This is a genomic window from Pedobacter suwonensis, from assembly GCF_900111825.1.
In the GTDB taxonomy this organism is placed as follows: domain Bacteria; phylum Bacteroidota; class Bacteroidia; order Sphingobacteriales; family Sphingobacteriaceae; genus Pedobacter; species Pedobacter suwonensis.
This window is the reverse complement of the sequence record NZ_FOJM01000007.1, coordinates 1-57,671: the sequence shown is the minus strand read 5'-3', so window position 1 is coordinate 57,671 and position 57,671 is coordinate 1. Positions and strand designations below refer to the sequence as shown.

46 protein-coding genes, 2 tRNA genes and 1 pseudogene (1 of these 49 running past the window's edge) are annotated in these 57,671 nt (G+C 38.8%); 23 read left to right on the top strand and 26 right to left on the bottom strand.

The window, feature by feature from the left end; translation table 11 throughout:
* The 10 genes and pseudogenes from pnuC to frr form a co-directional block, all read left to right on the top strand.
* Positions 1 to 36 carry the 3' end of a nicotinamide riboside transporter PnuC gene (gene pnuC / locus BM107_RS10395; RefSeq protein WP_090982966.1) on the top strand. It extends 645 nt beyond the left edge of the window, so 36 of the gene's 681 nt are visible here — the last part of the coding sequence; its start codon lies off the left edge, out of view; the stop codon is at positions 34 to 36.
* A 55-nt stretch (positions 37 to 91) separates the two neighbouring features.
* Positions 92 to 625: pseudogene (locus BM107_RS10390) on the top strand (ORF6N domain-containing protein).
* Between the two features lie 364 nt (positions 626 to 989).
* Positions 990 to 1,433 (top strand): 50S ribosomal protein L13, encoded by a 444-nt coding sequence (rplM, locus tag BM107_RS10385; RefSeq protein WP_039481184.1) that lies wholly within the window; start codon positions 990 to 992, stop codon positions 1,431 to 1,433.
* A 3-nt stretch (positions 1,434 to 1,436) separates the two neighbouring features.
* Positions 1,437 to 1,823, top strand: a complete 387-nt coding sequence (gene rpsI, locus BM107_RS10380) for a 30S ribosomal protein S9 (RefSeq protein WP_090765025.1) — start codon at positions 1,437 to 1,439, stop codon at positions 1,821 to 1,823.
* An 18-nt stretch (positions 1,824 to 1,841) separates the two neighbouring features.
* Positions 1,842 to 2,675 carry a 30S ribosomal protein S2 gene (gene rpsB, locus BM107_RS10375; RefSeq protein ID WP_090982964.1) on the top strand — a complete coding sequence of 278 codons (834 nt, stop codon included), beginning with the start codon at positions 1,842 to 1,844 and terminating at the stop codon, positions 2,673 to 2,675.
* 129 nt (positions 2,676 to 2,804) lie between these two features.
* Positions 2,805 to 3,650, top strand: a complete 846-nt coding sequence (gene tsf / locus BM107_RS10370; RefSeq protein ID WP_090982962.1) for a translation elongation factor Ts — start codon at positions 2,805 to 2,807, stop codon at positions 3,648 to 3,650.
* 145 nt (positions 3,651 to 3,795) lie between these two features.
* On the top strand, positions 3,796 to 4,887 hold the full coding sequence (nagA, locus tag BM107_RS10365; protein ID WP_090982960.1) for an N-acetylglucosamine-6-phosphate deacetylase: 1,092 nt from the start codon (positions 3,796 to 3,798) through the stop codon (positions 4,885 to 4,887).
* Positions 4,888 to 4,897: 10 nt separating this feature from the next.
* Entirely contained in the window at positions 4,898 to 5,860 is a 963-nt protein-coding gene (locus BM107_RS10360) for an MBL fold metallo-hydrolase (protein WP_090982958.1), read from the top strand.
* A gap of 123 nt (positions 5,861 to 5,983) precedes the next feature.
* On the top strand, positions 5,984 to 6,688 hold the full coding sequence (gene pyrH, locus BM107_RS10355; protein WP_090982955.1) for a UMP kinase: 705 nt from the start codon (positions 5,984 to 5,986) through the stop codon (positions 6,686 to 6,688).
* 39 nt (positions 6,689 to 6,727) lie between these two features.
* Positions 6,728 to 7,291, top strand: coding sequence for a ribosome recycling factor (gene frr / locus BM107_RS10350; protein WP_090982952.1), 564 nt, complete (start codon positions 6,728 to 6,730; stop codon positions 7,289 to 7,291).
* 57 nt (positions 7,292 to 7,348) lie between these two features.
* Here frr and BM107_RS10345 read toward each other — a convergent pair whose 3' ends face one another.
* Positions 7,349 to 8,371 carry a LacI family DNA-binding transcriptional regulator gene (locus tag BM107_RS10345; RefSeq protein WP_244278781.1) on the bottom strand — a complete coding sequence of 341 codons (1,023 nt, stop codon included), beginning with the start codon at positions 8,369 to 8,371 and terminating at the stop codon, positions 7,349 to 7,351.
* Between the two features lie 143 nt (positions 8,372 to 8,514).
* Positions 8,515 to 8,659 (bottom strand) — tRNA-Asp (locus tag BM107_RS24655).
* 345 nt (positions 8,660 to 9,004) lie between these two features.
* On the opposite strand from BM107_RS24655, the gene BM107_RS10340 reads away from it, so the two are divergent.
* Positions 9,005 to 9,481 (top strand): Lrp/AsnC ligand binding domain-containing protein, encoded by a 477-nt coding sequence (locus tag BM107_RS10340; protein ID WP_025145395.1) that lies wholly within the window; start codon positions 9,005 to 9,007, stop codon positions 9,479 to 9,481.
* A 611-nt stretch (positions 9,482 to 10,092) separates the two neighbouring features.
* Here BM107_RS10340 and feoB read toward each other — a convergent pair.
* The 7 genes from feoB to BM107_RS24650 form a co-directional block, all read right to left on the bottom strand.
* On the bottom strand, positions 10,093 to 12,201 hold the full coding sequence (feoB, locus tag BM107_RS10335) for a ferrous iron transport protein B (protein ID WP_090982950.1): 2,109 nt from the start codon (positions 12,199 to 12,201) through the stop codon (positions 10,093 to 10,095).
* Between the two features lie 11 nt (positions 12,202 to 12,212).
* Complete coding sequence (locus BM107_RS10330) at positions 12,213 to 12,428, bottom strand: FeoA family protein (RefSeq protein ID WP_055913318.1); 216 nt, start codon at positions 12,426 to 12,428, stop codon at positions 12,213 to 12,215.
* Between the two features lie 97 nt (positions 12,429 to 12,525).
* Positions 12,526 to 15,291: an outer membrane beta-barrel family protein gene (locus BM107_RS10325; protein ID WP_090982948.1), complete on the bottom strand. Its 2,766-nt coding sequence runs from the start codon at positions 15,289 to 15,291 to the stop codon at positions 12,526 to 12,528.
* Between the two features lie 221 nt (positions 15,292 to 15,512).
* Positions 15,513 to 18,317, bottom strand: a complete 2,805-nt coding sequence (locus tag BM107_RS10320; protein WP_090982946.1) for an outer membrane beta-barrel family protein — start codon at positions 18,315 to 18,317, stop codon at positions 15,513 to 15,515.
* Between the two features lie 258 nt (positions 18,318 to 18,575).
* The gene (locus BM107_RS10315; protein WP_090982944.1) at positions 18,576 to 18,977 is read right to left on the bottom strand and encodes a VanZ family protein; all 402 of its coding nucleotides are present in this window, start codon (positions 18,975 to 18,977) and stop codon (positions 18,576 to 18,578) included.
* A gap of 11 nt (positions 18,978 to 18,988) precedes the next feature.
* Positions 18,989 to 19,369 carry a glycine cleavage system protein GcvH gene (gene gcvH / locus BM107_RS10310; protein ID WP_090982942.1) on the bottom strand — a complete coding sequence of 127 codons (381 nt, stop codon included), beginning with the start codon at positions 19,367 to 19,369 and terminating at the stop codon, positions 18,989 to 18,991.
* 1,225 nt (positions 19,370 to 20,594) lie between these two features.
* Positions 20,595 to 20,735: a hypothetical protein gene (locus BM107_RS24650; protein ID WP_159435222.1), complete on the bottom strand. Its 141-nt coding sequence runs from the start codon at positions 20,733 to 20,735 to the stop codon at positions 20,595 to 20,597.
* A 402-nt stretch (positions 20,736 to 21,137) separates the two neighbouring features.
* Between BM107_RS24650 and BM107_RS24645 the strand changes: the two genes are divergently transcribed.
* The gene (locus tag BM107_RS24645; RefSeq protein WP_159435221.1) at positions 21,138 to 21,287 is read left to right on the top strand and encodes a hypothetical protein; all 150 of its coding nucleotides are present in this window, start codon (positions 21,138 to 21,140) and stop codon (positions 21,285 to 21,287) included.
* Positions 21,288 to 21,620: 333 nt separating this feature from the next.
* Here the strand turns inward: BM107_RS24645 and sov are convergent, their stop codons facing one another.
* From sov to BM107_RS10245, 13 genes are all read right to left on the bottom strand, one after another.
* Positions 21,621 to 28,820, bottom strand: coding sequence for a T9SS outer membrane translocon Sov/SprA (sov, locus tag BM107_RS10305; protein ID WP_090982940.1), 7,200 nt, complete (start codon positions 28,818 to 28,820; stop codon positions 21,621 to 21,623).
* Positions 28,821 to 28,830: 10 nt separating this feature from the next.
* On the bottom strand, positions 28,831 to 29,415 hold the full coding sequence (gene ruvA, locus BM107_RS10300; RefSeq protein ID WP_090982937.1) for a Holliday junction branch migration protein RuvA: 585 nt from the start codon (positions 29,413 to 29,415) through the stop codon (positions 28,831 to 28,833).
* Positions 29,416 to 29,421: 6 nt separating this feature from the next.
* The gene (locus BM107_RS10295; protein ID WP_090982935.1) at positions 29,422 to 31,743 is read right to left on the bottom strand and encodes an NADP-dependent malic enzyme; all 2,322 of its coding nucleotides are present in this window, start codon (positions 31,741 to 31,743) and stop codon (positions 29,422 to 29,424) included.
* A 242-nt stretch (positions 31,744 to 31,985) separates the two neighbouring features.
* On the bottom strand, positions 31,986 to 33,389 hold the full coding sequence (locus tag BM107_RS10290) for a lytic transglycosylase domain-containing protein (RefSeq protein WP_090982933.1): 1,404 nt from the start codon (positions 33,387 to 33,389) through the stop codon (positions 31,986 to 31,988).
* A 209-nt stretch (positions 33,390 to 33,598) separates the two neighbouring features.
* Complete coding sequence (gene gatA / locus BM107_RS10285; RefSeq protein WP_090982931.1) at positions 33,599 to 35,017, bottom strand: Asp-tRNA(Asn)/Glu-tRNA(Gln) amidotransferase subunit GatA; 1,419 nt, start codon at positions 35,015 to 35,017, stop codon at positions 33,599 to 33,601.
* Positions 35,018 to 35,035: 18 nt separating this feature from the next.
* A complete protein-coding gene (locus BM107_RS10280) occupies positions 35,036 to 35,236 on the bottom strand; it encodes a Sec-independent protein translocase subunit TatA/TatB (RefSeq protein ID WP_029986031.1) in 201 nt (66 codons plus the stop codon).
* Positions 35,237 to 35,246: 10 nt separating this feature from the next.
* Positions 35,247 to 35,606, bottom strand: coding sequence for a Sec-independent protein translocase subunit TatA/TatB (locus tag BM107_RS25280; protein WP_317614799.1), 360 nt, complete (start codon positions 35,604 to 35,606; stop codon positions 35,247 to 35,249).
* A 46-nt stretch (positions 35,607 to 35,652) separates the two neighbouring features.
* Positions 35,653 to 36,948 carry a murein hydrolase activator EnvC family protein gene (locus tag BM107_RS10270; RefSeq protein ID WP_090982930.1) on the bottom strand — a complete coding sequence of 432 codons (1,296 nt, stop codon included), beginning with the start codon at positions 36,946 to 36,948 and terminating at the stop codon, positions 35,653 to 35,655.
* Positions 36,949 to 37,123: 175 nt separating this feature from the next.
* Entirely contained in the window at positions 37,124 to 37,915 is a 792-nt protein-coding gene (locus tag BM107_RS10265; protein ID WP_090982928.1) for a lipoprotein insertase outer membrane protein LolB1, read from the bottom strand.
* Positions 37,893 to 39,590, bottom strand: a complete 1,698-nt coding sequence (locus BM107_RS10260; protein ID WP_090982926.1) for a tetratricopeptide repeat protein — start codon at positions 39,588 to 39,590, stop codon at positions 37,893 to 37,895. The genes BM107_RS10265 and BM107_RS10260 overlap by 23 nt, the downstream gene beginning before the upstream one ends.
* Positions 39,591 to 39,634: 44 nt before the next feature.
* Positions 39,635 to 40,066 carry a dUTP diphosphatase gene (dut, locus tag BM107_RS10255; RefSeq protein ID WP_090983316.1) on the bottom strand — a complete coding sequence of 144 codons (432 nt, stop codon included), beginning with the start codon at positions 40,064 to 40,066 and terminating at the stop codon, positions 39,635 to 39,637.
* Positions 40,067 to 40,117: 51 nt separating this feature from the next.
* On the bottom strand, positions 40,118 to 41,599 hold the full coding sequence (locus tag BM107_RS10250) for a lipopolysaccharide biosynthesis protein (protein WP_090982924.1): 1,482 nt from the start codon (positions 41,597 to 41,599) through the stop codon (positions 40,118 to 40,120).
* Positions 41,600 to 41,675: 76 nt separating this feature from the next.
* The gene (locus tag BM107_RS10245; protein WP_090982922.1) at positions 41,676 to 41,948 is read right to left on the bottom strand and encodes an acylphosphatase; all 273 of its coding nucleotides are present in this window, start codon (positions 41,946 to 41,948) and stop codon (positions 41,676 to 41,678) included.
* A gap of 260 nt (positions 41,949 to 42,208) precedes the next feature.
* On the opposite strand from BM107_RS10245, the gene BM107_RS10240 reads away from it, so the two are divergent.
* The 3 genes from BM107_RS10240 to BM107_RS10230 all read left to right on the top strand — a co-directional run bounded on the left by BM107_RS10240 (position 42,209) and on the right by BM107_RS10230 (position 44,953).
* The gene (locus BM107_RS10240) at positions 42,209 to 42,574 is read left to right on the top strand and encodes a hypothetical protein (RefSeq protein WP_090982920.1); all 366 of its coding nucleotides are present in this window, start codon (positions 42,209 to 42,211) and stop codon (positions 42,572 to 42,574) included.
* A gap of 195 nt (positions 42,575 to 42,769) precedes the next feature.
* Positions 42,770 to 43,690 (top strand): LytTR family DNA-binding domain-containing protein, encoded by a 921-nt coding sequence (locus tag BM107_RS10235; protein WP_090982918.1) that lies wholly within the window; start codon positions 42,770 to 42,772, stop codon positions 43,688 to 43,690.
* 108 nt (positions 43,691 to 43,798) lie between these two features.
* Complete coding sequence (locus BM107_RS10230) at positions 43,799 to 44,953, top strand: acyltransferase family protein (RefSeq protein WP_090982916.1); 1,155 nt, start codon at positions 43,799 to 43,801, stop codon at positions 44,951 to 44,953.
* 79 nt (positions 44,954 to 45,032) lie between these two features.
* Here BM107_RS10230 and BM107_RS10225 read toward each other — a convergent pair whose 3' ends face one another.
* The 3 genes from BM107_RS10225 to BM107_RS10215 form a co-directional block, all read right to left on the bottom strand.
* Positions 45,033 to 45,989: an NAD(P)H-dependent flavin oxidoreductase gene (locus tag BM107_RS10225; protein ID WP_090982914.1), complete on the bottom strand. Its 957-nt coding sequence runs from the start codon at positions 45,987 to 45,989 to the stop codon at positions 45,033 to 45,035.
* Positions 45,990 to 46,324: 335 nt separating this feature from the next.
* Positions 46,325 to 47,491: an amidohydrolase family protein gene (locus BM107_RS10220; RefSeq protein ID WP_090982912.1), complete on the bottom strand. Its 1,167-nt coding sequence runs from the start codon at positions 47,489 to 47,491 to the stop codon at positions 46,325 to 46,327.
* Between the two features lie 112 nt (positions 47,492 to 47,603).
* A tRNA-Thr gene (locus BM107_RS10215) sits at positions 47,604 to 47,676 on the bottom strand.
* Positions 47,677 to 48,023: 347 nt separating this feature from the next.
* Between BM107_RS10215 and BM107_RS10210 the strand changes: the two genes are divergently transcribed.
* From BM107_RS10210 to BM107_RS10195, 4 genes are all read left to right on the top strand, one after another.
* Positions 48,024 to 48,338 carry a hypothetical protein gene (locus BM107_RS10210; RefSeq protein ID WP_090498049.1) on the top strand — a complete coding sequence of 105 codons (315 nt, stop codon included), beginning with the start codon at positions 48,024 to 48,026 and terminating at the stop codon, positions 48,336 to 48,338.
* A 78-nt stretch (positions 48,339 to 48,416) separates the two neighbouring features.
* Positions 48,417 to 48,728 (top strand): hypothetical protein, encoded by a 312-nt coding sequence (locus tag BM107_RS10205; RefSeq protein WP_090982910.1) that lies wholly within the window; start codon positions 48,417 to 48,419, stop codon positions 48,726 to 48,728.
* 78 nt (positions 48,729 to 48,806) lie between these two features.
* Positions 48,807 to 49,118, top strand: a complete 312-nt coding sequence (locus BM107_RS10200) for a hypothetical protein (protein ID WP_090982907.1) — start codon at positions 48,807 to 48,809, stop codon at positions 49,116 to 49,118.
* A gap of 69 nt (positions 49,119 to 49,187) precedes the next feature.
* Complete coding sequence (locus tag BM107_RS10195; protein ID WP_090982905.1) at positions 49,188 to 50,519, top strand: sigma-54-dependent transcriptional regulator; 1,332 nt, start codon at positions 49,188 to 49,190, stop codon at positions 50,517 to 50,519.
* On the opposite strand, the gene BM107_RS10190 is transcribed toward BM107_RS10195, so the two are convergent.
* A complete protein-coding gene (locus BM107_RS10190) occupies positions 50,520 to 52,997 on the bottom strand; it encodes an ATP-binding protein (RefSeq protein ID WP_090982903.1) in 2,478 nt (825 codons plus the stop codon).
* Between the two features lie 435 nt (positions 52,998 to 53,432).
* On the opposite strand from BM107_RS10190, the gene BM107_RS10185 reads away from it, so the two are divergent.
* The 4 genes from BM107_RS10185 to rlmN all read left to right on the top strand — a co-directional run bounded on the left by BM107_RS10185 (position 53,433) and on the right by rlmN (position 56,782).
* On the top strand, positions 53,433 to 53,993 hold the full coding sequence (locus BM107_RS10185) for a DinB family protein (protein ID WP_244278780.1): 561 nt from the start codon (positions 53,433 to 53,435) through the stop codon (positions 53,991 to 53,993).
* Between the two features lie 120 nt (positions 53,994 to 54,113).
* Entirely contained in the window at positions 54,114 to 54,635 is a 522-nt protein-coding gene (locus tag BM107_RS10180; protein ID WP_090982900.1) for an NADPH-dependent FMN reductase, read from the top strand.
* A 27-nt stretch (positions 54,636 to 54,662) separates the two neighbouring features.
* Complete coding sequence (rluF, locus tag BM107_RS10175) at positions 54,663 to 55,637, top strand: 23S rRNA pseudouridine(2604) synthase RluF (RefSeq protein ID WP_090982898.1); 975 nt, start codon at positions 54,663 to 54,665, stop codon at positions 55,635 to 55,637.
* 89 nt (positions 55,638 to 55,726) lie between these two features.
* Positions 55,727 to 56,782, top strand: coding sequence for a dual-specificity RNA methyltransferase RlmN (rlmN, locus tag BM107_RS10170; RefSeq protein WP_090982896.1), 1,056 nt, complete (start codon positions 55,727 to 55,729; stop codon positions 56,780 to 56,782).
* Positions 56,783 to 57,671: the final 889 nt, after the last annotated feature.

The window sequence follows — 57,671 nt, the reverse complement described above, 5'->3', positions numbered from 1 at the left end:
TACAGTAAAAGAATATCGAATACTGAGGATTTATAGAGCTGATTTCGACTTACAAAACATTTTTTTATCTTTAACTTAAATCCTAAATGATATGACAGCGAAACAGATGCTTCCTATCATCCCTGATAATATAGTAGTTAATAAAATTTACGGGTTAAGAGGCCTAAAAGTGATGCTGGATAGTGATCTGGCGGAGTTGTATGGCGTAGAGACTAAACGTGTCAATGAGCAGGTTGGTAGAAATCCTGATCGGTTTCCAGAAGATTTCATGTTTTAACTCACTGATGAAGAGTGGTTAAACTTGAAGTCGCAAATTGCGACTTCAAGTTGGGGCGGCAGAAGAAAACTTCCTTTTGTTTTTACCGAACATGGCATACTGATGCTGTCAAGCGTATTAAACAGCAAGCAGGCCATCCAGGTAAATATCCAGATTGTCAGGATTTTCTCCCGAATACGGCAATTTATTATTGACAGCGGTGAACTTAAACTTGAAATCGAAGAAATTAAGCAAAAAGTAAGCAACCAGGATAAAAACATCGAACTGGTTTTTACCTATCTGGATAAACTCATTGATAAGAAAATCGAGCCAAGGAAAAGAATTGGATATATGCCTGATGATCTGTAATAGCCGCATATAATCCGGTAATATTTGCTTACTGCGATTGCAACGATATCCTGGTAATTTGCATTAGCTTATTCACGATGTCATTCGGAGACACGAAGCATCAGTAAATGATAAACAGTTGTTTTAACCTCAGCAGGTAGCAAATTAAGATTGGCGTAAATCCGATGGAAGCAACCAGAAAAGCTGTGGTCTTACTTTAGCAGAACAACTATTGCATTTTTATATCGCTGCGTTGTTCACAGTAAAGATATTTTATATCAAAAATTTTTCCTCCAACTATTTGATAATAAAAGTATTCTATCTATCTTTGCAGTCCCAAATTTAATGGGAATAATAAATTGTTTAATAAATTAAATACAAGCAAGTGAATACGTTAAGTTACAAAACTGTCTCGGCCAATGCTAAAACTGTAAACAAACAGTGGATTGTTGTTGATGCGGAAGGCGAGATTTTGGGGCGCTTGTCATCGAAGATCGCTATGATCATCCGTGGTAAAAACAAGCCTGAGTACACCCCACACGTAGACTGCGGTGATAACGTTATTGTTATTAATGCAGACAAGGTTAAATTGACAGGAAACAAATTCAGCGAAAAGCAATATGTTTCTTACACTGGTTATCCAGGTGGTCAACGTTTTATTTCTCCTAAGGAATTAATGGCGAAACACCCTCAGCGTGTAATCGAGAAAGCGGTACGTGGTATGTTACCGAAAACTAAATTGGGTAAAAAATTATACACCAATCTTTTTGTGTATGCTGGTGCAAACCACCCTCATGCAGCTCAATCTCCAAAAACCATTAAACTTTAAGAAATGTCAGTTACTAACACTTCAGGAAGAAGAAAAACAGCTGTTGCACGTATCTACTTAAAAGATGGTGCTGGCGCAATTACCGTTAACGGTAAAGATCACAAAGAATATTTCCCAACTTTACCATTGCAATATATCGTAAACCAAAGTTTAGAAGTTGCTGAGCTTACAGGTCGTTATGATATCACTGTAAATGTACAAGGTGGTGGAGTAAAAGGACAAGCAGAAGCTGTTCGTTTAGCTATTGCTAAAGCGATTGTTGAACTAGATGCGGAGAAAAAACCTGCATTACGTGCTAAAGGCCTGATGACGCGTGATATGCGTATGGTTGAGCGTAAAAAACCAGGACGTGCTAAAGCCCGTAAGAAATTCCAATTCAGTAAACGTTAATCACAGGAGGCAACAACAATGGCAAGAACAACTTATCAAGACTTATTGGATGCAGGTGTACACTTTGGTCACCTTACCCGTAAATGGAATCCAAAAATGGCTCCTTACATTTTCATGGAGCGTAATGGCATTCACATTATAGATTTAAATAAAACTTTAACTAAAACTGAAGAGGCTGCGGCTGCGATCAAACAAATCGTAAAATCAGGTCGTAAAGTATTATTTGTATCAACAAAAAAACAAGCAAAAGGAATCGTAGCTGAACAAGCTAAAAAAGTGAACATGCCTTTCGTAACCGAGCGTTGGTTAGGTGGTATGTTAACTAACTTTGCTACTGTTCGCAAGTCAATCAAAAAGATGTCTAACATCGATAAAATGACTAAAGATGGTACTTATTCGATCTTATCTAAAAAAGAGCGTTTAATGATTCAACGTGAGCGTATTAAATTAGAATCACTTTTAGGTGGTATTGCTGATTTAAACCGTTTACCTGCAGCTTTATTCTTAATCGACGTTAAGAAAGAGCACATCGCGGTAACTGAAGCGTTAAAATTAAACATCCCTACTTTTGCGATGGTTGATACTAACTCTGACCCTTCTAACATCGATTTCCCGATTCCGGCGAATGATGATGCTACAAAATCTATCTCTTTAATCACTGATGTAATCATCAAAGCGATTGAAGAAGGTTTGGAAGAGCGTAAACGCGAAAAAGATGATGAGGCAGAAAAAGAAGCAGTAGCCGCTAAAGCAGCAGCTGATGCTCCTGAATCAAAAGAGCCTAGACGTAAAAAAGCTGCTGAGGCAGAGGTTGAAGCGTCAGCATCAGAAGAAACTAAAACAGAAGAATAGTAATATTTTTTAATTGCAGGTTACTGGTTTCAGGTTTTAAGTTGGCTTAACATGAGTTTAACTTGGCGCTTGTAACTTGTAACCTGTAATTGTTATAACAAGATTGTAAAATTTAAAAGAGGAAATAAAATGTCTACAGTACAAATTACTGCCGCAGATGTAAATAAACTACGCCAACAAACTGGTGCTGGTATGATGGATTGCAAAAAAGCTTTATTAGAAGCTAATGGCGATTTCGAAGCTGCTGTTGATTTATTACGTAAAAAAGGTCAAAAAGTATCTGCTGCCCGTTCAGGTAATGCTACTTCTGAAGGCTTGGTGTCAATTGCTGTTTCAGAAGATGGTACTAATGGTAAATTAGTTGCTTTGGCTTGTGAAACTGAACCAGTTTCTAAAGTTGAAGATTTCCGTAATTTAGCTCAGGCTGTTTTAGCTGCCGCAGTTGCAAACAATCCTGCTACTACTGAAGAATTATCAGCAATTACTTTGGAAGATGGACGTACAGTTGCTGAAACCATTACTGAATTAACCGGTAAAATCGGAGAGAAAATTGTTATTCAAGAATATGCAAATATCTCTGGCGAAAAAATCGTTTCTTATATCCACTCTAACGGTAAAATGGGTGTTTTAGTAGTATTTGAAGGTGCTAATGGCGCAGATATTACTGAAGCTGGTAAAGATGTTGCGATGCAAATTGCTGCAATGAACCCAGTTGCTGTTGACAAGGATGGTGTTGATCCGGCTACTATCGAACGCGAAATCGAGATTGCGAAAGATGTTATCCGTCAGGAAGGCAAACCAGAAGAAATGGTAGAAAAAATTGCTGCCGGTAAATTGAACAAATTCTACAAAGACAGCACTTTATTAAACCAGGAGTTTGTTAAAGATAGCTCTATGGATGTGCGTAAATTTTTAGATAACACTGCTAAAGGTTTAACCGTATCTGCTTTCAAACGCGTACAATTAGGTGCATAAGCATTTATAAAAGTATATTTAGAAGCCTCAAGAAATTGAGGCTTTTTTTATGCATTGCAATTCCAAACCTTGAATTAAAGTACCACAATATAGCTGCAATATTTAACTTTGAATCTATAAGCTGAACCTAATTAAACATTTCAATATGCCCAAAGTAATATCCAATACTTCTTATTTTCAGGACGACATTTTAATAAAAAACCAGGACATCGTAATTGATGGCACAATCATTTCAGGCCTTAGCAAAAGCAGCAATGAAAAAAAAGGATCTTCGCTGGCTGTGCCTGGTTTTATTGACTTACAGATTTATGGTGCAGGAGATAGGTTATTCTCTGCCGATCCAACTGTCGAATCATTAACCATAATGGAAGATGACCTGCTTAAAAAAGGTACAACCGGTTTCTTAGCCTGTATGGCAACAAATTCTCAGGAAGTTTTTAATGAGTGCATCAAAGCTGCCAAAGCACATCGATCAACAGCAAAAAATTGCTTAGGATTACATCTGGAAGGACCATTTTTGAATCCAAAACGTTTAGGTGCACATGTACCTGCGTTTGTCAGGAAGGCCTCGATTGATGAGATAAAAAAATTAATTGATTTTGGAGATGGTGTAATTAAAATGATGACCATTGCACCAGAACTGCAGGATGATGAGGTAATTCAATGCCTGCTTGATCATGGAGTGGTGGTTTCGCTTGGCCATAGTAATGCGACTTTTGAAGAAGCTACAGCCGCTTATAATAAAGGCATCCAAACCACAACCCACCTGTTTAACGCCATGAGTCCCATCCATCATCGCGAACCCGGCATACCAACAGCAGTGTTCAGTCATAATAAGGCTATGGCCAGTATTATTGCTGATGGACAACATGTAGATTTCGAGGTGATTAAATTTGCGCAGAAAATATTAAAAGAACGTTTGTTTCTTATTACAGATGCCGTTACAGCCTGTTCCACCGGACCATATCAACACATCGAAAAAGGAAACAAATTTGTGATGCCCGATGGCACACTATCGGGTTCATCGCTAACCATGTTAGAAGCCGTTAAAAATTGTGTATCACATTGCGATATCAGTTTAAATGAGGCAATAAAAATGGGATCCCTGTATCCTGCGAAATTAATTGGCATTGACAAACTCACCTCATGTATAAGTATTGGGCAACAGGCAAACCTTTTACTCATTGATGATCATTTTAATTTAAAAGAAGTCATATTTCAGGGTAAAACGGTATAAAGTATTCAATATGGTCAAAAAAATAGCCGCGACATTATTATTCTTGTCAATTTGCGCCGTTAATTCCTGGGGGCAAACAATAAATACCGCTTTTTCCATAATACCTCTTGGCGTAAAGGGTGGCGATGATGAGAGCAATTTATCCTGCTATATGATTGCGCCAGAAGGCAGCAATAACTATGTCTGCCTTGATGCAGGCACCATCAATGCAGGTATTCAAAAGGCAATTAATCGTAAGTCACTTAACGGCACCAGCGAAGAAACTCAGCGAAAACTGATTAAAGGGTATTTGATTTCGCATGCCCATTTAGATCATGTGGCAGGTTTAATAATCAACTCACCTGCTGATACTGCAAAAAAGATTTATGGAATTCCTTCCGTGCTTGGCATTTTAAGTGATAAATATTTTACATGGGATGCCTGGGCCAACTTTGCCAACGAAGGCGAAAAACCACAGTTAAAAAAGTATACTTATTCCCCCCTGATGGAAGGCAATAGCTATCCGCTGGAAAGTACAGAAATGAAAGTAAAAGCTTTTGAACTGAGCCATGGTAATCCTTATAAAAGCACTGCTTTTCTCATTAGCCATGGTAATAGCTATGTACTTTACCTCGGAGATACCGGTGCCGACAAAATTGAGCAATCGGATAAACTCTTTAAATTATGGCAGGCAGTAGCACCCTTAGTCAACTCCGGACAGTTAAAAGCTATATTTCTGGAGGTGTCTTTCCCGAATGAACAACCGGATAAACAATTGTTCGGGCACCTTACACCGAGACTTTTCTTTAGTGAACTTTCTAAACTGGAAGCCCTAACCCATGAAAAAGCATTTAAGAAAGTTTCGTTTATTGTAACGCATACTAAACCGCCACTTCAATCTGCAGAAAAAGTAAAACAGCAATTGATTTTGGAGAATGTAAAAGGCTTAAAATTAATTTTTCCCGAGCAAGGGAGGCGTTTAAAAATCAATTAAAACAGGGGCACTATTTCAAGGTATTGCCCTTTTCTTTTAAAATCAATATTTCTATTTAAATATTTACATCAATTATTAAAAACCATAGCCAGGTATTAAAAAAATGTTAATATTTTTGGGGCCATGAAATATAAACGCATCCTACTTAAGCTTAGTGGAGAATCACTAATGGGCACAAAACAATATGGAATTGATAATGAACGCGTTAAACAATATGCTGAAGATATCAAGGCTGTACACGATAAAGGCTTAGAAATCGCAATCGTTATTGGAGGAGGAAATATTTTTCGAGGCCTAAGCGCCGAAAAAAGTGGGATGGACAGGGCACAGGCAGATTATATGGGCATGTTGGCTACGGTAATCAACTCTATGGCCTTGCAAGATGCATTAGAGAAAGTTGGCATCAAGACACGTTTACTTACTGCCATTAAAATGGAACAGATTTGCGAACCATTTATCCGCAGAAGAGCTGTTCGGCATTTAGAGAAAGGCCGTGTGGTTATTTTTGGTGCAGGAACCGGCAACCCATACTTTACAACAGATTCTGCTGCGGCTTTACGTGCTATAGAAATCAAAGCAGATGTTGTGCTAAAAGGAACACGTGTAGACGGTATTTATACTGCAGATCCTGAAAAAGATCCATTGGCTACTAAATACGAAGAAATTTCTTTTAGAGAAGTTTACAATAAAGGCCTTAATGTTATGGATATGACAGCTTTCACCCTTTGCGAAGAAAACCAATTGCCAATTATTGTGTTTGATATGAACAAACATGGCAATTTTATGAAAATCGCTAGTGGCGAACCGATTGGAACACTGGTTAAATAAGGTATAAAAATTATTATTTTCGTAGAAATAGACACAATTATGAACGACCTCATACAATTACAATTAATGGATGCTCAATCTGCAATGGAAAGGGCCATCGATCATTGTGAATCTGAATTAACTAAAATCAGGGCTGGTAAAGCATCGGCTGGAATGTTGGACGGTATTTTCGTAGATTATTATGGTGCAGCTACAGCATTGTCACAGGTAGCGAGTATCAATACGCCTGATGCCAGGACCATCGTCATCCAACCCTGGGAAAAATCGCTTTTAACAGCGATTGAAAAAGCTATCCAGGTAGCCAATATTGGCATCAACCCGCAAAATGATGGTATCGTGATCCGCCTAGTTGTTCCACCGTTAACTGAAGAGCGCAGAAAAGAATTGGTAAAAAAGGTTAAGGAAGAAGCCGAAAGAGGTCGTATTACCGTTCGCAATATCCGCAAAGATGCCAATACCAAAATTCAGAAATTAAAGGGTGAAGGCGTATCTGATGACGAAATTAAAACAGGTGAGGGAGAGGTACAAAAATTAACCGATGCCTACATCATCAAAGTTGATAAACATGCCGAAGCTAAAGAAAAAGATGTAATGACCGTTTAATCTTTACAAAAATAAAGAATTGGGAATAGGCTTAAACTATTCCCTTTTTTTATGCCCCTATTTTTTAGCGCTGGAACCCCTAACATTTAATATGGTGGGCAATGAAACCTGCGTTATCTTTTCGGCAGACTTACTGCCCTTTTTAAGTTTTTTCAATAGAATCTTCATTATATTTTCTGCAATGGCTTCAAGAGGTTGGGCGATCGCTGTAACCGGGGGTTCACAAAATTCCAAAATTTCAAAATCATCAAAGGAAACAACAGCAATGTCCTGATGAATCTGAATACCTAGTTTCCTAAACGTTCTCAAACCATCCAGGCAAATATAGTTAGCGGCAAATAACACGGCGTCAAGTTGCTTCTCGGCCTTAAAAAAATCGATCATTTCCTTAATCGATTCGGCAGAGTTTACATAATTGATCTTCTTAACAATTGCAGGCAGGTTGTATTTCTCGACAGCCTTTTCGTAACCAGCCAAACGATCAACCATCTGTTGCTGAACGGTATCAATGGTTACAAAACCGATATTTTTATAGTCGTTTTTAATAAGGTGTTCAATGGCATTGTAGGTGCTGTTCTGGTTATCAATAATGACATAATCGGTTTTAACATCCTGTACATACCGATCAAACAAAACTACCGGAGCATCTGTCTGGATCAGTTTTTTCACTTCTTCTTCCAACCCTTCAGGTAAAGCCATAATGTAGCCGTCAACATGTCTGTCTTTAAAAATATGGAGCAGTTCAATTGCTTTTTCAGTATCGTTTCTGGTACTGCTAAATAAAATTTTATATCCCAGGCTCGAAGCAATTTCATCAATCCTGCGTGCTATCCCGGCAAAAAAAGGCTCAGAAATATCATCAACCAGGAAACCTATAATTTTCGTTTTGCCTGTTCTTAAACTTGTTGCGAGGGCATTGGGATGATAATTTAGTTCGGCCACTAGGTCTAAAACCTTTTTAGTAAGTGATTCACTGATGTTTTTTTCCCTTGCTTTCCCATTAATCACAAAAGAAACAGTGGTGATGGAGATATTTAACTGTTTAGCAATGTCTTTAATTGAAATGCGTTTCTTTATCACAGGCCTAAAACGAATAAAATTTGATGGGTAATATAACAATATATCATATAAATATAGAATGATATGATGAAATCGCCTAAAAATAAAAAAGAGCAACCTATCCAGGATTGCTCGATTAACTAACTTATTATTCATAAAAAATGCTGTTGGGGAAGGAGTCGAACCTTCAAGGGGTAGTTAGCTACAGTTCAAAAAATTAATTTGTGGTCAACCCAATAAACTGCGTTTGTCCCATTATTCCCCACCACCGAGACAAGGAGGCGTGTCTGCCAATTTCACCACCCAACATTTTAGTCTGTAGTCCAAAGCCTGCAGTCGTAAGTCTACTAAAGACTATAGACTCTTGACTTAGGACTACAGCAGCTGTAGGGGAAGGAATCGAACCTTCAAGGAGTGGTTAGTACCAAAATTGGTATATTCCCATTATTCTCCGCCACCGAGACAAGGAGGTGTGTCTGCCTGTTTCACCACCCTACATTATGTTTAACAATTTTGAAAGAACGTTTTCTTTTTGTTAATTGCTTGATACAAATGTAAAGGAACAACCAATACCTTGCAAATATTTTAAACATTTAATTTTATTTTTATAATATTAATAAATATTTGTAATTTCGCTTGTCATAATTCAAAAATATGCTTAAAAAAGACAATTCCAATTTAGAAATTGACAACCTCGATATCGATATATTGAAGCAATTGATGCAGGATGCCACTAAACCGTATACAGAAATTGCTAAAGATCTTATTGTTTCCGGCGGAACAATCCATGTTAGGATGAAGAAACTGCAAGAAATGGGCATTATAAAAGGTTCCCATCTCATTATTGATCCGCAAAAGGCAGGATATGATATTTGTGCATTTCTGGGTATTTATCTCGAAAAAGGAATCCAGTATAAAGATGCAGTTGCACAGCTGAGCAAAATTAAGGAGGTGGTAGAATTACATTACACTACCGGGGCATACAGTATGTTCGCCAAAATTATCTGCAGAGACACCAATCACTTACGCCACGTTTTAAATGAAGAAATACAGGCAGTAAACGGTATACAACGTACAGAAACTTTAATATCATTGGAAGAAAGTATTAAGCGGCAGATCGAATTGGGGTAAGCGGATAGACTAAAGTAAAAAGGTTTCATTAAGAACAACATACTTTAGACCTTATCTATCTTAAATGGTAGTAATGTTTTGGGGTTTACTGATGCTTATTGGAAATTAACGCTCAGTATCGCTTCGGAAACGGCAGTCCCGTTATCCGCTATAGTCCCGATGAAAAAATCGGGAGCTGCCGCTACTACCGGGTTTAGGAACAAAGATTAGTGCAGATAGGCTCCCAACCCAAAATAGCAATACTTAACGGACCGGCTTGACCCGATTGGAGTGAATAGCCCGATTTTTTCATCGGAAAAAAACGAAAAGCGGGGAAAAAATTTAATAATTGCACAGCGCCTGCTCTCCAAATCCGAATAATGATCATATTTTTTGATAATGCCCTTTGACTGCGCTCTATCAAAAACAGATCACTAAAAAATATCTTCACTGTGAGAAGGAACGACGAAGCAATCTTTCCGGCAAACGAACCTTACTATAAAGCTTGCTACGTCGACTGAAAAGCTTTCTTATATTGACAATTTATTCAGGAGATCTGTAACGATAAATTCTCCTATTATCTACATTAATTTTGATACACAACAAATCATCGCTAGAAGGGACGGACTTATTTATTTCAGCAACTGGTAAGCAACCAGGGCAGCAATATATGCCATCGCCGTCATATAGGCCAGCTGGATTACCGGCCACTTCCAACCCTTGGTTTCGCGGTAAACAATAGCAACTGTGCTCATGCACTGCATGGCAAAAGCATAAAAAAGCATCAGCGAAATACCAGTAGCAAAAGTATAAATTGGCAAGCCCGTACGGTTATTAACCGAAGCAGACATACGCTCCCTTATCGTTGAGGTATCTTCATCACCACCATCAACGCTATAAATGGTAGCCATTGTACCAACAAACGCTTCACGGGCGGCAAATGAAGTAATTAAACCTATGCCAATTTTCCAGTCATAACCTAACGGACGGATAACAGGCTCTATCCAATGTCCAAGAATACCTACATAGGAGTTTTCCAATTTTTCGGTTGCCACCAGGGTTTTAATGTGATCGGTATTTTTTGTCGTATCAGCCAGGGCCGATTCGTATTTTTTATCAATGTTTTCAAAGCGGTTGCCCGGTCCGAAAGAAGCCATTACCCAAAGGATGATGGAAATGGCGATGATTACCTTACCGGCCTCGAACACAAAGGTTTTTGATTTTTCATACATGGTGTAAAACACGTTTTTCCATCTTGGCATACGGTAAACCGGCAGCTCCATGATAAAATAAGACCTTTCTTTCGTTTTAATGATAAATTTCATTACCCATGCTACCAATACCGCAGCAATAATCCCTACCAGATACATAACCATCAGCGCCAAACCTTGCAGGTTAAAAATGCCAAGAACCGTTTGAGATGGTATAATTAATGAAATGATTAAAATATATACCGGGAGTCTTGCCGAACAACTTACCAGGGGCGTAACCATGATGGTAATCATTCTATCTTTCCAATTTTCAATATTTCGGGCAGCCATAATAGAGGGTACAGCACAGGCTAAACCGCCAATCATCGGTACAACCGATTTACCGTTGAGTCCGACCTTGCTCATAACTTTATCCATCATAAACGTAACGCGAGCCATATAACCCGTATCTTCCAAAACAGATATGAATGCGAAAAGAATAGCAATTTGTGGAATGAAAACAAAAATACCACCCAAACCAGCAATTACACCATCCAGCAACAAATCGGTAAGCATGCCTGCCGGCAAGTATTCATGCCCTATGCTGGTTATAAAACCAAAACCAGTTTCGATCCACTCCATCGGATAGGATGACCAGGCAAAAATTGCATTGAAAATTACAAAAAGGATGAGCATAAAAATGGCAAATCCCCAGACTTTATGGGTTAAAACAGCGTCTAGCTTATCACTAAAAGAAAATTTCTTTTCGGTGCCTTTATCAATAACCACATCAGATAAAATAGTGCCGAGATATTTATATCTGGCAATGGTTTCTGCAGCCTGAATTTTAGAAGATTCGAAATGGTGAGACTGTTCAATATGTTCAATTTCTTCCTGTTCTTTTTCGGTGAAGAAGGTTAAATGTTCATGCTGATGTAACACCTGCAGTGCATAATAATCATTGTCTGAATTCAGCTTCGTCTTTATGGCATTAATTGCCTCCGGAGCAAGGAAGTTCACATCGATATCCTGATACTGCGTGGCAATTTTATTGGTATTGGCAATAGCCTGTTTTAGCCTGTCAATCCCGATATTGTTTCTTGCCGAAATGGAAACTACCTGGATACCCAATTTTTCGGATAGTTTATCCAGATTGATTTCAATCCCCTGCCTGGCGGAAAGATCGATCATGTTAAGCGCCAAAATGATTGGGATACCCAAATCTGCCACTTGGGAATATAAAAGCATGTTGCGCTTTAAATTCGAGGCATCGGCAATAAGTACAATCACATCAGGATGACTATTGTTTTTTTTATCGGCAAGTACCTGAAAAACGATACTTTCATCAGTACTCTTCGGATATAAGCTATATGTTCCCGGTAAATCAATAACCTCAGCTTCTTTGCCGTTTTCGAGTTTTGTAAAACCCGTTTTCTTATCAACAGTGATACCCGGAAAGTTTCCAATTTTTTGATTTAACCCTGTTAAACGATTAAATAAAGTAGATTTACCTGTATTGGGATTACCAACTAATGCAACTTTAATATCCAAACCCAGCTTTTTTATTGAATAATAATAACATCAGCTTCACTTTTACGCAAACAAAGCTGATAACCAGCCACACGGATCGCCATAGGATCGCCCAGAGGAGCAAAACGTTCCACCTCTACTACCTCACCCGGTAAGCAGCCCATCTCCATTAACTTTACAGACATATCCAAATCTGTAAAGGCTACAATTGTTCCCTTTTCTCCAACTTTTAGGTGCGACAGTTTCATGTGCTAAATTTGTCGCAAGTTAGCCTTTCTTTAGATTTATTCCAAATAAGATAATGCGGTGGGGACGATAAATTATACAGCTTTACCGTAAAATGATTTAATCCCGCTGCCTTCCTCCTCCAAAGCCACCTCCACCATTGCCACCACGGCCTCTACCACCATCTCCGCCTGCCCTAATCATGTTTTTTCCTCCCATGCGATTTAAAGAATAGGTAAATGAAAACATGAAATAACGCCGCAATACATTGTAGCTCTCATCACGTATGGTATTATTATTGGCTGTGCGGCTTACGCCTTGATTTTCATTTAGCAAATCATTCACTGCCGCTTTTAAAGTACCCCTGTTTTTGAAAAATTGCTTGCTTATGTAAGAATTTACTAAAGTAAAACGGGTATCAAAACCCTCTCCCCTACCTGTATTTTGGTTATAGTCTGCATCAACTGACCAGCGGATATCACCTGGAAATAAATAGCTTACACTAATATTGGGGCTAAAAGTATAATATCGTGTATTGGAACCGGATTGAACGGAATAGGTAGCCCTGTTTATTGAACCATTAACGCCTGCGGTCAGATCAAGTTTATCCAGGTTGGAAACTAAACGGTAACCATTATTAATCGACCAGCTATTGGTGATGTTCTTTAACGTATTGGTAAAGTTTACATCCCTGCCGTAGTTGCCGCTAATGTTGATATGGAAATTAAGTTTATTTTCTGTCATGATGGGTAAACTTAATGAAGAAGATAAAGAACCTGAATAAACGCCATTTACGTTTACAGGCAAAACAGCAAATTTACCCTGGTTAGCCCCACTCTCGATCAAACTGCTGCTATTGGCAATTTTGTTCGAGGTTTGGGTAAGGTTTATATTTATAAATAACGACCTGTTTTTACCGGGCGTAAATGTGTTATAGGCAATGCGCAACGTATTGTTGAACTCAGGTTTCAAATCAGGATTTCCCAATGGTATACTTTGCGTATTGGTATTGTTTGGAATAGGCTGCAATTGCTGTATGGAGGGCTGACTGGTGCTGCCCCTGTAATTAAAAACCAATCGCTTGCTGTTGCTGAAATTATACCGAAACATGGCAGAAGGGGTATAGTTAAATACGTTCTGTTTTAGTATAAATCCTCTCGTAATGTTATCGTTTTTCCGATCGGTATTCTGAACGGCCATCCCTACATTCCAGTTGTATTTTTTAGCCATTTTATTAAAACTGAAACCAGCCGTATTGGTTAAAATCGTGTTTTCATAAACGTTACTTAACGAATCATTCAGCAAATCATAATTTAGTGTAGCCGGATTAAAATCGTAGGTAAAGCGCTCAGAGGTATTGTGATTATAGCCGTTCTGGTAGTTAAACTCAATGCTTAATGTTTTATTTAATGGCTCTGTGTATACCAACCGGGTATTTTGGTTAATAGATTCGCTTTCCTGATCATTAAGCTGGTTAATAATCTTCTCTGTTTTAACATTATCTTTTTCGCGCGTTTCAGGATTGTAATTATAATTATCGGCGTCGTTATTGTTGATATTGGTATTAAGATTCAGCGATAACGTCCTGCCGCGGCGCATAAACTTTTTTCGCAATAAAATATTGTTGCTGACAGCTGGCGATGTATTATGGTTAGTTAACCGCTGAGCGCCATCTGTAGTATAGGTACCAAAATCACGGGTATAAGTACTGCTGTTCACGCTTTCGTTATTGGTATAGCTTAAATTTGGCTGTATGCGCAAGGAAGTGAGCGAATCCAGTTTGGTATCGACCATAAAATTTAAACGGTGGTTCAAACGGTCTGCAGTATTATTTTGGTTGTTGTTGAAAACTGTGGTTACATTACCCAAAAGATTTTGGGTAACACTGTTCCTTAAAATCAGGTTATCAGATTTATTAACGAAATAACTAAAATTAATTTCAGTTTGATCGGCATACACATCCGAAAAGTTGACCCCACCGGCTTTGGTATCGGTAATACCACTACGTCCGCCATTGCCACCCCCGCCACCCAGGCCACCACCAAAATTTTGCCTGTTCACATTGTTAAACTGAGCCACTACACTCAATCGCTTATCCTGATCGAAATGGTTGATATTCGCATTCACATCGTAATGGTCATCAGAACCATAACCACCGGTGCTATTCCCGAAATAGCCATTTTTTTTCTCCTTCTTTGTGGTAATATTAATGATTTTGGTTCTTGAACCATCGTCAATTCCGGTAAACTGTGCCTGATCTGAAAGTTCATCAATAATCTGAATTTTATCAATCATATCGGCGGGAAGGTTTTTAGTAGCCAGCAATGGATCATTGCCAAAAAATTCTTTACCATCAACCCTTACCTTGGTAATGGTTTCGCCCTGGGCCTTCACTGTTCCGGCTTTATCGACCTCTAATCCTGGCAATTTCTTTAACAGATCTTCTACTACAGCATTCTCCACCACTTTAAACGAGCTCGCATTAAACTCAAGCGTATCCTTTTTTACTACAATTGGTGGGATTTCGGCTTTAATATCAACCGTTTGAAGATCAATCGCCCCTCCTTCCAACACAATATCAGCGAGGGTTATATCTGCTTGATCTGCAGTAATTGTAAAATCTTTAGTGGCATTTTTCAAACCCAAATACGCTGCATATAATCTGTATTTACCCGGCTTTAAATTTTTAAAAACAAACTTCCCATCTTCTGTGGTATTTGCAGCACCTACTGTACTTGAGTCTGCCAGATTTTTAAGCGCTAAAGAAGCATAATCAATTGGTTTTTTATCTGTCGATTGGATAATCCTTCCGCTAACAGAACCCGTTTTCTGGGCGTATACATAAAAAGATGATAAAATAAGTAGAAGGGTAAAAATTTGTTTCATTCGGTTACTTTGGCTTATAGCATAAAGACAGCAGGCTGTTATAAAGGTTTATTTTGTTTTGAGTAACAATTGAAATACATAAAATGTCAATTGTACATTTAATATGGTCAGATCTCTTAAAATATAAAAGTCCCGAATCAGACCGGAACTTTTATTTGTGTTTAAAAACCAACTAATATCAACAGGATTGAATTTTATAGGCAATGGTTGCTAAGGTTTAATTACATCCTCATGCGGCCTCCACCACCGCCACCACCACGCTGACCTGGCATCTGCATATCGCCGCTCATGTTTCTACCCCCAATGCGCGTTAATGAGTAGGTAAAGGAGAACATATAATAACGTCTTAACACATTAGAAGTTAAATCAACGATTGAAGTACCCGTAGCGGTCCTGCTCACCCCTGTGTTCTGGTTAAGTGCATCATTTATAGAAAACTTGAATGTTCCCCTATTTTTAAAAAACTGACGGCTGATGTAAGGATTAAGAATGGTGTATTCCTGGTTAAACAAATCACCGCCACCAAAATTCCTATAGTAATCGATATCAATAGCTAACCTGATATTGGCTGGCAATACATAACTGACATCAAAACTAGGATTGATGGTATAATACTGTGTATTGGATGATGGCCTGGCAGAAAATGTAGAGTTCGTATAACTTCCGGTTATACCTCCTGTTAAATCAAATTTATCTACATTGGTAACCAATTTATAACCATTTGAAATGGTGTAACTATTGGTTACATTCTTTACCAGCGCGTTGCTCAACTGATCTGCAATAAAATTCACATTTCTGTTATAAGAGCCGTTACCGGAAATATTCAGCGTTAGCTTACGCTCTGCCATCAAGGGCAGAGACCAGGTGGCATTGGCATTACCTGCATAAACGCCGTCAACATTAATATAACTTACCTGCTGAACACCTCCTGACAAAGGTACAACCGTGTTCCCGATGGCGTTAAACGTTTGCGTAAGATTTAAACCAGCAAAGAAAAAACGACCAGTTTCAATATTAAAATTGTTAAAGTTAATTCTCAACTGGTTATTAAACGCAGGTTTTAATTCAGGATTACCCAAATAAATGGTTTGAGCGTTTGTATTGTCAGGTATCGGTTGGATCTGATCAATAGTTGGCTGATTGGTTGAGCCACGGTAATTGATGAATAAACGCTTGCGGTTACTAAAATTATACCTGAACTGTGCTGACGGTGTAATATTGATAAAATTCTGGGTCCGCCTTAAACCTGTTGTTAAATTGGTATTTACCCTATTGGTCTGTTGCGCAGCTACGCCGATATTCCAGTTGTATTTTTTCTCGGTTGTAGTTAAACTTAGCCCTGCCGCATTGGTTAAAGTACGGTTATTATAGATATTGGAAAATGTATTATCTACAAGGTCAAATTGTAGCGTTAATGGATTGTAATTAAATACATCTCTTTGCGAATCGCTATTTGAATAACCGTTCTGATAATTAACCTCCACACTTAAAGTCTTGTTTAACGGTTCAGTATAAACCACTCTTGTGGTATTGTTTATGGAATGACTGCTGGTATTGTTTAACTGATTGGTAATGGTATCTCTTGCTACTGTTCCTTTTGTAATTTTGTCATTTCTATAGTTAAGGTTCGTCCCGTCATTATCGTTAATGCTGGTATTTACATTTAAGGATAACGTGCGGCCTCTCCGTTTAAAGCTCTTGCGGATCAATAAATTGTTACCAATGCTAGGTGTTGCTGTAGTTGTAGTATTCTGCTGCGAACCGACTGTTGAGCCATCATCAAGTATTCTGGTATAGCTGTTTAAATTGTTACCATCGGTTTCGGTATAAGCGAGGTTGGGCTGTATTTTAACAGATAAAGATGGGTTAATTTTGGTATCGACCATAAAATTGAAACGGTGGTTAATCCTGTCAGAGGTATTATTTATCGCTTCATCAATGTTGTTGGTACCGCCAGCGAGGTTCTGGGTATTGGAGTTTTGGATAAGTTCCGAATTCGCCTTATTAAAGAAATAACTGGCCTGAAACTGGGTCCCATCTTTATAGGTATCGGCAAAGTTTAAACCTGCTGCGTTTGTAGTGGTAATTCCGCCACTTCCGCCGCCATTACTTCCGCCACCAAAACCACCACGTCCACCACCGAAGCCCCCAAAACCATTGCCTACACCTCCGCCCTGTCCAAAATTCTGCTTGTTTACATTGTTAAACTGACCGATAAAACTAATCTGCCTGTCATCGTCAAATTTGTTTACGTTAAGGCTCGCATCATAACGGTCGTTTGAACCATAACCAACTGTACTGTTACCGAAGTAACCGTGTTTCATACCATTTTTTGTAGTGATGTTCAAAATCTTGTTTCTTGTTCCATCATCAATGCCGGTAAACTGGGCCTGTTCAGATAGTTCGTCAATTACCTGAATCTTATCTACCATGTCAGCAGGAAGGTTTTTGGTTGCCAGTAAGGGATCATTGCCAAAAAATTCTTTACCATCAACCTTTACTTTGGTAATGGTTTCACCCTGAGCCTTTACACTCCCGTCTTTTGCTACCTCCACCCCTGGAACCTTTTTCAGGAGATCTTCTACCACGGCGTTTTCACGTACTTTAATTGATTTGGCATCAAACTCCAGGGTGTCCTTTTTCACCACAATAGGAATGGTAGCGGTAACATTAACGGTTTTCAAATCAACACCATCATCGCTCATCGCTATTTCGCCCGCGTTTACCGCTGCTTTGGCCACTTCTATATCCTTGGTTGTTGTTTTTAAACCCAAAAAGGCAGCATAAATCCTATACTTACCCGGCGCTATAGCTTTAAAGGTAAAACTTCCGTCAGGATTGGTTTGACCGGAAGCCACCACGCTAGAATCTTTCAGGTTTTTAACTGCTATGGTAGCAAAGTCAACCGGTTTTTTATCTTTCGCATTAACCACTTTACCGCTTATTGAGCCAGTATTTTGAGCCTGGGCCAGATATCCACAAAATAGGAGCATAATGAATATTGCCCGCTGAACGTTTCTTTTCATTAAAAAGTTAGGTATTATATTATAAAACTAAGCTATCAGACTAAAGAAAAGTCCAAAGGTTTGTTAAGGTGTGTTAAAAGCTTGGTAACATTTTAAATACAGCCTAGGGGAGATATTCAGGCCAGAAGAAAAAGCGGTCTGAAGGAAGGTTATTTTTGAGATGAAGGATAACTCTGGTAATATACTTTTGGGCAGTTACAGTCTTTTTTAAAGATACTACAGCCGCTTAAACATACCGCTACGATTACACATAGAATGCTAACTTTCCTTCTCATTGAAATTTAATTTATGGAGCAATACATAACTAAAAACGGCCATTGATGCGCCTAACATATCACAGCCAAAATCCCACCATTCTGCAGAGCGGTAGGTAAAAACCTTCCATTGCAGTAATTCTATTCCGCCACCGATAATGGCATTGATGAGCAAAATCTTAAAGATGGTAAATGTTCTGAAAGCGTAAGTATGCTGATATTTAATTTTACCAAAAAAGAGCAGGACAGATAAGACAAAAAAGAAGCCCATATGGGTCATTTTGTCAAAACCTTCAAAGAAAAAGCCGCTTTTTCCAACTGAATCGGAAATGTGCATATTACAAAACACCAAAACAACAAGCGTCCAGAGAAGGGCCCATTTTTGCTGTTTTAGTGCTTTGTACAAAATATCAGGAATTAAGCTCCTACCAGTTCCTGGTAAGCCTCTGCTGTTAATAAACTATCTAATTCAGCTGCATCCGCCAATGATACTTTAACCATCCAGCCTTGTCCATAAGGATCAGAATTAACCAATTCCGGATTATCATTTAATTCAGCATTAACTTCCAACACCGTTCCGGTAACAGGCATATACAAATCAGATACAGTTTTAACTGCTTCTACGGTACCGAAAACTTCTTCTTTAGCAACCTCACTACCTACAGTGTTAATATCAACATAAACGATATCACCCAATTCACGTTGTGCAAAATCGGTTACGCCGATATAAGCTTCATTACCTTCAACTCTAACCCACTCGTGGTCTTTGGTGTACTTTAATTCTGATGGAAAATTCATTATTTTATATTTTGAAAATAAGTTATCTAAGTTGTTGCTCTGTCAGGGCTTGCAAACATTTTAAAGCTTCCTGACATTTACACTCCAAAAATACAATTTACTTTCACATATCGCAATGCCTAATCCATTAACTTAGATATTAATTTATCAGCACTACGCTAATATATTGCAACATTTATCAATTGAACAAACATCTATTTTGCTAGGCTGCTGTTTCGACGATGTTATGCGCGGGTATTAAAACGCCGGCTTGTGACTCTATACTACAGCAGCAATTGCAGTGAATAAATAGAAACAATTAAACATCAGGTATATGGCATGACGGTGGCTGCTACTATAACCATTCACCTTAAATTATGATATTCGATTCAACCCATCAATAATTGATAATGAATAGTTCAAAATCATATGCTCCTCATATAGTACTTTAATCCAAAGTCATTATCCACACCAGTAATGATATAATAAATAATAGCGTAAATATGGATCCGATTATGTCAAATTTGCTCATAAACATTTGGTTAATAATAATCACATACGAAATGTTTTATCAAATGGTTTCCTCATCTTTTCATTTTACGATCACAATCTACACGTTTATTAAATTGTAGACATTTCCGAAGCGGTCAATTAATTGCTTCAAACACCTCATTACCAGATAAGCAGGCCGCTTTACACTATATTTATCCTCTTATTTTGTATTAAAAGTTTTTAGGAACTCAAAACGAACACAATTACGAATGGTGCTCGGGTAAGCTTGTTTTATTCACGCTGAGAACATGTAAAAAGATAACATTCAGAACTTATACCAGTAGCAACAGTATAATTTTAATCTTTCAAAGATGACTATACTGGTTTCAATCGGAAGTTTGCCCGCTTAACTAAAATTTCAGGGACATAACAACACATTCAATAATTACACCATTAGTTACGATGTAGTATCATGATCTGCTTCTTCCTAAATTGATTGCGTTTCTTCTGACACTGAAAATCGACTACCATTAGCATAAATGCCAAAATCAATAAAGTGATCAATAGCCAGTCCACCGTTGGACGGTCTCTCATAAAAAATACTTGGTTAGAATGCAAACATAGTAAAAAACTTAGTGTAACGCAATAATGCATATTTATGGTTATGATTAACGAACAAACGCATCTTTAGATAATAAAATGCATTAATGCTATTTAGCGTGAAGCGGTATATTATTCAAGCAATCCGATTAAATTACCTGCTATAGACACCGTTAAAGGCATGACTATTTTTATGGAATTGCCTGCTCTGGCTTGCCTTACCGACTAAAATCACCACTAAGGCACAAAGTAATAATAAGATTAACATCCAGTCAATTGTGAATTGCTTTTTCATTATCTGATTATTTAAAGACATGCAAATTTATCAAAAAATAAACGTAGTTCAGCAAATCCGCATCGCCAGATTAGGGTCGATACTAAGCCCTATACAGGAAAAATATGATCAGTTAAGAGCATTTGGCTTATAACCGGAGGATAAAGTCGCTACAATTCAAACCATAAGAAGATACTTGATCCTGCAAATGAGTGTTTTTTTTTCCAATCCTGCCTATTTATACATACAGAAAACATCACACCGTAAAAATATTAATTATTTGATTGCTAACAGATTAGAAAATACCGCAATATATACAAACATATTAGGAATATCTTTTCTGTTGGAATTCAAATCTTTTAAATGAAAAATTACGTATCTATGTAAATCTAACCATACACAATACCTAACCAAAAACTAATTATGAGTAAGCTAATTATTATTGCAATTATTTTTTTCAGCTTATTTTGGGCAGTTCTGCTGATCGTGAAGCCCATAATCCTGGCTGTTTTTATCGTATTAACCAGCATTGTATTTTGGCTGAATACCAGATATGCAAAAAGCATAGAGTAAAGCTTTAGCCATAGGAAACCTTTTCAGGAATATGGGTTTCCTATGCCAAAACGGCTTAAATTTCCGCTCTTAGCTAAACAAAGCCCCCCTATTCATCCTCTGCTGCCCCTTAACAAAGAAGGACAGAAATTACAGACTAATATCCTTAGGCTGCATGATATACAAAACGGGTTAGTCAACCGTGTGTGTAAAAAATATGTATTGCGATCATCCAACTTGTAAAAAACAACAATGCTTGCAGAAATCTGTGTATAACAGTGCAGTTTAAAGGAGATGCAAATGCAGCATCAGGTAATGATATTAGAATGTTACTGTTAATAATATCAAACATCATTAATTCAATGTAAACCTTAAGCTAAAACCAAAATTACTGAAAGAGGTATTAAAGGTTTGCGAAGTATAAGGTTTTGTAATATTCGAATCGTAAAATAACTTGATATTAAATTTCTGATTTAACACATAATCTACACTCGGCCTTAAGGTAATATTCTTGGCTCCCGAAGATACTTCTGCTTCAATGACATCGGCACGATAGATAACTGTTTTGTTATCACGGATGGCCACATCCAATTTAAAATCCATATTGTTATCCATTTTGAGGCTTTTAAACCATCCGAACGGAAAGCGGAATTTATTGGTGCGATAGCCCAGGCCCAATACCATATTATTTTCAGACAACTGTGCCAATTGACTGTTCGCCAGGCTAAGCCCCAGCAAACGCGACCGGTTTAATTCGAAAGAAGCAGTGAGGTTATTTTTAAATCTGGTATCCAAACCAACTAATGGAGAAAAATACTCAGAAATGGTTACCTGAGCAAACTGGTATTCAGGCAAAAAATTATTATTCACATCTCTACTGCTAACGGCGCCGTTCGTTTCCTGATAACGCAACAAGGTATTAAATCCATTAATATTATAAGCTGAGCGATAGCCATGACGGATATCGACAGATGAAAACTGATCTGCAATAAATGGAATACGGGTTAAACCACTATACGTCAGGGTCCAGTTTGGAAGTGGTATTTTAGGGAAAGCATTCATTTTTGTTCTGCCGGCATCCTTGCCAGAATAAGCAGCCATAAAAGCAGAGATGATTACATCCTGGCTTTCTTTGCCGTATCCATCTGCGTACCCTCCACTAATGCCAGCTGAATTTGGGTTTTGCGCGCCCAGCCTTCTCGAAATAATTATCCGGTTAGCCATAAACTGATTGAATAATTCAGAGACAATAGCCGAGTTGCTTTCTTTAAATGCCGTACCCAAAGCGATGTATGATACACTATAATCGCCTGTAGTAATTGCACTCAGATTCTCAAATGATGATGCACTGGCTACATACCTAAAATTGGTACTAAAATTTCTGGTTTGTGCTTTATTGGCTTTTAAAGTAATCCGTAAATCTTTAAACGGTTCAACCAAGCCTGTAAACTGAAAATCTTCGCGCAGTGTATTAACATATAACTGGTTCTGTAAGGTATCGGTTGTTAACCAGCCATTGCCAAGCGCCATCTCGCGGATATCGCGCTGACTACCAAAAACGAACCCCAAACCAGGCGCGCCTGTAGCCCTGTCGATACCAAAAAACTGTGTTGTTGGCATATAACCTGGAAGAAAAATACCTTTTGTCTGCACAAAACTGGCATTAACATTTTTTAAGCTGGTTAAGATATTGATAAAAAAGTTCTTCGCTTTGCTCCCATCCTGATCATTCCCGGCATTTCTGATAAAGCCAAATTTGTTGTATAGCGCAGTCAGGTTTAACGTTGGGTTCACCTGAACGGTTCTGCTGTTTTGTACCGTATTACCTAAATTTATATTCGGATCGCGTAAGGTAGATAGCGGCTCCGTTTGCCAGTTAAAGTTGGTTCCATAACGGGTTTTTACGGTCACCCAGTTTAGTCCCGGTATTTTATCAATCGGTAAATTATAGGTAACGTTTAAGTTGTGGTTATAATCGGTTGTACGTCCTAAGCGCTTTAGGTTCTGCCAAACGGTATCACGTTTAATGCCATCAATTCTGCCATCCGGTTCATCTATAATCGAATAATTTGTGGCATTAAAATCCAGCTGTAATGAACGTGTAAGGTTCCACGCAATACCATAAACACGGCTCATGGTAAAGTTTTTGTTAAAGGTAGTGCCGTATCCGCTCTGGTAAAGCCCAATAGTATTGTTCGGATCGTTATTCCGCAAGGTATTTTCTGAATATAAACGGTCTACATCAATTCTGAAATTAATGGCGCTAGGAAAAATACTAAAGTTAAAATCCCTTAACAAAGCCAGCATGTTCGATTTTATAATCTTTTCAAAAGGGGCTATTGTTTTGGCTTCTTTTGAATAACTGTACTGTAACGATGCCCTGTAGGTATTCTGAATGCTGTTTTGATTAATGAAATCACGATGATTATATTGGGTATAAGCATAACTTGCAGCAAAATTTTCAATATCCCAGAGTTGGGCAGGTTTACTGGTATTGGTACGTTCCTTCCTAACATTGGTGAAGTTGATGCCCCTCCTAATGGTATAATCCTGTGCGAAATTTAAAATCGAATCTTTTTGCTCCTTGGTAGATTGTGATAATGCATTTTTGAGCTCAATATCTGGTGTCCTTGGATTGAATTGCGGCGTAGAAACCTGTTTAGAGTAATTCACGAACATCGGTATTTTCACACCCGATTTCTGTGGCAGGAACTTGCCCAATTCCATTGCTGAAGAAACATCAAGCAACACATTGTCTGCACGGTTCCGCTCGCTCACTTTCGAATCAATAGATCCAAAACCAATGGTCGATTTACTTCCTGAAATATTTACATCTGCAAAATCGGCCAGTTTCAAGTTCAGTCTTCCTGTGGCTGCCCAACCGCCTCTTTCATCAAATTCGGTTAACCTTAATTCGTTAAACCAAACCAGTGCATTTTTATCAAGACCATCATCATTCTGCTCATCATTGGCGGCGCGGAGCGGATTTTTAACACCCACCATATATACCCGAACCTTGCTCATGTCAGGCTGCCCTTTAACAATGATTGTCCTTGTTCCATCGGTATAGGTAAAGGGAACATTTGCAGGCCATGGCTGCCCGTTCGCTTGTTTGGCAACGTTACGGGCTAACTTAGCATTCTGAAAAAGCGTTAAGTTAATATCCATTCTATTGGCTTCAGGCCAAATGGCATCGGCATCTCTTGTACCGGGGTTAGTAACCTTTAACGGAATTACATATTCATAATAGTTATCTTGATTGTCGGTACCAATCCGCAAGAACGCTGCAACATCATTATCATTTAAAACCTGGTTATTAACCGCTTCAGCATGAATAAACATTTCCAGATGTTTATAAGACCTGAAATCACTGTAAGCTGTTTTAAATGCTGCTCTACCGTAACCATCTCTTAACGATTTTACGGTAACCGATAACGATTGCTCATTTAAACGTGTATCGCCCCGGTAATTGCTATAGTCTCGCTCGCGAAGAATACCAGGAGGCGTTACATACGGAATTGGTGAACGTTTGCCGTTCTCTTCAATGTTTACCGTCGAAACTTCAATGGTAGAATTATCAGGAGTAAGTGCAGGTAAAGAAGGATCTACAATTACTTGCGAAGCCTGGTTAGCAGCATTAAATTCCCTCCATTCCCCACGGATCAATTGCAACTTCGCGAAACGCATTACGGCAGTATCGGCAAAATTGGTCATAAACATCCTAAAGAAACGGATAGATTTAAAATCCTGGATACCGCCCACACGATCTTGATACTGGCTGATCGGGATTCTGAATTGATACCATGAAACGGCCTGCGTGTTTCCATTGGCCAGTCTCACCTGCGAGGTGACTTTATCAGTAATAAAGTTCTGTCCAACATTTAAATCACCCGGGCGCATCGAAACCTTATATTGAAAATACTCATCGCTTTGCGTCATGTTATTATCGCGGTTGATGTCTTCCCCGTCCGGTAACGAAGTGGATGCCGAGTTTTCAAGGCCTAATTCTTCCTGCGACTGCTGTGATGTTTTAGAGTTTCCTTCTGTTCCGTTGTATTTTTCATAACGCTTAAGAATACCTGCATTGATCTGATCTAATGCCGGTCCCCTGAAATAGGTGTAGTTATCTGATGATGGATCGGCATCAATTGCTGCCGAAGCTGTTGCATTCAGTTGCGATTTGATCTGCGTAATTGCCGCAGCAAATTTTACTTTCTCATCAGCATCTGATAATCCGTCCAAACCTACATCCTGAGCCCTACGCGAATTTGGATCATTATCGAAAGCCTGCACTACGGGTTGTAGTTTCGGCACACGCCCCCAAACGGTTTCATCATATTTGCTCGGATCGTTTGTAGCAGGCAAACCATTTTCCAAAGATTTTCTACCATCTTTCAGAATATCCTCTGATATGTTTCCGAGGTTGAAATAAATATCACCTCCCGCCGAATTCGGTTTATAAATAAATGGATCCATTACCCAAAATTCGATAAAGCCAACATTTAAGGCTTCAAAATCATTGGTTTCGATTTTACGCTGAAAACCGCCCCAACTGTTCCTGGGCTGCAACAAACTTCCATCCGGCCTGAAATCAGTAGTACGGAAATTATATGGCCCCCTAACAGTTGGATAAAAGGCCACATCCAAAGTGGTAATGTTTAAAGCCTGCCCTGTTGCGGTTTCCTTAAATGGAAAAACCTCCTGTTCAATTACCTCTCTTACGTAGTGATTAGAAAGTTCGGTCCGGTTGCCCCTGATATTGGCAGGTGTAGTAGAAGCGGCTGAATTGTAAAAAGTTGGATCGATATTGTAAAACGCGATCCTCGCCCGGTTATAACCGTATGATAAATCGTTGGATTTATTAAATTCCGGAAAAAGCTGTGGTGTACCGGATAGTTGCCAGGCAATAGCACTCTTTAAATCGATTACCGATCTTGAAGCTTCGAAATCATCCAGATAACTTACCCCGTTTTTACTGCCTGCAAAATTCAGCGCTCGCGGATGACCGGGAATCAGTTGCGCAAATTCACCATAAAATGTTACACTTGATGGTGCTTTGGTTGAAATGAACGGCAGTTTATCGACCAGTTTTGTTAAAAATCTTGACGGTGAACTGTAATTAATATCTGCTCCCCAAATGGTATTTGAAATAGGCTCTTCTCCAATGTTTACCTTCTGGGTTAAAGGTTTTTCGGTCAGGTTCATTATTGTACCGCCGAGATTTAATTTATTATTTACACGATAATCTAAACGGGTTCCGAAAAGCGACCGTTGCTGCAAACCAAAGGTTTCACTGTTTTCTGTGGTAATCCTGATGGGTTGACCAGATACCAGAAGTGCCTGATTGATGATGCTTACCCGGCCACCCTGATAATCGACGGTAAAATCTACGCCCTCTGTTAGTGGCATCGTTCCTGCAAAAACCTTTACCGAGCCTTCCGGAACGTTAATGGCATTCAAGCTGAATTCAGAAGAAATGTCAGACTGGTAATTTACCCTGATGGTATACCTGTTCTGGTTTTGGAATAGTTGCCTCGCAATGGTTTGTGTTGAATCGTATAGTGCCGTAAATGTATATTTATTAATCAACGCCTGTTCACTCGGTAAAAACTTTGCAGCCAGATCTTTACCAAAGGGTTCAATTACCGGAAAAATAATTCTTCCATTTGCCGGATCGATGGTAATATAACCTGCATTGGTATTGGTAACCAATGAGGTTTGTCCGTTGCTGCCTACACCGAACATACTGGCCTGATTGGCATTACTTGCTGTAGAATAAGATCCAAAAGCATTGTTTGCTGCCACAAAATCGAAAACTCCATCAGGTTTCCGTTCGTTCTGTTGATTCAGACGATCAAATTCAGTTAGGTTAATCCACTGCTTGTTAGCCGTATTCTGACCTTCGGTCATGACCGGATTATCCACCCCTGTTTCATTATCAATACGGTAAATATCAAGTTTAAAATTTTGACTGCTGATCTGGTAGCCACCAATGGAGTAAATATTTTTCATCATCAGATCCCAGGTTGGCAGCTGTATCTTGGTCGTTTCGTTCTTTAACAACTTAGCATAAAGCATTTTTGGATTAGCCGCATCAAAAGGAACATCGGTAGAAAACTCACCCACCTGATATTCTACACCATTATAGGTATAGCGGTAGGCAACAGCTAAAACCTCATCGGCATTTAGCGGGTTGTTTAATGATAAATACCCCAACTGTGGCTGAAAGGTAAATTCCCGCTCTGTTAACTTTCTGGCGTAAACCAGTTTGGCAAAGTTATCGGTATTGCTACTGTTAGCTGGGGTTGTTTGGAAGAAAGAAAGGGCTGCATTAGAATTTGTTTGCCTGATTGCTCCGCCCTGATAAGCGTTTAACTGCGAGATCAGGTTGTTTGATTGTTGTGCGAAACCAGTAGCGGTAGTTCCTGCCGGTAAGCCTGAAGTTCCACCTGTAATTAATACATTGTTGAAAGGAACATTTTCACCCAGGTCCATTAAGCCCAATACATCTCTGGAGTCGGTTGTACTCCCTGCCTTATTGGTAATCCAAACTTCAATTTTAGTAATCTGTATAGGTGAAGTGATAATAGGTGCGTTGGCCAGGTTCCTGTTATAATTATTTCTGAAATATTGCGATAGGAAATAGTGTTTATTGGCTTCGTAGCTATCAATGCTTAATGTCGTGGTATTTTGCTGTGCGCCATTGGTAATTTTAATCTCTCTCGATTGCGATTTTTGTTGAGTATAAACACTGGTTACGTTTAAACGTCCAAATTTAAGTTGCGTTTTTATACCAAAAAGCGCCTGTGTTCCGGTAATCAATGAGGTATTTAAAGGCAAACTTACGTTACCCGCTTCTATTTTCTGAATAATATCATCTGCGCCTCCTGTATAATCCAGTTTGATCTGATTTTCAAAATCAAACTGTGCTTCGGTATTGTAATTACTTTTAATTTTCAGCTTGGTACCGATATTTCCAACAAGGTCCATCTGGATCCTCTGGTTAAAATCGAAATTGGTCTGCACCCTTTGCCTTTCGTTAAAAAGTGGGTTTTCGTTTTTATTTATCCTGCCCAAAAAAGTAAGTTCGGCCTCGCCACGAGGCTGAATATCAATTGTTGTACCTCCGAATAGTTTTTCAAAAGCTTTACTGTTTACCTGGATTTTCGGAATAATGCCGGTAGTTCTGTAATCGCTTACTTCAGCATTGGAAATACTACGCCAGTTCCCCCTTTTGATTTCGCTGTTTACCAGGCGCTGGTACTCATCAATGGTTAAATACTGGGTATTAAGGACAAATTTTTCTCCTATCAGTTCCTTAACCACATAACGTTTATTCTTCGCGTCGTATTCTACAACTCGTTTTAAATTACTCGGAGATGGATAAAATGGATGAACTGCCGAACCAATCCCTAATTGTTCTTTTTCACGCAGGCTGAAGTTATTTTTAGGCTTAACCGTATCCGTTTTGCCTGCAACAACTTGAGAATAAGTAGTTTGAGAAGCAGTTAAAAAGAGAGAAATGAGAAAAAGAAATGTAGATATTCTCTTCAAAGGCGTTAATCTATAAAGTTTTCAAAGCTTGTTTAATTAGTTGCTCTACCGAAAGACTTCCTTCCGTCACTTTTAATATTTGGTCTATAGTTTTTTCGGCAGTTTGTTTGGCGAATCCGAGCATTACCAATGCTGATAACGCTTCATCTTTAACAGTATTGTGTTGAGGCATAGAAATTAATGAATCTGCCCCTTCTTTTTTTAATTTATCCTGTAGTTCTAAAACCAGGCGTTGTGCGGTTTTTGCACCCAGGCCTTTTATCCGCTGTATCAGTGGCAAGTCTGCTTTAACAATTGCAGTTTGAATCTCTATTGGTGTGATGGAGGACAAAATCATCCTCCCGGTGTTTGGACCGATGCCCGATACCGAAATTAAATGTAAAAATAAACGGCGTTCGCCCTCATCAGCGAAGCCGTATAATGTATGTGCATCTTCTTTTACATGCAGCCAGGTATATAATTTGCACCTTTCTGCATCGCCCAAAGCGCTGTATGTGTTTAATGAGATATTTATATGATAGCCTATACCTCCGGCCTCAACCACAACATAAGCCGGGTTTTTGAATGTCAATCTACCATCAATATAGGCGTACATGTAATATTACTTTTTAGTTGTTTTCCCAAATATACCTTTTCGTTTCGATGTTGCAATTTCTTCTTTTCCCTGCACATCTACAACAGCTATGGTAACCATATTAACAATTTCGCGTACAGAACTACCTAATTGAACAATATGAACAGGTTTATTCAGTCCTAACAGGATTGGACCCACTGCTTCGGCACCGCCAAGCTCTTGTAACAATTTGTATGCAATGTTTCCGGATTCCAGATTTGGGAACACTAAAGTATTGGCCGGGGCATCTGCCAAAGTGCTAAATGGAAAATTATCCTGCAGCAATTCATTGTTGATGGCAAAATTCCCTTGCATTTCTCCATCCACTACAATTTCGGGATAGTTTTTATGAAGAAGCTTTACGGTTTCCCTAACTTTATTGGGGGTTATCCCATCGTTAGAACCAAAATTTGAATACGATAATAAAGCAATGCGCGGTTTAATGTTAAACTGTTTAACCGATTTATCGATCAGCAAAGTGATATCTACTAATTCCTCTGCCGTTGGATCTACGTTTACAGTTGTATCGCCAAAAAACACAGGACCTTTTTTGGTCATCATCATGTACATACCGGCAACGCGTTTAACACCTGGTTCCACACCGATTACCTGAAGGGCCGGTTTAATGGTAGCGCCGTAATTTTTAGTTAAACCCGAAATCATCGCATCAGCCTCTCCAAATTCAACCATCGAAGCACCATAGTAGTTACGGTCTCTTAATAGCTTTGTCGCGTCGCGCATAGAAGAAACCCCCTTGCGCTGGCGTTTTTTGAAAAGTGCTTCTGCATATTGTTTGGTTTTTTCAGGATTCTGCATCTGATCGATGATCTCTACGCCCCCGAGTTCTAAAGCATGCTCATCAATAATTGCCTGTATTTTTTCGCGGTTACCCAATAGGATCGGAATGGCAATATTTTCATCTTTGACGATCTGGGCAGCTTTTAAAATTTTATAATTATCAGCCTCTGCAAACACCACCCGTTTAGGATCCATTTTCGCTTTGGTTGTAACCGCCCTCATAATGGCATCATCTAAACCTAAACGTTTCCTGAGTTCTTCATTATAGGCATCCCAATCGGTAATAATTTTTCTGGCTACGCCGCTTTCAATTGCAGCTTTTGCCACAGCCGTTGATACTTCGGTAATCAACCTAAAATCAACAGGTTTTGGAATAATATAATCGCGTCCGAACTTTAAGTTTCGTGCATTGTAAGCCAGGTTAACCGCTTCAGGGACTGATTTTTTAGCCAATTCGGCAATTGCCTTAACCGCAGCAATTTTCATGGCTTCATTAATGCTGGTTGCGCGAACGTCGAGCGCGCCGCGGAAAATATAAGGGAAACCCAGCACATTATTTACCTGGTTCGGATAATCAGAACGGCCTGTAGCCATGATCAGATCTTTACGGGTTTTGATGGCCAGATCGTAGGCAATCTCAGGATTTGGATTCGCCATTGCGAAAACAATCGGGTTTTTGGCCATCCCCATCAACATGTCCGGAGATATAACGTTTGCTGCCGAAAGTCCGATAAAAACATCTGCCCCTTTCATGGCTTCTCCAATATTGGCAATATCCTTCCTTGTGGTAGCGAAGCCCATTCGGATATCATCCAGGTCCGTACGGTGGATATCAATCAATCCATTGATATCGAACATCACCAGGTTCTCTTTTTTAACGCCTAAGCTCAGGTACATTTTAGAGCAGGAAACTGCGGCAGCACCTGCGCCACTTACCACAACCTTAATTTTATCTATTTTCTTTTTCTGGATTTCGCAGGCATTCAATAATGCTGCACCAGAAATAATGGCCGTTCCATGCTGATCATCATGCATTACAGGGATATTCATCTCCTGTTTTAAACGTCGCTCAATCTCGAAACATTCAGGCGCCTTGATATCTTCCAGATTGATTCCTCCAAAGGTTGGCTCCAAAGCTTTAACGATTTTTACAAAATCATCTACATTTTCAGTATCCAGCTCCAAATCAAACACATCAATGTCGGAGAATATTTTAAATAAAAGACCTTTGCCTTCCATTACAGGCTTGCCCGCTTCGGGGCCGATATTGCCCAGCCCTAAAACAGCTGTTCCGTTACTGATTACTGCAACTAAATTACCCTTAGCGGTGTATTTGTAAACATCCTCTGTATTGTTTGCTATCTTTAAACAAGGTTCTGCAACTCCCGGAGAGTATGCCAGGGTTAAATCCCTTTGTGATGTTGTTGGCTTAGTAGGTACTACTTGTATCTTTCCCGGACGGCCCTGCGAGTGGTAATCCAACGCATCTTGCTTTCTATTCGTATTACTCATTAAGTAACTTATTAGTGACGGCGCAAAGGTACAATTCTTTTTATGAGGCTTAAAATAAAAAGCCGTTCAAAAAAAGTAAATGGGCAGGTAAGAGATTGAAGTCTAGTTTCTGATTTAAATGGGAAAAGCAAGCGGACTGACTTCCTTTACCGATGGACTCCGTTATGGCAGCAATATTGCCCCAAAGAAATTTCACCGCTATTCCTTTAGATATAAATATCAGATTCCAGACAGGCTGTGAATTATCCTTTGCTGATTTTCAGGATCATCCCAGCTTGTAAACCGGCTTTTGACAAATTATTATCTCTTCTGATACTTTGTACGGTTGCCCCGTCAAATCGCTCTGCAATTTCCGATAAGGTATCGCCCATTTTCACTTTATAACTGAAAAACGATGATGGCGCTTTTAATGGTTTGTGGTTTTTGGCATAGATCTTCAACCTTTGGCCAGGCACGAGTGTTTTGCTTTTTAAACCATTCCAAACCCTTAAATCTTGTACTTCTACACCAAATTTATCAGCAATTGTGTTTAAACTTTGTCCTGAGGTTACTTTATGAAAAACTACAGCTGATGCAGTTACGCTTTTATTCTTTTGCTTTCTTAAATCCCGGACATCATCGGTACCGGCAGCCACCACTTTCATGTCAACCTCTACTTCCTGGTTGTTCAGCACATCATAAATACCTGCATAATCGATATCCCTCAACTTTGGCATTACAATACGCTTTGGTTCATCATCGGTGCCGTTAACAATCTTCTTCTTATACGATGGATTTAAAGCCATCATAGCCGATTCTTCAATATTAAGCACCCTGGCTAAGGTAGCCAGAGATACAAACCGGGTAGTTTGTACGGTATCGGTTTTGAGGAACATATTCGAGGCCTGTGCCGTAATCTGGTGTTTGTGAGAATAGTTCATTACATATACCGCAGCAATAAAGGCTGGCACATAATTTCTGGTTTCTTTGGGTAAAAACTGTCTGATTACCCAAAAATCCCTCGATCCTGCTTTATCAATGGCCCGGTTCACATTTCCCTTTCCACAGTTATAGGCAGCAATGGCCAGCAGCCAATCGCCAAGTTCTTCAAAAGCATCTCTAAAATAAGCTGCCGCAGCATAACTGGCCTGTATTGGATCTTTCCGTTCATCAACAAAGTTATCCATCTTTAAGCCGTAAGCCTTGCCTGTGCCGAACATAAACTGCCAGATACCTGTAGCGCCCACTCTCGAAATCGCGTGCGGATTCATCTGCGATTCTACTATGGTAAGGTATTTTATTTCCTGCGGAATATTGTAATCCTTTAATGCTTTATCAAAAATGGGGAAGTAGTAACTCGATAAACCCATCATTTTACCAAACATGTCTTTACGTTTGGCATAAATATCAATATATTGCTGAACGTATTCGTTATAGGGAAGGGGTACTGTTTTGGCAATAGAATCGAGCCGTAGCTTATAAATAAAGTTCTGCCCCATAGTCAAGGGGTTTTCGGAAACAGCCGGTACCGCTACGGTATCAGTATTGATAAAGATATTGTTACGAATCTTTGGCAGGCTATCCAGCTTGAGCGTTTGCTGCGCAAAAGAGGAAGAAATAATTCCTAAACAAGCACAAATTGAAGCAAAAAGTAATTTTTTAATCATGGGCTATTGGTTCAAATTTTCATTAACCATGGCTTGCATTCCTACAAAACCTTTATGCAGATTCTATCTTCTTTCCAATAAAAAAGATTGAGAGAGAACTGCGGACTTTCCAGACTATACCTGGAAAGCAGTTAATAAAATGTCATTGCCATACTTGATTATAATGCTGTTTGCATTAAAAATTGTGCGTAATTTCAATGACAATAAAACTATGATAAAAATGCCTGAGAAAAAGCCAGAAGCTTATCTTCCTCAAAATGTTTGGCTGTAAATTGTATACTTAACGGTAAACCTCCCTCATTATTGCCTATTGGCAAAGCAATCGCCGGATTTCCGCTTAAAGATGGTAACACTGTAAATATATCGGCCATGTACATCACCAGTGCATCCTGTAGGTGATCACCTATTTTAAAAGCTGCTGTTGGAGCAACAGGAGAAAGAATCAGGTCATAATCCTGAAATAAAACATCCATTTTTTCTCTGATCAGCCGACGTACCTGCTGTGCTTTTTGATAATAAGCATCGTAATACCCTGCACTTAAAACAAAAGTACCTAAAAGGATACGGCGTTTAACTTCTTCGCCAAAGCCTTCGGCCCGGGATAATTTATAAAGTTCATTTAGGGATTTTGCTTCCATGTTACGGTGTCCGTAATGAACGCCGTCGTAACGCGAAAGATTTGATGAAGCTTCGGCAGTTGTTAAAATATAATATGCCGGCACCAGATAATCCAGCAGATCAAAAGAAACATACGCTACCGTATGTCCATCAGCTTTGAGCTGCTCAATTGATTTTAAAATAGCAGATTTGATTTCGGGATCAAGCGCTTCGCTTTCTATCGTTTCCTTTAATACCGCTATCTTATGTTTTTTCTGTTCATTTAACAAAACAGGATAATCAGGCACGGTAAGAGGAGAAACTGTTGAATCGTAATCATCTGCACCTGCTAAAACCTGTAAAAGCAATGCTGCATCTTCTACTGAAGAGGTAATAGGGCCAACCTGATCAAAGGAAGAAGCGTAAGCAATCACCCCATATCTCGAAATACGGCCATATGTAGGTTTAAGCCCAATCTGTCCGCAAAATGCAGCCGGCTGTCTTACAGAGCCACCCGTATCGGTACCCAGTGCAGCTAAACACATATCAGCCTGAACGGCTACCGCCGAACCGCCTGAAGATCCACCCGGAACAAGCTCGGGGTCTACTGCATTTTTAGCCGGTCCAAAGTAGGATGTTTCATTAGAACCGCCCATCGCAAATTCATCGCAGTTTAAACGGCCTATAATAACGGCATCTTCCTGTAATAAACGTTGCACAACGGTAGAAGAATATGGAGATACAAAGCCTTCAAGCATTTTTGATGATGCCGTAACGATATGGCCTTCATAACAGATATTATCTTTAATACCAATTACCATCCCTGCAAGTTTACCTGCAGTTCCATTTTCTATCTTTTGCTGTACCGCTTTCGCCTGAACTTCGGCCGATAAAAAAAACACCTCATTAAATGCATTGAGGTGTTCATTATTTTTAATTTGCTTAAAATAATAAGCCAATAAATCGGGTAAAGTTAATTGCTTTTGCGAAATGAGTGTCTGAATCTCCTTCAGAGAGCTGTATTTCTTCAAAACTAAAAATTATTGCAATTAAACAGTTTTATCACGGTTAGATGGATCTACCTGATCTCCATCAACACCATCTTTACCATCTTTAAATTCTTTAACACCTTTACCTAAACCCCTCATCAGTTCAGGAATTTTTTTTCCACCAAATAATAACAATACCACTACCGCAATAATGATAATTTCTGGTGTTCCAAGCATTGCTGCTATTGTTGTATTTAACATAACTTTTTGTTTAAACTTTTTCTTTGTCTGTTGTTATTTTCTCCTCAGCTGGCTTAGTGGCTTCAGTATGCGCTGTGCCATGGGTTACGGTCTCATCAACAGGCGATTCTTCTGTAGGATGATGGCGCTGGTTGTGATTTTGTGCTGTTTCTTCTGCTTCCTCTTTATCCAGATCCATCGCATTGATATTTCTATGGATCTCACGCTTTACACCGTCAGAGGCATCTTTAAACTCCCTGATCCCTTTCCCAAGCCCTCTTGCCAGTTCAGGTAATTTTTTACCTCCGAACAACAACAGAACTACTACCAAAATGAGCACGATCTCCGATCCACCCATGTTTAAAAACTCTAATAACGTGCCTTGATACATCACTAATATAATTTATACAAATATAGACATTTTAAAAACTATTCTTTTATTTACTGATCCAGGCTTCCGGATTCAAAGCCGCCTGCCCCCTTCTGATCTGAAACTTTAGAACAGCATCATCACCGGTATTAGCCACCACTCCTATGGTTTGTTTGGTATCAACAGAATTACCTACACTCACACTAACCGATTTTAGGTTCTGATATACGGTAAAATATTCACCATGGTTGATCAGAACCACCGTTCTGCCCATCATTACCTGTACAGCTGCAACCTTACCAGCAAATACCGCTCTAACAGCCGCACCATCAGTTGTGGTAATATCCACACCGTCGTTGGTATAACTGGCCTGATCTAACTTATGTAGCCCAAATCTTTCGGTTATTGTTCCTGTTGCTACAGGCCATGGTAACCTTCCACGGTTATTTTCAAAGCCTGCCGATAGTCTGGCCGTTTCAGGAGTTGCCGTCAACAGTTCACTGGTTGATTTGGCTTTAGCGGTTGGTGTAGGAGGCGTTGCTGGAGCAGGTTTATTTTCTGCTTTAGCTTTAGCTGCAGCAATCCTTGCTTCCTCTGCTGCCTTCCTTCTTGCCTCTTCAGCCGCCTTTCTTCTCGCCTCTTCAATTGCCCGTTGAATCGCAGCACTAATGGCCCGATCTATCTGTGCCTGCTGTTTTTTGCGGCTGCTAATATCCTGTCTGAACTGCTTTTCGTCTTTGCTCAGTTTATTTAATTCAACAGCTTGTTTACTTTTATCTTTACTTAAACGTTCACGCTCTTTTTCCTGCTCTTTTAAAAGATCACTTTTCTCCCTAAGCGTTTTATCCAGTACCTTAATCTTTCCGTCCAGGTCTTGTTTTGTGCTCTCAATATATCCGGCCTGTTTTTTACGGTATTGACTGAATTGCTGCAAGTATTTAATCCGTTTATAAGCCTGGTTAAAATCCTTTGATGCAAAAATGAACATCATTTTATCATACGAATTTCTATTTCGCTGCGCAAATCGGATCATGCCTGCATACTCCTTTTTAAGATCGCCTAACTGACCTTGTAACGTATGTACGGTATTTGTGTTCTGAGAGATTTGATTATCCAGATTTTTTATTTCGGAGTTAATGGTACCAATTTTATCCTGGCGCAACCTAATCTGGGCATTTATGGTATTAATCTGCTGTATGGTAAGCTTTTTACCATTGGCAGTTTTATTCAAGTTCTTTTGAAGCTGTTCTATTTCACGTTGTATAGCTTCTTTTTTCCTTCTGAGCTGGCTTTCCGTTTGTGCAACCGCAGAGGTCGTTAACACGCTTAAAAAAAGGATAAATAGGAGTTTCTGTAGCTTCATTAAGCCAAAAGTATAAAATTTTTACAGTAAAAAACACTAAAATTGAGATACTAACATCATAATTACTTATTACAGAACCCTCTTCATATATTCTTCATCCAATATAAAGATTGCCAAATTGCCTGATGCAGGCAGCAGGTTTTTTGGCAAACTATTAAATTAACTGTAATTACTATTATTTTACAACCGTAAACCTCTTTGGTACATTAAACGGAAAATCGACCGGAACATTGCCGTCAATTTTTACATATTGAAGGTCGATATTTATTGTTTTCGCTTTAGATAGCGTTTTGATCTTCAGCGCACCAGGAAATAAAAATTCGTTTAATTTTTGATAATCTGAATACGTAACTTTCAATGCCTGCCCATTTTTAGCATCATTTAAATTGGTTTCAGATACTTTGAAAAGTGTATTAAAGAGCAACCTGTAATCTAGCTCAGATTTACTTCCGGAAACAACCCAAACTCCGTTCTCCTGTTTAACATCCGATTCCGGAACTAAAAACTCGCCCACGGCATTACCCGTTAAGATGGCTTGCAGGGTGTTAAAATTAACCTGTTTGTTGGTGAAATTGTAAACATAACTGAACGGTTTTTTGAGGTACTCGTTTTTCATCCGGTTCATAATCTTAATGCTATCAGGCGTAATTAACGCTCTTGCCACCTCTGCCATTCCACCCAATGCCGTAATGCTTACCCAAATGGTCTCCTTATCTTTCATTTTGAAATTCATGGTTACATCATTCGCATTACCGGCAATATCCAAAGTTGCTTTTGCTTTAAGTGAAAGCGTATTAAATTTAAGCTGTTTGCTATTCAACAGGGTTAAGGCTTCTGCTTTGGTATTATCTGTTTTGGTTTCCGTTTTGGTAGGAGGAGCCACTACAATTTCTTTTTTAGGTTTACATGCTGAAACGAAGATTACCACTCCTAACAGGAATACACTATTTAAAATATTTTTTTTCATTGATCTTCTTAATTAATACTTCTGATCCGTTTCCGGCCTCTTTTGCTTTTTGCCATTGGATTAATGCAGCATCTTTTTCACCTTTCATAAAAAGTATATCTCCATATCGCTCCAGGTAAACACCGTTTTTACTGCTATTGTTTTGTAAAGCCTTTTCAATCCATATCTTCGCCAGATCGTATTTTTGCTGTCTGAACAGAATGAAGGCATAAGTATCTGCAACAGAGGGATTATTCGGCATGGCATGTGCAGCTGTTTCAGCATATTTAGCCGCCTTTGTCAAGTCATCATTTCTCAATGCCAAATAATAGGCATAATTATTCATGATCAGATAATTATCTGGCTCTGTTGCAATCGCTTTTTCGAAAGCCGTTTTAGCCTGTGCAAAATTATTCTGGTTGAGGTAAACATCGCCCTGAAGTGCATAAATCTGCGCCTGGAGGCTTTTGTTCTCTACATCCAATTGTGACGAGGTTTTTAAATTGCTTTGGGCAGCTTCATATTTACCGGTTTTAAAAGCTGCATAAGCCATATAATAATATAAACTGGCCTGGTTAGGATAAATGCTTAAAGCCTCTTCGCCAACTTTTAGGGCTTCATCGTAATGTCCAAGCAACGTTTGGATATTAATCACCTGTTCCCATACGATGTAAATCTGTTCGTTAAGTCGCAACGCAGCCTGATATTGTAGCAATGCTTCTTTCAAGTTATTCTGCTGATAGAGTACATCGCCGTAAAGGGCCAATGCTTTGGCTTCTGTAGGGTTTTTCTCTGCAACCAGCTTACTCAGTTCAGCTGCATTTTTAGCTACAATAGGCTGGTTAAGTTTAGGAAAAAGTGCGGCAATGATCTTTACCTTTTCTGCAAGCGGCATTTCATTGCTTTGAAAAGCCAGTTTTAAGGATGAAAAGGCTGCTTCATCATTTTTTTGCTTACGGTAGATATCGGCCAAAGCCAGGTTTACTTCAAAATTATTAGGTTCAAGTTGCTGTGCTTTGGTTAATACCTTTAAGGCTTCCGGTTCGTTCCCTTTTTGTAAAAGCAAACCTGCAGCGTATAAATAATTCTTTACATCCGCCTGGTTACCTTCCAACAACTTCACAATATCACTTTCTGTAGCATTGCCGTTAGATTGAAGCCGCCTTCTGGCATTTGCTAGATCTCTTGAATTACCAAATTTAACCTCAATTTCTTCATAGGTCTTTTTGGCGGCATCCAGCTGATTGGCCAAAAACTGTGCATTGGCCTTATCAAAATAATAGGCGTCGTTTTCAGGATCGAGACGGATGAGTTGGTTAAATACCCCGATCAGTTCGGGCATATTATTGCTGCGTTTATATACCTCTCCCAACAAACGCCAGTACCATAAATTTCCGTTATTTATTTTAATGGCCTGTTTAATATGCTGTTCAGCTTCCAAAAGCTTATCTAAACGCAGGTCTGCGTTGGCCAGTTCGAAATAAGCAGCATGGTTATTAGGATCTAACCCGACGATTTTATTGAAATTGGTAGCGGCCTGAACATAATTTTCAGACATTTTCTCCCGAAGACCGGCAAAGAACAATTGCTTTACCATATTGCTATCGCGATTGGTAGCAGGCGTAGCTTTCCCCTGCCCAAAAGCCTGGAAGCCGGCCAAAGTAGCCCCAATAAGAAAACGCACCTTATACTTCATATCATCCAAAAATTAACTCCAAACTCCCAACTGAGAACTCCAAACTATTTTCCCGTATGCCCGTAACCACCTTCGCCGCGAGCCGTTTCGCCCAGTGCTGTAACCGGCTGCCAGCTCACCGTTTCGTGTTTGGCCACTACCATTTGTGCAATCCTGTCGCCATTAACGATCTTAAAATCAGTATCTGATAAATTTACCAATAAAACTTTTATTTCGCCACGATAATCGGCATCGATAGTACCGGGTGAATTTACGATACTGATGCCATGTTTGTAAGCCAGGCCACTTCTTGGTCTGATTTGTGCTTCGTAACCAACCGGTAGCTCAATAAACAGGCCCGTTGGTACCAGCAACCGTTGTAAAGGTTTTAAAATAATTTCTTCGGTTATTGCCACCCTTAAATCCATTCCTGCCGCATGCGCAGTTTCATATTGTGGAAGCGGATGCCCGGATGTATTGATGATTTTTATTTCCATTTTATTAGGTGTGAGATTGAAGATGCCGGATCTAAGATGGCCATAGGCCAATTATTTCTTTAACATTTTCATTAATTCATTTTTCTCAAAATAAGCAACACCTGCTACAAAAGCAATCAGCATTGCATTGCCAATGTAAATGTTTCTTTTAAATACAAAAAATGAACAGAATACAATTATCGTTGAAATAATTAAATAAGATAAAATCTTTTTAAGGTTGTAAGGAATAGGATAATACTTCTGTCCGAGAACATATGATAAAACCATCATTACAAAATAAGCCAGCATACTTACCCATGCAGACCCCATATAACTAAACCGTGGAATGAGAACAATATTAAGTACGATTGTGATGATTGCTCCGGCGACAGAAATATATAGCCCGAAACGGGTTTGATCAGATAGTCGGTACCAGATAGAAAGATTCATATAAATACCCAGGCAAACGTATCCCAATAACAAATACGGTACCGCCGGTAAACCGACCCAATATTCTTGTTTACGGATGAAAAATTTAAGTAGTTCAATGTTGGCAATTATGGCAACAAAAAGAATAGATAGGGCAATTACAAAATATTTCAAAATCGTAGCATAGGTATTCCTTGCGTTTTTCTCTTTTGCATGGCTAAAGAAAAATGGTTCGGCACCCAGTCTGAAAGCTGTGATAAAAATACTTAAGAATATTGCTATTTTACATACTGCACCATAAATACCAACCTCTCCATCGGCTATTTCAGGTGGCAATAGCTTTTTAAGCACTATCTTATCTAAATTCTCGTTTACGATAAATGACAGATTTGCTACTAAAATTGGCCAGCTGTAAGAAAACATATTTCTAAAAAGCTGACTATCGAAACTTAATTGCAATTTCATAAATTCCGGCAGCAAATAAATCAGGGTAGCAACAGAGGCGATAAGGTTAGCTACGAAAACATAACCGATCCATTGGTTCCTGTACCATGAAGTAAACCATTCTACACCTGCCCAGTTGTGTTTTATGATGGCAGGAATGAGGTAAATAAATACGAGGTTAAAACCAACAAAGCAGCCAATATTTAAAAATTTGGCAAAACTGTATTTAAATGGACGACCATCTGCTCGCAATTTCGCAAAGGGGATTACGCAAATAGCATCAATAAAAAGTATCCATAAAAAGAAACTGACATACTGTTTATAATCTGCAATTTCAGATGCTTTTGTTGCCAAGTAACCTGCAATCGAAGAGGAAAAAATTAAACCCGTAACTAAGAAAAGTGTCGAAATAAAAGCAATGCAAAGAAATGAATTGTTATATACCTGTTGCTTTTTGTCTTCAAACTTATTTAAATACCTAAAGTAGGTACTTTCCATACCAAAGGCCAAAACTGCATTGATCAACGATGCATTGGCGTACATATTAGTAAAAATGCCATAAACACCTTTTTGATAAACACCGGTATAGATAGGTGTGAGAATGAAATTGAACAGCCTGGAAAAAACGGTACTGATACCGTAAACCATGGTTTGTCCAAGAAATTTTTTATATACAGACATTTAGTATCGCGATAGAAGCATCAGGTATCAAGATTATACACAGATAGCGATCTTGCTACTTGATACAAAATACTTGTTACTTTTTAAAGACTTCAAAATTACGATAGTTTTTTACTTCGCCATTGCTTACCTCTACATTTTCAACACGCGATCGGTCAGGACCTTCATGGCACCAGTTCACAAATTCTTCCAGAAAAATATCTTCGCCTTCCGCTTCGATATAAACCGATCCGTCTTTTTCGTTCCTTACAAAACCATTTACCATCATCTGGTTGGCAATCATTTTAGTGGTTTCTCTAAAACCAACGCCCTGCACTTTACCTGTTACTTTTATATTGAGGTGTTTCATTGAATGTTGTAAAGTTGAAATATCGCTGTAAAGGTAAATGAATTATCACAATTCTTCAGCACCTGTTACCGAAGGTATATAACTGATTAACGATAATCTTCAGGCTGAATTATGACAGGAGTATTAAACAATTAAAACCACAACAAAAAATGGTTATGATCCATTAAACAAAACTATAATTAGACTGGTTATCATTAGCACTAATTTTTCGGGAATAGCTTAACATTTAGGTAATTTGAATTTTAAAAACGGAGACAATAATGAGTGTACATATAGGATTGATGATCTGGAAGGAAATGAAAACCAAAGAGATTCCCATTTCCATATTTGCAAAAAAGTTGGGCATTAGCAAAATCAAGGCGCAGGAAATTATTAACAGTCCTACCTTAGATGTTTCTCTACTTGCCAATGTGAGTGAGGTACTCGGCTACAATTTTTTTAGTTATTACGAAAAAGGCAAGGCATTTTCCGAGTTCAGTAAAAAGGAAACACAGGCATCAGCAGAAGAAATCAAAAGATTAAAAAGCCTGCTCAGTGAGAAGAACAAAACGATCGAACTTAAAGATAAAATCATCCAAAACCTTTCGCATACTGTTTCTCTGCTTGAAAAAGTCCAGTACCGTTAATTTGGAAAGTGGAAAGTTATTGTTTTGGAAAGTCGTTCAAATGACTCATGAAAATACCAATCATTAATTTACCCTAAAATCGAGGTTTACATTTTAGGAGATAAAAACCTTCCATCAATTTAAGCATTATCCATCCTCAAATCTAACTTACATAAAATTCTATAAATTTGTTGAGTCTGAAAACGGACTTTAAAAATGAAGATTTATTTCAACAGAAAACACTTATTTAAAGAAATTGATTACCCAGATCGTTACCGCAAGAAAAATCTTTTTAAAACCGTTTCCATCATTTTTGGTATTATTCTCGGATTTCTAATCCTCCTGAAGCCCTTTGAAGTTAATACATCGCAACAGAAAGTTAATTATTTTTTCATATGCTGTCTCCATGCCTTGTTACCTGCAGTAATCCTATATTTTTATTTTACCGCATTAAATTATTTACGGGCAAAGCATGCTGAAAACAAAAGCTGGTCTTTAACATCAGAATACGCGCATGTTGGCATTTCACTTCTTTCCACAGGTATAGTGAGCTTCCTGATCCGCGATTTCATTTATTTCAATCAAAATAATTGGTCATGGCACTATTTATGGGAAGAGGTGAGAAACTGTTTTGTGGCAGGGATACTTTTGTATTTTTTCATCAGGATGGCGATGTTCTATTTTGAATCAAAAAAAGACACCTCCTTAATTTTCCAGTTTACTCCACTTGATCTTAAATCACAGAATAATTCCGGAAATACCTTAATTTATGTTAAAACCCAGGTCAAGCAAGACGATTTCACTTTAGATCCAAACGATTTACTTTTTGCCAAAGCAGACGGAAATTACATTGAGATAGCAACCTGTAATAATAATCAGCTAAATATCGAGCTAAAAAGAATCTCCCTAACACAATTTGAATCTCAGTTACATTCCAACCGTAATTTCTTCCGTTGTCACAGGGCCTTCCTGGTAAACATGTGTTATATCAAAAACGTAACCGAAAACTCGCAGGGCCTTATGCTCTCATTTGACCACACAGTTGATCAGGTACCCGTTTCAAGGGCACAGCTTGTTGCTTTCAATGCGCTTTATCAAGAACTCCTTCTTACCCAAAGTTCATCACCTAGTTATTGATCACAAAGATTTGTTGCTGATAACATTGGCAATAAATAACATGATATCCATTGTATGTTTGCGATAGCATTGGGTTAACGTGGCCTGATCATTAAAAAACGTACTGTTATGTCATCCAAAATATTACTTCAGCAAATGGGTTCGAACAAAGCCAATAACCTATTTTATATTGATAATCTTAAGATCCTTCTAACCATGTTAGTTGTATTACACCATACCATTATTGTGTATTGCGCCCCAGGTGGATGGTATTATACCGAAAAAACAACTCAAATGGCTGCCATTATACCATCAACAATTTTTGTAAGCCTAAATCAATCATTTTTTATGGGCTTTTTTTTCCTACTGGCAGGATACTTCACAGCACCATCTTACCATAGAAAAGGGACTTGGAAGTTTTTGGGAGACCGCCTCATCAGGCTTGGTATCCCACTGTTATTTTACTCCTTCGTTTTATCGCCATTACTAAGTTACCTTGTTTATTATTTCGCAGAGCGCAATCACATTACTTATCTGCAATATCTTTCAGGTTACCATAGCTGGATTGATTTTGGCGTACTGTGGTTTGTTGCAGCCTTACTGCTATTTACACTGATTTATGTTGGCGCGAAACATTTCGTTACCATTAAATTTAAAAATCCTATTCCGGCACCTGGTACCGCCAAGATTTTATTTTTTGCTGTTTTGCTAGGTGTAATTACCTTTTTTGTTAGGATTTTATTTCCGGTGGGTTGGGTGCTTAAACCGTTTGGCTTTCAGTTAGGTCACTTTCCGCAATATATCATCCTGTTTATTATAGGTTTGTTGTCCTATAAAAATCAATGGTTTGATAGCTTGCCTTTAAAAGTTGGTAAAAGCCTCAGGCGGGTTGCCTGGTTAGGTCTAATATTCTTTCCTTTGTTCTTTCTGATCAAGGCCAAGCTTAATATGCCCATTGAATGGTATTCGGGTGGTTTTCGCTGGCCATCTCTATTGTATGCCGTTTGGGAACAATGTATAGGAATTTCAATTCTCACTGCATTATTAAGCCTGGGCAAAAATTCGTGGAATAGATCATCGCCATTGTTAAGTAAATTATCCAGATGCACTTTTGCCACTTATATTTTCCATCCACTGGTCATCACAGGCGTTTCTCTTATATTTAAATGCTGGTTGGCAGATCCGGCAATCAAGTTTTTAGTCCTGGCTCCATTTGTAGTGATGGGAAGTTTCTTATTGGGCTCCATTGTGCTGATGATTCCAGGCGTGAAAAGAATTATCTGATAGATTGAAATGGAGAACTGAGGTTATCTAAAATCAAAAATACGAAAGTAAATTGCGCATCTCTGGTATACACGTCGATCTAACTATCCCATTCGTTTTGTAATTGCACAAGCTGCGCTAATTTATTCTTAAATTCATGCCATATTTCTTCAAGTATAACCCTGGCAGGTTTAATCTCTTTCAGCATTGCCGAAACCTGCCCGATTTCAAGTTCTCCATTTTCTATATCACCTTCAAACATCCCCAGTTTTGCCCTGGCATGCCCCAAAAGCTCAGCCAGTTCTTTCGGGCTTGCGCCTGTAGCTTCAGCATGGGCAATAGTATCTGCAAATTCGTTTTTCAATAACCTTACCGGAACCAGTTTTTTCATGGCCAATTTAGTGTCTCCTTCTGTAGCGGCAATAATTTTATGCTTAAATGCTTGGTGGGCAGATGATTCTTCTGCGACAGCAAAGGCCGAACCGATCTGAACAGCATCTGCACCTAAGGCAAATGCAGCCAGCATGGCTTTTCCACTCCCAATACCGCCAGCCGCGATAACCGGAATTTTAACCTTTTCTTTAATCATCGGGATTAAACACATGGTAGTGGTTTCTTCTCTCCCGTTATGCCCTCCGGCTTCAAAACCTTCGGCAACAACGGCGTCAACACCAGCTTCCTGTGCTTTTATCGCAAATTTTGTATTTGCAATAACATGAACGACTGTAACACCCCTTTCTTTTAAAAAACTGGTCCATGTTGCTGGATTACCGGCAGAAGAAAATACAATTTTCACCTGCTCTTCAATTACAACATCTATAATTTGCTGAATATTAGGGTAAAGCAATGGAATATTAACGCCAAAAGGCTGATGTGTGGCCAATTTGCATTTTTGAATATGTGATCTTAAAACATCAGGGTACATCGAACCTGCACCAATAATGCCTAATCCTCCAGCATTTGAAACCGCCGAAGCCAGTTTCCAGCCACTGCACCAGACCATTCCAGCCTGGATAATCGGGTATTTGATATTAAAAAGTTTACAGATGGGGTTCATAAGGAAATTTACTTTATAAATGATAGGCGAATTAGTGAGTATCAATTTATTCTGAAAGGATTCTATATAATTCTAAATTAAGAAAATAGTGGCCTTTGCCTAAACTTCTTTTTTCAAGAATTCTCATCCGTTGGCTAATTTAAAATTAACCTTAAAAATTTAATTTTTTAAGGTTAAAAGATAAAATCGAATTAAAAAGATTGTAACCGAAACTTTGTACATTAAAAATGCTTATTTTTAATGTACAAAGATGATACAACCTTAAAACTTAGGGCGAAATAAGTTTATGCTTTAAAAAAAACGTTTTTAAAGTTATTAGAAAAATGAATAATTCTTTAAATCAACCGCCTCACCAGATCATTTTCAATTTCAAAATTTTCCTCTAACTGAATGAGGTTTAAACCAGGTTTTTTACCAACCTCTATTGTTCCCATGTGCTGATCAAGCCCCAAAAACTCTGCTCCATTTATGGTAGCCCAACTCAGGAGCTTTTCAAAAGTAACCTGTTTATATTTCTGCAAGGTGAGCATCTCTGATAGGATATTAAGCTGATGGTTACTGGCTAAACTATCTGTTCCCAAGGTGATTTTTAGCTTTTCATCTATTAACAGATCAACATCAGGTAAAACATTTTCGATATATAAGTTAGCTTGCGGACAAAGGCACCAGTATAAATTGGGATTGCTTTGCTTAGCAAAATCAATATCTGCTTTATTCGTAACCGTATTGTGTACCAGTAATGTTTTTTCCTTTTTTATATAAGGCAGCCAGGATTTTAATGAAGTTTTATTTGTTGGAACAAAAAAGGAGAGATCCATTCCTAAAAACTCATAAAGCTTTAAAAAACCGCCTGTTTTACTTTCAAAAAAAGCATTTTCATCAACGGTTTCCTGGTTATGCACGCTGATAAATGCATTTGATTTTTCTGCTTCTTGCCTAATCAATTCAAATAGCTCAGGTGAAACGGTATAAGGTGCATGCGGAACTATGGCTGTTGGCAGGGGTTCAAAATCGCGCTTAACTTCCCTCAAATGATCCATTATAGCACTCGCACGTTCTGGATTAAAACCTAAGGCTTCTATAAAAGTATAATAATAAATCTTACTGCTTTCTTTTACCTTTTTAGAAGAAATCTGGTTGGAAATATCGCCAACAGCAACAATTCCATTATCGAACATCTGTTGATCGGCTTTTTGCATAGCCAGATCGATCTGACCGGCATCGGCCTGTCTGTTTTTAATAATATGCTGTACAAATTCTACCAATCCTGTTTGCCAGGGAATTTGACCCAACAGGTGTGATAACTCTAAATGGCAATGTGTATTAACAAAGCCCGGAACAATGGCGCCCTTATACTTAATGATCTCCAAATCAAGGTTCACCGAATCTTCTTCGGCTAAAACCTCTTTTATTTCACCATCAGGATTTACGGCTACTACTCCGTTTTTAATTGGCGGGGAAGAAACAGGAAAGACCCAATCAGCTGAAAAGTATTTTAACATACCGCAAATTAATGGAATAATCGGAGCAAATAAAATATTTCCCTGGTCTGCGTTATTTTGGTAATGACTGAGTTTTGAAATTGCTTCCCTAAGGATGAGAATAAGAAAAAAGAGCCTCCTATCGGAATCGAACCAATGACCTACTGATTACAAGTCAGTTGCTCTACCAGCTGAGCTAAGGAGGCTTAATCGGGCGGCAATGATAGAAAAAAATCTTCATTTTTAAAAATTGAAAATTATTTTTTCTACTATAGGTAGTGAATAGCTTCTGGTCATCCAGAATATTTATTTATAAATACCATCAGCAGTACATTTGGTCAGTAGTCCATGTTTAAACCGGCATGCCATCAGCAACCAACAAACAAAAACTTGTAGTGCTTCACCTCAAAGTGTAGACAAACTCCACAGCCTTAAAAGTTTGACACAAAAATAATTACCTAAAAACCAATCACTTAACTAAAATAATCCATTTGGCATCATTATGAAACATAAGCAAGTATTGTTACACAAATTAAATTTAAAAATATATACTATGAAAAAGTTCGTTTTAGCAGCTACAGTATTAGCATTAGCAGGATTCTCAACAGTAAAAGCAAGTGAAGTAAAAGATTTTAAAACTACTGCAATTGTTGCAGTTCAAGATAGCGCAGTAAAAACCCCGGTAAAACTGGAAGAGCTTCCTGAGCCGGTAACCACCGCATTAAAATCTGATGCTTACAAAGGATGGACCGCTACCGAAGCCTGGTCGGTAAAAGAAGGTACAAAAGAGTATTATTTAATTAATGTTAAAAAAGAAGCAGAAACCGGATCTGTTAAAATTGACAAAGACGGTAAACCCGTTCAATAAATAATATAAGTTAGCGCTCCGGAATTAACCAGTATTTAACGTAACGATAGTTACAAACCATATTTAAAACATCATATCATGAAAAAGATCATTTTAGCCGCCACTTTAGCATTCGCAGGATTCACAGCAGTTCAGGCAAGTGAAGTAAATACCATCAAAAACGCTGCAATTGTTGCAGTTCAAGATAGCGCAGTAAAAACTCCGGTAAAACTGGAAGAGCTTCCTGAGCCGGTAACCACCGCATTAAAATCTGATGCCTACAAAGGATGGACCGCTACCGAAGCCTGGTCGGTAAAAGAAGGTACAAAAGAGTATTATTTAATTAATGTTAAAAAAGAAGCAGAAACCGGATCTGTTAAAATTGACAAAGACGGTAAACCCGTTCAATAAATAATATAAGTTAGCGCTCCGGAATTAACCAGTATTTAACGTAACGATAGTTACCAACCATATTTAAAACATCATATTATGAAAAAGATCATTTTAGCCGCCACTTTAGCATTTGCAGGATTCACAGCAGTACAGGCAAGTGAAGTAAATACCATTAAAAACACTGCAATTGTTGCAGTTCAAGATAGCGCAGTAAAAACGCCGGTAAAACTGGAAGAACTTCCTGAGCCGGTAACCACCGCCTTAAAATCTGATGCTTACAAAGGATGGACCGCTACTGAAGCCTGGTCGGTAAAAGAAGGTACCAAAGAGTACTATTTAATTAACGTAAAAAAAGAAGCAGAAACCGGATCTGTTAAGATCGATAAAGACGGTAAGCCTGTACAATAAAACCCAAATAATTACATCTACCTATGATAAGAAAGCCAGATTATGTCTGGCTTTTCTTATTTTTGTTACATGGCGAGAATCCTGATTTTAGAAGACGATACCACATTTGCTCAAATACTCGATGGTTTTTTAACAAAAAATGGTCATGAGGTTACCCTCGTAACACAAGTAAAGCAATCATTTAAGCAAGTTGAAACCAATACATTCGATTTACTTTTAATCGATTACCGCCTGCCGGATGGAACCGGATTTGAAGTGCTTACCCACCTTCGCGATTTAGGGCTTTCTATTCCGGTCATCATCATGACCAGTTTTAACGATGTCCGCACTGCAGTCAAATCAATTCAATTGGGTGCATTTGATTACATTACCAAGCCGGTTAATCCAGATGAGCTTTTAATGGTGATCAAAAGTTCTTTAACCAAAAAGGACTTGAAGAGTGTTGAACCAAAAGAAGTAAACAGCGATTTTATTAAGGGTAAAAGTGCCATTGCGGACAAACTCTATGAGCATATTAATTTGGTCGCGCCTACAGACATGTCGGTAATCATACAGGGCGAAAGTGGCACAGGGAAAGAATTTGCAGCCAGAACCCTGCATCAGCAAAGTAAACGTGCCAACCAACCTTTTGTTGCTATAGATTGTGGTGCATTATCCAAAGATTTGGCCGCCAGTGAATTATTCGGACATGTTAAAGGAGCATTTACAGGGGCACTAAATGATAAAAAAGGCCAGTTTGAGGCTGCCGATGGAGGAACTTTGTTTTTAGATGAAGTGGGCAACCTAAGCTATGAGGTGCAGATTAAGTTGCTCAGGGCTTTACAGGAAAGGGTGATACAACCTTTGGGCAGTACCAAACAGATTCCCGTTAATGTGCGTATCATCACGGCTACCAATGATGACCTGGCCAATAGCATGCAACAGGGAGAATTCAGAGAAGATCTGTACCATCGTTTAAATGAATTTAAAATCCAGCTTCCGCCTTTACGCGAAAGGGGTGGGGATTTAGAATTATTTATCAACCACTTTATCACTTTATCCAACCGCGATTTAGGTCGTAATGTGAAAAGTATCTCTGCTGAAGCGAAAGCATTATTGTTGAGTTATGACTGGCCGGGAAATCTCCGCGAGCTTAGTAATGTGATCAAACGAATGGTTTTATTGAGCCAGGGCGATGTTGCCCAGATTAATGCGTTACCTGATGAAATGATGATTTCTGTCCATCAGCAATCAGCTCCGGGCAATTCATCTGATCTGAAAGCCGTTAACGAACAAAATGAAAAAGCATTGATTACCGAAACACTGATCAAAGTAAGATATAACAAATCAAAAGCTGCAAAAATCTTAAATATCGACCGCAAAACGTTGTATGCTAAAATGGAACGCTATGGGATAGAATAACTATTCTACAGTAATGTAGTCGATTTTCTCGATAAAGGCAATCAAACTATCCAATGCGCTGAGCTGTAGTAACAGCTCAGATTTAATATTTTCGGTTAATCCATTTTCCACTATTTCCATTTCCAGGGCTCTAAAAGCATTGGCTAACGTCTTCGAGCCCATCTGGGCCACGCGTCCAGCAAGCCGGTGAACCAATAACCTGCTCCTATCCTGATCGTTTTCATCCAGGTATTTTTTTAGTTCAGCTGCATCATCAATCGAATCTTGCCTGAAGCGGGTAAGGATTTTTTCCAACAATTCCTGATCACCAAAAGTCATTTTCTCGATTGAGGAAAAATCAAATTCAGGTTGATTGGCCAACATCTCTGTTTTATCAAAGATAGACAGGATATCAACCGCCCTAAACGGTTTCATAATTAATCCGTCAAAACCCTCACTCAAAACCATTTCGCGCTCTTCAGGTAGAACCTGTGCGGTAATGGCATAAAATTTAACATTTTGAGGCAGTTTCTTTTTCAATAAGTGGCAGAGTTCAAAACCCGTCATTTCGGGCATGCGCATATCTATCAAAACATACTTCAAATCAGCATCGGGCTCGGTATGAAGAATGTCTGCCACCTGTGTAAAACTCCTGTAAGGCACTTTATTTCTCTCGAAAATCATCCCACATAAATCCAGGATCAGTTTATCATCGTCGATTACCCAAACCCTTCCCGGATTTACGATGGCATAATGCGTTAAGTCTAAGGCATCGTTTACACGCTCTGTGGTATTTTCATATTTGATGTAAATATTAAATGTGGTACCCATGCCCGGTTTACTTTTCACATAAATTCTTCCTCCCTGCGCTTCAATCAAAGATTTAACAATAGGCAGGCCCAAACCGGTACCTGCAGGATTAATCAAATATTTTTCGGGAGATTCGATCTGCTCAAATTCATTAAATATCTTCGGAATATCTTTTTCCTCAAAACCGATTCCTGTATCCTTTACTGTAAAATGGAAATGCAGATCATCTCCCTGCTTTTTGTAAGATACAGCCAGCTTAATTTCACCTTTCAAAGTAAATTTTACTGCATTACCTAATAAGTTAAATAAAATTTGCTTTAGCCTGAAAACATCTCCCTTTACAAACTCCAGACCGGCAAGATCAAATGCCGTATCTAACCGGAGCAACTTCTGTTCTGCCAATGGCCGCATTACCGAAACCACTTCGTCCAAAGCTTTTTTGATATTAAATACCTGGTTGTTGAAGCTAAACTCACCCGACGTAATCCTGTTATAATCCAAAACCTCGTTAACAATCTGAAGTAGGTGGATGGAAGATTGATAAATGGCATCAACATCTTTCTTATTAGGTACATCCTGCTGGGTAATCAGTTCGGCATAACCTAAAATAGACTGCAAAGGCGTTCTGATCTCATGGCTCATATTTGACAGGAACCGTTGCTTCGCTTTACCATGGTATTCAGCCTCGTCTTTAGCCAGTTCCAATTCTTTTCTATATCTGTTACTTTTTGTAATGTCGGCCATAATTAAATACAGCAGAATAACCGTTAACAGAAAAAAGATAATGATAATGGTTGTAATCTGGGTAATCCCATCATTAACCACTTCTTTAGCCTGGATACCATTTAAATCGACCTGGGCTACAGCCTGCCCTTCAACTTCTCTTAAAATCTGTAATATTTTAGCGGTTAAAGCATTGCTTGCACTCGACAAATCGGCTTCCCGCTTTAAAAATTTCTGGCTTTTCTGACGTTGTTCCAGTTCGATATTTTTTAACGAACCCGTCATGCTTTTCATGATACTATCTTCAGCCTTTGCATTTAAAGTATCACGCTTAACTTTAAATTCCTCATTAATAATTTTATAAACATCAGATTTTTTCTTGCCAAAAAGTTTGCTCAGGAAACCCCTCGATTTTTGTTCTTCTTCAGGTGCAACCGTAGTGGTTGATGTGGTCGTTTCGGTGGTTAATACCGCACTGTCAGCTTGCCTGCTACGTGTGGCCACCAAGTCATTCAATTTACGGACCTCCTCTGAAAAAGATTTGGTATTCACCAGTGTTTCCCTCACCTTAAGGTAGTTCACAAATTGTTTATCCCGTTCTGACAGTAAAATTTTAATCGATTTTATCCTTGCCAACTGCGCAGAATCACCTCGGTATAATTTCCGCAGGGTATCTAAACCCGACCTTAACCTCCGCGATTCTTTAAGAAAACTATAGGTGCCCTGTTTGTTAAAGGCCTCATCGCGCTGCAACTGATCTAACCTGGCTATCCTATGCGATAGGTCGTTAACAATCCTCAACCGATCGTTTGGTGCAGAAATTTCTTCCACGGTATCCAGCATCCTCGTAAAGGCAAATTTACTGATACCCCATGCCAAAAGCAATGCGAAACAGGCGAACAAAAAACCGATGATCACTTTACTTTTGATTGCCCGGAAGAATCTTTTCTGAATAACAGCCGCCATTGATTTAGATTGTTTAGATTATCCATTATAATAACGGTTTAACCTTAAAATTTGATATGGATTTATCTTTGCAAATAACGTACCACAAGAAAAATTGATTAAAAAACTTTAATTTTAAACGCCTCCAAAAAACAAACCTTGAACCGTATCGACCATTTTTCTGAATGTTAACCCTGCTTTATTCCAGAAAATACATTACGGTAGAAAAATTGAAGATAGGTTCGATATGAGCGTACGTACCGGTTATCAGATACCAGAGCATGAATACCGGGATCATCTGTCTCAGGAATTTAGGCATCCCTTTCAAAAAACACAGCACATGTCAATAATTGACTACATGCGCCTAGTCCCGTAAATTATTAAAAACATTTTTTCCAGGCTGTCATAGGGTTGTCAATGGCGGGCGTTTTCTTTGTTTAAACAAACATCAAAATCATGAGCATCGCTGATTTACTACTTATGGAATTACAGGCAGCAGAAAAAACAAAACAGAAAAACATGGAAATTATTAATGTATTATTGAAAGAATTAGAAGCCGAATTTAATATCACAAAAAAATTCCTCGCGATTGTTCCGGCAGAAAAATTTGACTGGGCGCCACACGAAAAAAGCATGAAGTTGAAATCATTAGCGGTTCATATTGCTGATCTGCCGAGCTGGGTTTCGTTAGCCTTAACTACCGATGGACTGGATTTTGAAACAGCACCTTATGTAGAAAAACCTATAGAAAATGTTGGTGATCTGGTAAAAATTCTGGAAGAAAATTATAACGAAGGGAGAACAGAATTGAAAAAAGCAACAGAAGAGGATTTGAATGGACGCTGGATATTAAGGATGGGCAAACAAGTTTTGTCCGATTATTCTAAATATGAAACCATTCGCCACTCCCTTAGCCAAACTACTCATCACAGGGCACAGCTGGGCGTTTATTTGAGGTTACTGGAGATTCCTATCCCAGGCAGTTACGGACCAAGTGCAGATGATCAAAACTTTTAGTTCACAATACATTCAAATGAGGCCATCGAAACCGGGTGTGTTTTGATGGTCATTCTTGGAAATGACTGCCGAATTACAGGGCCATATTGATATTCTATTTCCACTTTGTTAGATTTAGCCATGAAAAAAATATTGGCCATTTCAGGAAGCACCAAAACTTCATCCACCAATGGGCTTTATATTTCGGCCATTAGCCAGCTTCTAGGAAAAGATTTTGAGGTCTATATCTTCCCAACTATTGCAGTTGTTCCACATTTCAACCCAGATCTAGATTTAGCAGATCCACCAAACATTGTTTATGACCTTCGTAAAACCATCCAGGAAGCAGACGGCATCATCATTTCTACACCTGAATACGCCATGGGTTTACCAGGATCGCTTAAAAACCTGCTCGATTGGACGGTAAGCTCAGCATCATTTTCAGGGAAACCTGTTTTTGCACTTGTAGCTTCTACACAGGGTGAAAAAGCCTATCAATCTATAATAGATATTTTAACGGTACTTGAGGCCAATATCTCTTCAAAGCTTATTTCCTTTGCAAAAGCAAAGATCAATCCTGATGCAGAAATTATAGATCAGGAAACTTTAACCGGACTTAAATCTACTGTTAAAGCATTTGTTGCCGCAGTTGAGAATGGATAACACGATTTATTTCCGTAAAATTGCAGTATGAACAATAATGCTGCCACCCGTTTAAATAAATTCATTAGTGAAAGTGGATTATGTTCACGCCGTGAGGCAGACCGATATATTGAAAAGGGAACGGTTTTCATCAATGGAAAAAGAGCCAGGATAGGTGATCAGGTTTTTGCAGGAGATAAAGTGATGGTTAACGGCCATCATATCGAACCCAAAGAAGAAAGTAATTTTATCCTGCTTGCTTTCAATAAGCCTGTTGGCATTACCAGTACCACTGAAGGCACCGTATGTGATAATATTGTCGATTATATTAATTACAGTGAAAGAATATTTCCCATCGGCCGGTTAGACAAAGATTCATCTGGCCTGATCTTCCTCACCAACAATGGTGATATCGTTAATAAAATCCTGCGTGCAGGGAACAAGCACGAGAAGGAGTACGTAGTCACTGTTAATAAACCCATTACCGAAGATTTTATCTTTGAAATGAGTAACGGTGTCCCCATCCTGGGCGTAAACACCCGGAAATGCAAAGTAAGACAGCTCAGTACCTTTGTTTTCAATATCATCTTGATTCAAGGTTTAAACCGGCAGATTAGAAGGATGTGCGAGCATTTTGGCTACGAAGTAACCAAACTGGAGCGCACACGCATCATGAATATTAGCCTTAAAGGTATTCCAACAGGTGAGTTTAGGGAGCTTACTGATGAAGAGATGAAGGCCATTACCAAAAGTGTAGAAAATTCGTCGTCAGAAGCCAAGGCTAAAACAAAAAGCTCTGTCCGGAAAAAGGCAAACGTGCGGGAAGAGATTCCGGAACTTAAAGAAGAACCGCCCAAAAAAGTATTCAAACCCAAACCATCCAATCAAAAATCATCAGCTAAGAAAACTGCTGGTCACCCAGGTTCAAAACCTGCTGGCAAGGCCAATAGCGGAAACCGAAATTCGCGACCTGCAAAAGGCAAACCTTCAGGCAAGTCAAACATAAGAGGCAGAGGAAGATAAACCAATTAATTGTAAAATTTCGCATCTTGCAGGCACCCTCAACCTTCTACCTTTCTGCCTTACACCTTTTTTAAGTACCTTTGCAACAAATGGTAACAGCAAAAAAAACCGATATCCGTGCGTTAGATCTGCCACAATTGCAACAACATCTTACTGCAATGCAACAGCCTGCTTTTAGGGCCAAGCAAATTTACCAGTGGCTTTGGGAAAAATCGGCAACGAGTTTTGAGCAGATGAGTAATCTATCCAAAGACCTTCGTAAAGCATTGGACGAAACTTTTGCCATTAATGCCGTTCGGGTTAACAACTCTCAGTTCAGTAACGACCATACCATCAAAAATACGTTTAAGTTAGCAGATGGCAATATCGTAGAGGGTGTTTTAATTCCGCTGGAAGATCGCATGACTGCTTGTGTAAGTTCGCAGGTAGGCTGCAGCCTAACCTGTAAATTTTGTGCAACCGGTTATATGGAACGTAAGCGTAATTTAAATGCCGACGAGATTTATGACCAGGTAGTATTGATTGATAAACAAGCCAGGCAGAATTACAACAATCCCCTTACCAATATTGTGTACATGGGGATGGGAGAACCGCTGTTAAATTATGCCAATGTACTAAAGTCTATCGAACGCATTACAGCACCCGATGGACTAAACATGAGCTACAAACGAATTACAGTTTCTACCGCTGGCATTGCCAAGATGATCAAAAAATTAGGAGATGATGGCGCAAAATTCAACCTTGCCTTGTCGCTACATGCCGCTGATGATAAAAAACGTAATGAGATCATGCCCATTAATGAGGCCAACTCATTAAAATCACTTGCCGAGGCCTTAAAATATTATTTTGCCAAAACCAAAAATCCGGTAACCTACGAGTACATCGTTTTTAATCATTTTAACGATGAAATTTCTGACGCGGTGGATTTGGCTAAATTCTGTAAACATATTCCCTGTAAAGTAAACCTGATTGAATATAATCCAATATCTTTCGCTGATTTCACCAACGCTGAAGGCGATAAGATTGATGCTTTTTCTAATTATTTAAAAAGCCAGGGGATCAATACCAACATCCGCCGTAGCCGAGGTAAAGATATCGATGCTGCTTGTGGGCAATTGGCGGTTAAGGAAGAAGCGAAGGCCTAAGCGAGAAATACATACTTTCAATAAATCTCTTTCATTTTTGGAATGCAGTTTACTGTGCTTTTGGGTTCGATCCGTCCTGCTCCGCTTTTTGAGGGTAAGGCTGGAAGATGTAAAACGGATGATGGAATGGTCTCTGCGGAGATCAGCGTTTCTGCGGGAGCACAACCTTAACTTTTCTCAGCTCCTTAATGGTTTAAATACCTATTGGTCTTGGAGCGCAATGTCCCGAGCATTTGGGATAGGTCCCGTCCTGCTGTCCGCTCTATCCTTTTGGAAACCTCATTTTTTAAACAATTTTTCTTAGCCAAAAGGGATGCCGCTCCCATCAGGGCTATTTAACCATGGACAGAAAATAGAGGAGTAAATATGGAAGATGTAAAATGGATGATGAAATGCGCTCTGCGGAGATCAGTGTAATCTGCGGGAAACGAAGCTTAGCTGCTTACCCCTTTAATGGTCTGGAAAAGTTCATAGGACGTTTAAATTGTAAAAAACGGAATATGTAAAACGGATGATGGAATGGTATCTGCGGGAGCACAACCTTAACTTTTCTCAACTCCTCAATTGTAAAAATTTTTTTCGTCTTGGAGCGCAATGTCCCGAGCATTTGAGATAGGTCCCGTCCTGCTATGCGCTCTATCCTTTTGGAAACCTTATTTATTAAACAATTTTTTAGCCAAAAGGGATGCCGCTCCCATCAGGGCTATTTTAGCTAGGACATAACATAAAAGACGGAAGATGTAAAACGGATGATGGAATGGTCTCTGCGAAGATCAGCGTTTTCTGCGGGAGCACAACCTTAACTTTTCTCAACTCCTTAATGGTTTAAATACCTCTTGGTCTTGGAGCGCAGTGTCCCGAGCATTTGGGATAGGTCCCGTCCTGCTGT

Bases quoted from the DNA above. Each gene is read 5' to 3' on its own strand.
- rpsI (WP_090765025.1), top strand. From the start codon at position 1,437: ATGTCAGTTACTAACACTTCAGGAAGAAGAAAAACAGCTGTTGCACGT.
- rpsB (WP_090982964.1), top strand. From the start codon at position 1,842: ATGGCAAGAACAACTTATCAAGACTTATTGGATGCAGGTGTACACTTT.
- tsf (WP_090982962.1), top strand. From the start codon at position 2,805: ATGTCTACAGTACAAATTACTGCCGCAGATGTAAATAAACTACGCCAA.
- nagA (WP_090982960.1), top strand. From the start codon at position 3,796: ATGCCCAAAGTAATATCCAATACTTCTTATTTTCAGGACGACATTTTA.
- BM107_RS10360 (WP_090982958.1), top strand. From the start codon at position 4,898: ATGGTCAAAAAAATAGCCGCGACATTATTATTCTTGTCAATTTGCGCC.
- pyrH (WP_090982955.1), top strand. From the start codon at position 5,984: ATGAAATATAAACGCATCCTACTTAAGCTTAGTGGAGAATCACTAATG.
- frr (WP_090982952.1), top strand. From the start codon at position 6,728: ATGAACGACCTCATACAATTACAATTAATGGATGCTCAATCTGCAATG.
- BM107_RS10340 (WP_025145395.1), top strand. From the start codon at position 9,005: ATGCTTAAAAAAGACAATTCCAATTTAGAAATTGACAACCTCGATATC.
- BM107_RS10330 (WP_055913318.1), bottom strand. From the start codon at position 12,428: ATGAAACTGTCGCACCTAAAAGTTGGAGAAAAGGGAACAATTGTAGCC.
- BM107_RS10325 (WP_090982948.1), bottom strand. From the start codon at position 15,291: ATGAAACAAATTTTTACCCTTCTACTTATTTTATCATCTTTTTATGTA.
- BM107_RS10320 (WP_090982946.1), bottom strand. From the start codon at position 18,317: ATGAAAAGAAACGTTCAGCGGGCAATATTCATTATGCTCCTATTTTGT.
- gcvH (WP_090982942.1), bottom strand. From the start codon at position 19,369: ATGAATTTTCCATCAGAATTAAAGTACACCAAAGACCACGAGTGGGTT.
- BM107_RS24650 (WP_159435222.1), bottom strand. From the start codon at position 20,735: ATGAAAAAGCAATTCACAATTGACTGGATGTTAATCTTATTATTACTT.
- BM107_RS24645 (WP_159435221.1), top strand. From the start codon at position 21,138: ATGAGTAAGCTAATTATTATTGCAATTATTTTTTTCAGCTTATTTTGG.
- ruvA (WP_090982937.1), bottom strand. From the start codon at position 29,415: ATGTACGCCTATATTGATGGTAGATTGACATTCAAAAACCCGGCTTAT.
- BM107_RS10295 (WP_090982935.1), bottom strand. From the start codon at position 31,743: ATGAGTAATACGAATAGAAAGCAAGATGCGTTGGATTACCACTCGCAG.
- BM107_RS10290 (WP_090982933.1), bottom strand. From the start codon at position 33,389: ATGATTAAAAAATTACTTTTTGCTTCAATTTGTGCTTGTTTAGGAATT.
- BM107_RS10280 (WP_029986031.1), bottom strand. From the start codon at position 35,236: ATGTTAAATACAACAATAGCAGCAATGCTTGGAACACCAGAAATTATC.
- BM107_RS25280 (WP_317614799.1), bottom strand. From the start codon at position 35,606: ATGTATCAAGGCACGTTATTAGAGTTTTTAAACATGGGTGGATCGGAG.
- BM107_RS10270 (WP_090982930.1), bottom strand. From the start codon at position 36,948: ATGAAGCTACAGAAACTCCTATTTATCCTTTTTTTAAGCGTGTTAACG.
- BM107_RS10265 (WP_090982928.1), bottom strand. From the start codon at position 37,915: ATGAAAAAAAATATTTTAAATAGTGTATTCCTGTTAGGAGTGGTAATC.
- BM107_RS10260 (WP_090982926.1), bottom strand. From the start codon at position 39,590: ATGAAGTATAAGGTGCGTTTTCTTATTGGGGCTACTTTGGCCGGCTTC.
- dut (WP_090983316.1), bottom strand. From the start codon at position 40,066: ATGGAAATAAAAATCATCAATACATCCGGGCATCCGCTTCCACAATAT.
- BM107_RS10250 (WP_090982924.1), bottom strand. From the start codon at position 41,599: ATGTCTGTATATAAAAAATTTCTTGGACAAACCATGGTTTACGGTATC.
- BM107_RS10245 (WP_090982922.1), bottom strand. From the start codon at position 41,948: ATGAAACACCTCAATATAAAAGTAACAGGTAAAGTGCAGGGCGTTGGT.
- BM107_RS10240 (WP_090982920.1), top strand. From the start codon at position 42,209: ATGAGTGTACATATAGGATTGATGATCTGGAAGGAAATGAAAACCAAA.
- BM107_RS10235 (WP_090982918.1), top strand. From the start codon at position 42,770: ATGAAGATTTATTTCAACAGAAAACACTTATTTAAAGAAATTGATTAC.
- BM107_RS10230 (WP_090982916.1), top strand. From the start codon at position 43,799: ATGTCATCCAAAATATTACTTCAGCAAATGGGTTCGAACAAAGCCAAT.
- BM107_RS10225 (WP_090982914.1), bottom strand. From the start codon at position 45,989: ATGAACCCCATCTGTAAACTTTTTAATATCAAATACCCGATTATCCAG.
- BM107_RS10220 (WP_090982912.1), bottom strand. From the start codon at position 47,491: ATGTTAAAATACTTTTCAGCTGATTGGGTCTTTCCTGTTTCTTCCCCG.
- BM107_RS10210 (WP_090498049.1), top strand. From the start codon at position 48,024: ATGAAAAAGTTCGTTTTAGCAGCTACAGTATTAGCATTAGCAGGATTC.
- BM107_RS10205 (WP_090982910.1), top strand. From the start codon at position 48,417: ATGAAAAAGATCATTTTAGCCGCCACTTTAGCATTCGCAGGATTCACA.
- BM107_RS10200 (WP_090982907.1), top strand. From the start codon at position 48,807: ATGAAAAAGATCATTTTAGCCGCCACTTTAGCATTTGCAGGATTCACA.
- BM107_RS10195 (WP_090982905.1), top strand. From the start codon at position 49,188: ATGGCGAGAATCCTGATTTTAGAAGACGATACCACATTTGCTCAAATA.
- BM107_RS10190 (WP_090982903.1), bottom strand. From the start codon at position 52,997: ATGGCGGCTGTTATTCAGAAAAGATTCTTCCGGGCAATCAAAAGTAAA.
- BM107_RS10185 (WP_244278780.1), top strand. From the start codon at position 53,433: ATGAGCATCGCTGATTTACTACTTATGGAATTACAGGCAGCAGAAAAA.
- BM107_RS10180 (WP_090982900.1), top strand. From the start codon at position 54,114: ATGAAAAAAATATTGGCCATTTCAGGAAGCACCAAAACTTCATCCACC.
- rluF (WP_090982898.1), top strand. From the start codon at position 54,663: ATGAACAATAATGCTGCCACCCGTTTAAATAAATTCATTAGTGAAAGT.
- rlmN (WP_090982896.1), top strand. From the start codon at position 55,727: ATGGTAACAGCAAAAAAAACCGATATCCGTGCGTTAGATCTGCCACAA.